The following is a 57,671-nucleotide window of genomic DNA, read 5'->3' on the forward strand; positions in this document are numbered from 1 at the left end:
CTCAACTACACGGTGGTCACCCGTGAGATGGTGCGGGGTCTGCTCCTGGGCGCCGTGCTCTGGTCAGACAAATACCTGCTTTTTCTCGCGCAGGAAGGACGCATGAACGTTGTGGTGGTTTATATGGGCCTTATCCCCGCCGTGGTTGCCTATAACTACTTCTTTGCCGCCGAATCAGCGAGTGTGGACCGCGCCGTGGCGAAACTGCGGACCGCTATCCAATCTATGGGTTACCGGCAGGTGCAAAGCTACTCCGCTAAGGTGGAGCGACGGGTGGTTGCCTCAACCCGGCGAACCCTCATGATCGCTGCGATATGTTCGGCCGTGATTGCCGCGGCCATGCTTTTCTTCCGCCAGGATTCCCTGGGACTGGCCTTCGCCGTCATTGTGGCTTCCTGGCTCTTCCTCGCAGTCACAATCTACAGCTATCAGATCGACTACCTGGGCTCCCACACTGCTCCGCAGCTGATCGGGCTCGCCCACCTCATCATGTGCATTATGGCGTTTTCGCTGGTGCCCTCCACCGGCGGTTACCTCATCATCATGCTTGCGGATACGGTACTGGTCTTTATCAGCTACCGGCTATTCCGCAAAACATGGAGCGCACCGGCCTACGACCTTTTTTGGAAACACGCCATGAGCTGGTAGCTCACGGCTAGACAATCTGGCCCACGCTCTACCCACCGGAAGGTAACCCCGCAATGATTGAAAAAAATACCTACAAAAAACTCCAAAAACCGCAGGTTAACCAGCACTACACCGACCCGGACTACGAAGACGTTGACGTGGCAATCATCATGGAGTCCACCTACCCTTTTCTCAAAGGTGGAGTGTCCGCGGTGGTCCACGACATCATCACCTATAGTCCCGACACCTCTTTCGGGATTATCCACATCTCCTGGGACAAAAATTCACCCACCAAAGACCTCTACGGTGTACCCGATAACGTGCGTTGGATCAAAACCATCTATCTCAGTCTCGAAGAACACCGCGAAGATTTTTCAACCCCTCTGAGAGAGCTCAAACTCACCTCCCAGCAGCGCACCGACGAAAGCAACAGAGTGATTGACGCTCTTTTCGCGCTCATCGACCGGGCCGACCCCAACCCGCTCTGGGAAGTCTACGACCGCATGTTAGCGGAGAAAACCCGTGAATTTGCCGGGTGGTCTCTGCTGGGCAGCAAGGAGTTTATGCGGGTACTCTTTGACCGGCTAGCGGTCGAAAAGATGAGTTTCTCCGATGTCTTTTGGTTGGCGCGCACCTTCTTTTCGCTGGCCTACGCGCTACTGCACGAGCGTATGCCCTACGCCAGCGTCTACCACGCCCACACCACCGGTTATGCCGCCCTCGTCGGCGCGGCGGCGGCCCGTGATAACGGCACCAGTTTTTTGCTGACCGAGCATAACCTCTATGTGCGGGATACGATCAACACCTTACTTGACCGCAACATGTCTTACCCGGTGGCCGTGGGGGACTACGACGTTTTTGATGTGACCGATGAACAGCGCGCCTGGATGATCTGGTGGATACAGATGGGCCGCTTCTGCTACCCCAGCGCGGATCTGATCACCTACCTCTATCCCAAGGCTGTGGAGGAAGCTAAAGGTCTGCACGGTATCCCCGAAAGGTCGGTGATTGTGCCCAACGGTATGCTGATATCCGATGTTAATGAGGCATATGCGCAGCGTCGGACGGCCCGAAAAGAAATTGCCCGGCAGGGTAGCGAACACTGCTGGCGGTTTGTGTTTATTGCCAGAGTGGTGCCCATTAAGGGGCTACTCGATTTGATAAGCGCCCTGGCCATCCTCAGGGACGGGGGATATAAGCTACACATCGACTGTCTGGGCCCCACCCAGCACGTGCCCTGGTACTACGAGAAGTGCCGGGAGGCGGTTGCCCGCGAGGGCCTTGAAGACTACGTGACTTTTCACGGAACCGTGAATGTGCGCGAAAAACTGGGGGAGTTCGACGCCCTGGTGATGCCAAGCTATAACGAGGGTCAGCCGATTGTGGCGCTTGAGGCTATGAGCGCGTCTATTCCCGTGATCGGCACCGATGTGGGTGGCATGTCTCAGCTGATTGATGACACCCTGATTGCCGATGACGGTGCGGCAGTAGGCCGCTGCGGGATTCTGACCAGGGCGGGGGACCCGAGGGGGTTTGCCGAGGCGCTTCGGAGAGTTATGGAAGATCCGGGTTTCTACGAGGAAATGTGCGTGAATGCCCGTGAGCGGGTGATTAGGTTTTTTCAGCTTCACGATGTGATGGAAAAGTACCAGCGGATCTACCGTACTTTGGGTGCGGGGTCGGTGCGGCAGTCGCAGCCTCTATCTACAGACCGGCGGGGGGAAAGCCGGGTGAGGGAGGATGCTTAGGGTTCCTTCCGGTGACGGCACGGGTAGCTACGGCCTGTGGGTGCGTTACGGCGGCGAACCGGTCTCCGGGGAGCAAGTGCGGTTTGCTGCGGAGCACTATTCGGTGGCGCTGCTTCAGCCGGGTGAGGTGTGGGCGGCCAAGCGGCTTAAAGAGCTGAACCCCCGGATGGTGGTGCTCTGCTATAAGTGCCTGTCATCAACCCGCAGCTATGAGACGTGCGGGCCGTTCACCTCGGGGGTCTCTTTCGCCCAGGCCCGCGAGGCGGAGAAGAACGGTGACCCGTTTTTTGCCCGACGAAAAAACGGTGAGCTCGTCGAGTGGGAGGGGTACCCCGGGCACTACCAGATGCGGGTCTGGAGCCCGGCCTACCGCCGCCGCTGGGTGGAGAACGTGACCGCCGAACTGGTGTATTCGCCTTTTGACGGTGTGCTGGCCGATAACGACCACTATGGCGACTACTACGGGCTTCATCTCCCTCTTCGTGATGCACCGGATATGGCCACCCTACACCGCGGCCTCGATCTTCTGGTCCGCGAGGCGGGGGAGGCGCTCAACCGTCGTGGAAAAATCTTGGTGCCCAATATTGCGGAGTCTCGGTGCGACCCCGGAAAGTGGGAGCGGCACAGCGCCTACGGTGGGGGTTTTGAAGAGGTGTTTATGGGCTGGGGTGCTAACGATTACCTGGACTATGTTTCCGGCCTGGCCCAGGTGCAGCAGATGCGGGGGGATTTTCCGCCGGTCACGCTCAAGATAGCGGATAACAGCGCCGCCAGTATGCGGCGGCTGACCCTGTTGCGAGCCTCCACCGATAACACTAACTCGCACCCTAATTTTTTGGCGGCCCTGGCCGCGCTGTGGGTATTTAGCGGCGGACAGTGGACCGCGCTGTCCGCGGGCGGGCACGATATGCACAACGGCACTCCCTGGCGTGAGGAGCTAGCCTGGGACCTGGGTACTCCGCTGGGCGATTTCTTTGAGGAGAAGGGTGCGCTGGTGAGGAGGTTTAGCAGGGGCTGGGCGGCGGTCAACATGACCGATAGCAGCTCGGGACGGTTGAGGGTTCCGGCGGGGCTGGTGTCCACGGCGGGGCCGTCACCGAAGGAAATGGTTTTGGAGCCGCACACCGGTGCCCTGATGAGACGCTCCTAGGGTGCGGGAATAGGCTTTGGTGGGTAGCCCTCAGCCTATTTCCACCACCAGCGGGGTGTGGTCTGATGCCCCCTTCCCCTGCCTCTGTTCACGGTCGATATGTGCCCCCACGACTCGGGCGGCGAGAGCGGGGGAGTAGAGCTGAAAATCAATACGCATCCCCTCATTTTTGGGGAAGCGGCCCTTGGTGTAGTCCCAGTAGGTGTACTCTCCCGGCGTGTAGGGGCGGGAGACATCCACCAGATGCGCGCCGGTGATCAGGGAGTCAAAGGCTCGGCGTTCGGGTTCTGTCACGTGGGTGAGCTGGTTGTCGCGGAAGAAATTGATATCCCAAACATCGCTGTCGTACGGGGCAACATTCCAGTCACCCACCAGGGCCAACTCTAAGCCGGGCTGCTCTGCCAGCCAAGAGCTGACATTTTCTCTGAGCACCCGCAGCCAGCGCAGCTTATAGTCCATGTGGGGGTCATCGATAGCTCGCCCGTTGGGAACGTAAAGACTCCACACCCGCACCCCGCCGCAGGTCGCCGCCAGTGCACGGGCCTCCTGCACGGGGGTATCCCCCGGTTTCGAGAAGGTAGGCTGGCCGGGAAAGGTGCGCTCGATATCGTCTAGGCCCACCCGCGAGGCGATCGCCACCCCGTTCCACTGGTCCAGCCCAAAGTTGGCCACCTCGTAGCCCATAAAATCAAAAATTTCGTAGGGGAAACTTTCATCTTTGGTTTTGGTCTCCTGCATGGCGAGCACATCTACATCGTGTGCGGCTAGCCAGTCCTCAACGCGGTCCGCTCTGGCACGAATAGAGTTCACATTCCAGGTGGCAATCTTCATACTACCCAGCCTACCGAGTACAGTCGGTAGTGGGAAAAGCACGGCCGTAGGCGAAGAAGATACTGAGAATGTAGGGTTGGTATGTATCGGATACGGAGGTAATGAGCATGGCGGGGCAGCATGAGACAGCGGACAACAGCAGGAAAAAGGCTGATGACCTCGAGCAGGTCCGGGAGTTTCTGACCCTGGTCTCTCACAACCTGGGCATTAGCGCGGACACTGTCGACGAGGTAGTACCTCACCTGCTGGGACTGACCAAACAGGTAGCGCGCGGCGTGGACCGTCCGGCAGCACCGCTGGCTGCCTTTGCGGTGGGGCTAGCCTCGGCGCACCGGAGTGCCGGTGAGATACGGGAAAACATCACCCGTGTTCAAAAGGCTGTCACAGACTGGCAGCGGCGGAGAGGGGAAGGGGTATGAGCCGGCTCAACATCTCTACCCCAATGTCCAAGGTGATCCGGTTGGCAGACGGCAGCTTTACCGTAAACCGGCGATCAGACGCGGTGACGGCAGAGGAGCCCCTGGAAATCCGCGTCGACGGACAGAGTGTCACCACCACCATGCGCACCCCCGGTCACGACCTTGAACTGGCCCACGGTTTTTTGCATTCGGAGGGGCTGATTCGCGCGGCAGAGGATATTGCTACCGCCCGCTACTGCGCCGGTGCCAGCGGGGAAGACGGACGCAACACCTACAACCTCCTTGACCTTCGGTATTCTTCTTCTGCCGCCACCCCCAAACCCGGAGGTCTGCGGCTGACCACCACAAACTCTGCCTGCGGGGTGTGCGGATCCGCCTCTATCGAGGCCATCATGGAGAGGAAACTGCGGCGGGTTAGCCCCGTTGAGCTGAGCCCCGAACTGGTTCTCTCCCTGCCTCACAGGCTAAAACAGGGACAGCAACAGTTTCGTCGCACCGGCGGGATACACGCGGCCGCTGTTTTTGACCGCGACGGTGGCCACCTGGTCACCCGGGAAGACATTGGCAGACACAACGCCGCGGACAAGGTGATTGGGCATCTGCTGCTGGAAGACTCGCTGGACACCCCGGGCAGGATTTTGGTGATGAGCTCACGGGCCTCCTTTGAGCTGGTCCAGAAGGCGATTATGGCGGGGTTTTCGGCACTGATTGCTGTCTCGGCAGCGTCGTCTCTGGCGGTTGACCTGGCTCGGGAGGCGGGGCTGACCCTGGTCGCCTTTGCCCGCGAAGATCGCTTTAACATTTACTCCGGTGAATTAGACCTGGGCTAGGTATGCGGCGGTAGAATCTCTCATAGAGCTAGGCTCGGTTATGAGCATCACATAGGGTGGGAAAGGTAGAGATAATGAGCACCCCCAAGCCTCAGGCTCCCACGGTGAGCCGTATCAGCCAAGAAGCTAACGCCTACGACTACCCCAAGATCGGTAAGCGTTCCCGCGCCGCGGCCGGACTCCACGGCGTCTACCACGCCATGAAAGAGGCGGTGCCCGCCGGTGGCCTGCCGACCCTGCTGAAAATGAACCAAAACGGCGGTATCGACTGCCCCAGTTGCGCTTGGCCTGAGCCCAATCAGCAAGAGCTCAATACGGTGGAGTTCTGCGAAAACGGTGCAAAGGCGGTAGCCGCAGAGACTGCCGGGCAGCTTGCCGGCCCCGACTTCTGGGCGCGGTACTCGGTTGAAGAACTCAAACATAAAACAGATTTTTGGTTGGGGAATCAGGGCCGTATCACCGAGCCCCTACTCTATGATCGTGCTAGCGGCGACGACCATTACCGCCCTATCTCCTGGGAGCGCGCCTACTCTCTCATCGCTGAACAGCTCACAAGCTTAGAGGATCCCAACCAGGCGGTCTTTTATACGTCCGGCCGGGCGTCCAATGAGGCCGCCTACGTTTTTCAGCTACTGGCCCGCCGCCTGGGCACCAACAATCTACCCGACTGCGGTAACCTCTGCCATGAATCCACCGGTGTGGCCCTGAAAGAGGTGGTCGGCCTGGGAAAGGGCTCGGCCACCATGAAGGATCTTGAAACCACCGATCTTTTTATCTCGGTGGGGCAGAACCCCGGCACTAACCATCCGCGCTCGCTGACCACCTTTAAGAAGATGAAGGAGAACGGCGGGAAGATGGTGGCGATTAATCCTATGCCCGAGGTTGGGTTACTGGAGTTTGAGGAGCCGCAGTCGGTCAAGGGTGCCCTGGGTATTCCCGAGAAGCTTGCCGACGAGTATGTGCAGGTTCGGCTCGATGGGGACCGCGCGTTCTTTCAGCAGCTTAACCGCGAGCTTATTCGCCGTGACGCTATCGACCGTGTTTTTCTTGAGAGGTTCTGCTCGGGGTACGAGGAGACTATTGATTATTTGATGGGTCTCGATGACCGTGAACTGGAACGGGGCTCGGGGGTTTCGGCGGTGCAGGTGGCTGCGGTTGCGGATTTGGTGCAGAAGGCGGAGTCTGTGGTGCTGGGCTGGACGCTGGGTGTTACCCAGCACCGGGACTCGGTCTACACTATTCGCGAGATGATGAATTTTGTGTTGCTGACCGGCAATATTGGTAAACCCGGTGCGGGCACCGCTCCTTTCCGCGGACACTCCAATGTGCAGGGTAACCGTACCGTGGGTATCTGGGAACAGATGCCGGATACTTTTCTCTCGGCCCTTGAGGACTATTTTGGTTTCCCGGTACCCCGCGAGCACGGTCTTGACTCGGTGGGTTCGCTCCAGCAGATTCGCGACGGCGGCAATAGATTTTTTATGTCTTTGGGCGGAAACCTGGTGAGGGTGGCTTCGGATACCACGGCCTGCCAGGAGGGCATGATGGCTCAGGAGATGACGGTGCATCTTTCCACTAAGCCCAATGGTGCGCACGCTTTTCCGGGGGAGAGGTCCTTGATTTTGCCAGTGCTGGGTCGCACCGATCTCGACGTGCAGAAGTCCGGGCCGCAGAAGTTGACCGTGGAGAATTCAGCTTCGGTGGTTTCCGCTTCTCTGGGAAGACGTAAAGCCAACCTTAAATACAGTATGCGTTCCGAGGTCGAGATTATTTGTTCTCTGGGTAAGGCGGCTTTTGGCGATGAGTTTTGGCAGCCGCTTATTGATGACTACGCCAATATTCGTAGCGCTATTGAGGCAACTATTCCCGGCTTTGACCGCTATAACGAGCGTATTGAGAAGCCCGGTGGTTTTTACCTGCCCAATGGTCCGCGGCAGCGTGTTTTTAACACCGACGACGGGAAGGCGCACCTGACCATTAATAAAACCAACGTGATTGATCTTCCCGAGGGGCACCTGCTGCTGTCAACGGTGCGTTCACACGACCAGTTTAACTCGACCATCTATGGTATGGATGATCGTTATCGCGGTGTTTATCACGGGCGTCGGGTGGTTTTTATTAACCCCGAGGATTTGGAGTCACGCGGGCTGAGGGACGGGGACCTGGTTGATATTGTGTCGGTTTGGGAGGACGGCGAACGCCGTGCCCCCAATTTCCGCTGTGTGGCCTATGATCACGCCAAAGACTGCGTGGCCGTTTATATGCCCGAGGGTAACGTGCTGGTTCCGCTAGATTCAGCGGCAAAACGATCGAATACCCCGGTGTATAAGTCGGTACTGGTGCGCCTGGAACCGCTGGGAAAGACCTACCTCTAGGGGAGTTGAAGCCCCGGAATCGAGGGAAAATTTTCTCCAGAAAAAGATCTACACAAAGTTTGGTTGCGGCTTCGAGGGGCCCGCAAAGCCTTTATTTTGCGGGCCCCGACTGCCTTTGCGGACCCGGCTAGGCTAGCTTCGTATCGGCCGCGGGGAACGTTGGCACGAGGTCACCAGACATTTTTTCCACTACGCGAATTACCTGGCAGGAGTACCCAAATTCGTTGTCATACCACACGTAAAGAATAGCGTTATTGCCGGTCACGATAGTTGCCAAACCATCCACGATCCCCGCGGTACGGGTCCCCACGAAATCGGTAGAAACAACGTCATGCGAATCCGTATAATCAATCTGCCGGCGAAGGGGTGAGTTGAGCGAGACACTGCGCAGCAGTCCGTTCAGGGCCTCTCTCGACTCGGGTGCTCTCTCCAACTGCAAATTCAGAATCGCCATAGAAACATCGGGGGTGGGCACCCGGATAGCATTGCCGGTCAACCTACCCTCCATCTCGGGCAGGGCCTTAGCCACAGCCTTCGCCGCACCGGTCTCGGTGATCACCATATTGAGAGCCGCTGAACGCCCGCGGCGGTCGCCCCTATGAAAATTATCAATCAGATTCTGATCATTGGTAAAGGAATGCACGGTCTCCACATGCCCGTGGGCCACCCCAAACTCATCACCCATCACCTTTAATACCGGGGTAATAGCATTGGTGGTGCAGGATGCGGCCGACAGTATCCGGTCACCCTCCTCAATCGTCGAATCGTTGACCCCGCACACAATATTCTTAATGTCCCCCTTACCCGGGGCGGTCAACAAAACCCGCGAAACACCCGGGCACCTAAGGTGCTGAGAGAGCCCCTCACGATCCCGCCACCGACCGGTATTATCAACCACAATCGCCCGGTCAATACCGTACTCGGTGTAATCAATAGACGCCGGATCGGATGAATAAATAAACTTAACCGGCCTACCGTTAGCAATAATCAGATCATTGTCCGCATCAACACGGATGGTGCCGCGGAAAGCGCCGTGCACCGAGTCCCGGCGCAAGAGAGAAGCACGCTTGAAAAGGTCATCGTCACCATTCTTCCGCACCACAACGGCCCGCAGCGCAAGGCCCGACCCCGAAGACCTCTCCAAAAGAATCCGGGCAAGCAACCTACCAATGCGGCCAAAACCGTACAGCACCACATCCTGCTGGGTGAGCTTTTTCTGGCCCGCACCGTCCACCACATCGGCCAGCTCCCGGCGCAGCCAGGCGCCCAGATCAGAAGACGACGACTCCGCAAACTTATGCCACAGCTCAGCGAGACCAATAGAGCAGGGAGCCAGATTGAGATCAACCAGCTCGGTGAGAATTGCAAGGGAATTAGCGGGATCAAGCTCCTCGGTATCAATCTGCCGGGCAAACCGGTGCAGCTTGAGAATCTGAATCACCGAGCGGTTAACAAGACTCCTACCATGAATACTCACCACCACCCCATTTTCTCGGTTGAGCCTACCAATGAGGGGAATCATCGCTTCCGCGTCGGCTTCGCGGGTGAGCCACTGGCTGTGGGTATCGTTAACAGAGGTAGCCACGTGCATAACCTTCTTTCTCGATCGAACGCCCTTGTATCGATCGGCTAGTGTTACCGGTTGATTCGACCCGTACGGGTGCTTCTGCGCGCCCGACACAGATCGCATGCACAACAAGCATATACCGGTTTTAGTCTCAAAGACCCCTCTGCCTGCGGCGGGTGCAGAAGTTTACCGGGGGACGGCGGTGAGTGCGATGCGGAGCCGGGGTGCACCCGGTAGAATCGGAACCATGCTAACTGTGATTGGTGAAGCCCTCGTCGATGTTGTCAACCGGCCCCGGGAACCCGCTCACGCCCACCCCGGCGGGTCCCCCATGAACGTCGCCGTGGGTGTGGCGCGTCTGGGCCACACCGCCGAATTTATTGGCCGCTACGGCAAAGACAACTACGGTAGGCTCATTGACTCTCACCTGCGCGCCTCCAAGGTGATTCTGCCCGTGGGACCGGACGCTAAAAAGACCTCAGTGGCTCAGGCAACCATAGGCGAAAGCGGCGCGGCAGAATACGAGTTTGATATCGACTGGTCCCTGGAGGACGCCCTGCCCGCACTTGAGAGGGCTGCCCGGGAATCAGCTGCAATACACGTTGGTTCTATCGGTGCCATGCTAGAACCGGGTGCTTCCACCGTGCTGGACACCGTGAAGAAGGCCAGGAACCGGGCCCTGGTCACCTACGACCCCAACTGTAGGCCCACCATCATCCCCGACGCCTCGGCCGCCCGCGCCTGGGCAGAAGCAATAGTGCCCAACACCGACCTGGTGAAAGCCTCAGACGAAGATCTTCTCTGGCTCTACCCCCACCGGTCGGTTGAGGAAAGCGCGCAGGCATGGCTTGATGCCGGGGCCTCCCTGGTGATCGTTACCCGCGGTGAACTCGGCCCCTGGGCACTCAACGGGGAGACCGCACCGGCGGGGGTATCCGTTCCCGCCTACCGGGTTGAGGTAGCGGACACCGTGGGTGCGGGTGATTCCCTCATGGCCGCCCTCCTCGCTAACCTGCTCAACCGCGGTATAGCGGGCCCCGGGGCGGCGAAGGCCCTGGCCAGCCTGACAGCGGAGGAAATCAGCGAAATTCTCACCTACGCGGCCGCGGCGGCGGGGATCACCGTTTCGCGTGCGGGAGCAAACCCGCCCACAGCCGAAGAGCTGCACGAGGTTCTCCGCTGACGTGAGCCACAGGCGGAGACGATACCGGAACACTAGGATTTGAGGAGGAACCATGCTTAACCGTGACCCCTACGGGGACCTACCCCGGCTCCCTCTTTTCACACTGACCTCGGAGGACATCAAAGACGGGGAGGAAGCCCCCGACTGGATGCTCTCGGCCCTCATGGGCATCAGGGAAGGGGCAGACACTAACCCGCAACTTTCCTGGAGCGGCTTCCCCGCAGAGACAAAATCTTTTGTGGTGACCTGCTACGACCCCGACGCCCCCACCCCCAGCGGTTTCTGGCACTGGTGCCTCTCCAACATACCGGCAGATGTTCACTCGATTGACCGGGCCGCAGCCGCCACCGCACAGGGTACCCGGCATAAAAACGATGCCGGCACGGATTCTTACGTCGGCATTGCGCCACCGGCCGGGGACGGCAGGCACCGCTATATTTTCTGCGTGACAGCGGTGGATACCGAGACGCTTGATGTCGATGAGTCAGCATCTGCTGCCGTGGTGAATTTTAATCTGTTTTTTCACGGTATCGCCCGAGCCTTCCTCACCGTTACCCACGAAGAAAAATAGCCACGACCGCCGGCGACCGGCTCCTATGAGACTTGTGTTACCTTCCCCGTGCTTACTTTGAAGTAAGTCAGGTAGGAGAGTCTATAATTCTTGGGCAACAAAAAGAAACAAACATAGGGAGACTCGAAGATGACTACCGCACCCCAGAAAGTTGTAGAAGACTACTTTCAGGCCCTGGCAGAGGGACGAATCCCCGACGTCATGGCTGCCTTCGATACCGACATTGTGTGGAACCAGCCCGGCGACAACCGCTTCTCGGGTATTCACCGGGGCCCCGATGCTGTGGGGGCCATGATTGGTCGGATGATGGAAGTCAGTCAGGGCACTTTTAAGCTAGAAGTTACTGGCCCCCTTATGGTTAACGGTGACATTGTTGCCGTGCCCGTCCACTTCTTCGGCCAGCGTGACGGTCTGGCCCTGGACCAGGACGGTATTGACCTGATGACCGTCCGAGAAGGCAAGGTTGTTGCCGTTCACCTCTTCTCCAGTAACCCCGCCCAGGAAGACGCTTTCTGGGGTCAGGAATAATCTCCGGAGCCTCAACGGCACCACGAACCCGGTGGAGGTCTCAGCGCCCTGCCGGGTTTTTTCTATACCTGGGTGGGCCCGGGGCAACTAGAATAGAAGCATGATTAAACTGATTGCCAGCGATCTTGACGGCACGCTGCTGGGGTCTGATTTCAGGTTTAGCCCCCGCACGCTTGCTGCTCTACAGTTGGCGGCAGAGGCCGGGATGGAGATTGTGTTTGTTACCGGCCGCCCACAGCGCTGGTTGGGCCCGCTGCAGGAACAGCTTGGGCATGATTCCTACGCGATCTGTTCGAACGGGGCGGTGCTCTACCATATGGGAACGGGCGAGGTGGAGGCGGTTAACCTCACCGATATGTCCGATGTTGCCGCCGTACATCCCGTGCTTGAGCGGGAGTTTCCGGGCGCGAGTTTTACCCTGGAGACTCTCGACACCGTCTACCTGCAAGGCTCCTACGAGCCGGGGCCGGTGTTGGAGGGGATCCGAATCGTTGAGGGCGCCTACGATGAGGTATTGACCGGTGGCGAGGGTGTCGTGAAATACCTGATGCTTCTTGAAGGGGCGGACCCCGATGAGCTGTATGAGCGAACTCGCAGTCTGGTTGGTGGGCGCCTTTCGGTAACCATGGGTATCCGCGGGGTTCCGCTGGTGGAGATGGCCAAAAAAGACGCCCACAAAGGTTCTATGCTGGCGCAGTTCGCCGCCCGACGGGGGATTGACGCTGGGCAGGTGATAGCTTTTGGAGACATGCTCAACGATCTTGAGATGCTGCGGTGGGCCGGTGTCGGATACGCGATGGCTTCTGGGTCCCCGCGGCTCATCAGTGAGGTGGGGCGGGTGTGCCCGGCCTTTGAAGAGGACGGTGCCGCGCAGGTGATCGAGCGGCTTGTGCAACAGCAGGGGCGGGTGCGCACATGAGAAAGACCGCGCTTGCTGTGAGCCCCAGAAACCAAAAATAATCCCCGGACCGCTAGCTACTAAAGAAGAGAAAATCCCCATGAGATCCCCACAGTTTGAGCCCTACGCCCACCGCGGGCTTTCTCTTGACCACCCCGAAAATACCCTGGAAGCTTTTGCCGCCGCAGCGGAGACCGGGGTGCACTGGATAGAAACCGATGTACGGGCCAGCCGTGACGGCCTGGTGGTGGTCTTTCACGATGCCACCCTCAACCGGGTGGCCGGCAGGAGCGGGCTGGTGAGCGGACTCAGCGGTAGCGAGCTCCAAAGCCTTCCCCTCTCCGGCGGGACCAGGGTGCCCTCGCTTCGTGAGGTGCTTGAACGTTTTCATCATCTTCACTTCAATATCGATATTAAAGATGAGGGCTCAGCAGAACACCTGCCCGCGGTGATCGCGGCGTGCCGGGCAGCTGGGCGGGTGCGGGTGGCGTCGTTTTCCCACCGCCGTCGGCGGCGCGCGGTGCGGAGGCTGCGGCGACTGCTACCGGGGCAGACGATCAGCAGCGGGGCGTCCCAGCTCGACATGTACGTGTTTTACACTATTGCCCACACATTTCCTTTTCTGTGGCCCTGTGCCGCACGGGTGCTCAGGTGCGTGAGCGCGGACTTTGATTCCATGCAGATTCCGCGCCGGTACCGCATACTCGGTATGGACCTCCCTGTGCTCACCGGCCGCCTGCTGCGGGTGGCCCACCGGTTTGGGCTAACGGTGCAGGTGTGGACCATTGACGACCCTCACGAGATGAGAGAGCTCCTCGAGATGGGGGTGGACGGCATAGTCAGCAACCGGGTAGACCTTTTACGCGAAATCTTGTCCTAATCGTTACCCTATTCCCAGTTGCTTCAACGGCTGCCCCCATTTTCTGTATAGCTTGACCGTGTTAACTGTTAAACAGATGGTTCGTGAGGGCCCTGCTGAAAAGCAAAATATATGTGTGTGTGACCGGTGGTCGAGCAGATGCTCGGCCACCGGTTTTTAACGCTCGGTGTCGGATCAGGATGACCTGTATTCCTAGCCGGTGTACAGGGAATTCTAATTGCCCCTCTAGGTGGCTTTGGTTAGATATAAACAGTGGTTCGAAAGATCCTCTTGCTGAGAAGCAAATGTGTGTGTGAATAGAAGCCGGTGGCCGCGTTATTGGTTAACGCGGCCACCGGCTTTAAACTCTCCCTACTTAAAGGCTTCCGCCACTGTGGCTGTGCCCGGGGTTGAGCGGCTGGAGCGGGTCCGGTGCTGATCCGCGTGTGCGGGCGATAAAAGCCATGAGGTGGTAGACCACCAGTGTGGCGGCGGTACCCAGGGCGATACCTGCAAACTGAAGATCGCCTATATCCCAGGTGTAGTCGGCAATACCGATAATCAGTGCCACCGACGCCGTGGTGAGGTTAACCTGGTTCGAAAAATCTACGCGGTTCTCCACCCAGATACGAACCCCCAGCATACCGATCATCCCGTAGAGCACTGTTGCCGCACCACCCAGCACCCCGGCAGGAACGGTCGAAACGGCCGCACCAAAAACCGGGAAGATAGACAGGAGAAGAGCGACAGCGGCTGCCACCCAGTAGGCGGCAGTAGAGTAGACCTTGGTTGCGGCCATGACACCGATGTTCTCGGCGTAGGTGGTGGTGCCCGAGCCCCCACCGGTACCGGCAACCGCGGTGGCAAGACCGTCGGCCATAATCGCCCGCCCCGAATACGAGTCAAGATTCTCACCGGTCATGAGAGCCACGGATTTAACGTGCCCAATATTCTCGGCAACAAGCACCAGGATCACCGGGATAAAAAGCCCGGCAAGGTTCCAGTGGAACTCGGGATGCTGAAAATGCGGTAGGCCGATCAGGCCCTCTGCCTCCCAGGTGGCCTGCACGGTAGAAAAATCGACCTCCCCGCGCACCACGGCCGTCAGGTAACCAATCACCACCCCCAGAAGAATGGAGAGCCTGCCGACCATTCCCCTAAAAAGTACCGAGATCAGGATGATAGACCCCAGCGTGACCAGGGCGGTTACCGGCGCCTGCATAAAATTGTCTTTGGCACTCGGTGCCAGATTAAAACCAATGAGCGCCACGATAGCGCCGGTCACCAGCGGCGGCATAAGCTTGGTGAGCCAATCGGTACCGGCAACCTGCACAACCAGGCCCACGAGAAACAGCGAAAAACCCGCCATCACAATACCGCCCAGAGCACCTGCCGGGCCGTGCTGGTTTGTGGCTGCCGCCAGCGGCGCAATAAAAGCGAAAGAAGAACCCAGATAGGAGGGCACCCGGCCGGCGGTCATCAACAGAAAAAGAACGGTACCGATACCCGAAAAGAAAAGAGTGGTCGCCGGAGGGAAACCGGTCAACAGGGGCACCAGAAAAGTCGCACCAAACATAGCAACCACATGCTGGGCCCCAATACCGATAGTACGGCCCCAGCTCAACCGCTCCTGCGGGGCAACCACACCACCGGGCTCAATATCCCTACCATTACCGTGAAGTGTCCATGAGAGACCGAGCTTTCCACCCATATTTACCATTGTGCTCCTTGAGATGCGCCCCCAACCAACTCGTACATAAAAAACCCGGCGGGGACAGTGTGTGAACCTCTGCCATTCTACGCGGTGGGGAGGGGACGGGGCACAAAAATTATTAGGTGAGTTGGCACAGCTGGGTGACCGCCGGGATAAACGTATCATGTGTAGGTATGGGCGACCGATGGTAACCGTGAGATTCTTAATCCCCGCACGAGAGCACCCCAGGTAACGGGTGCGAGTTAAGATGAGGTTGAGTGATGGCTGCTCGTAGGGCTGCAAAATCTACTACTCCTGCCGAGTTGCGGGAGCTGATGTGGGAAGGCCGCTGGTTGTATTGTATACAAGCTAAAAGATCTGTGCAGATCATCGCAGCGCTTGTCAGAGCTGTCGCGAGGCACATCAACAAACCACCAGCGGGTATCTTTACAGGATATTTTGGGCTCTGAAGTGGTAGTATCTGATATTCTCGATGTTGAGACCATCCTGATTCGGCGATTAATCACTGAGAATACCTCGCTGATTAAGACGCGTAACTTTCTTACTCGCTACTGATTGGATAATTATGGGCTACATATTCCCTACAGTTGTAATTTCTATTTTTATATTATTAGTAGCTTACTACACATTAATGATATTTTTACTCGCGCCACAGTACCTAACGATTGAGTGTATTCGGAATGAGGTGGATGATGTCATCTACAAGAGATTCATGCAAAGATACGGTGATAATAACTTAAATATATCTGCTGGAAATTTCTGTCGTTTAATTGAGCTGCCGACGGGGGTGTCTGATAGATTTTTATTTCCGAGGAAATTTATAGATAATTGTTGTAAAATTTTTAGTAAAGATTTAACTGAGGAAGGTGAAGCAAGGAATAAAGCTAGTGATATCTGCAGACTGACCCTCGATAAAGAAGGACTATTTACGGGTAATTTTTTAGATGAAGATATTCGGTCTGTTAGAAAAGCGATCTTGATTCTTAGAATAAAACTGCTATTCTTTGGAATTATATTCTTTGTAAAAGATGTATTTCTTAGAGTTTTGGATATATGGGGCAGATATGTTACTCTCACTGCTGTAATTTTTGTAGCTTTAAGTTTTGTACAATGGGTTGTTCTTCAACCTGAAGGAAAAAATATTAACCAACTTGTAGAAGGTACAATTGGAAATCTCTCAGCAGGGGTACTCATATCGCTGATGGTAGCCACTCTTCTTGAAATGGGTAGAGTTATTTTTTCATTTAAAAAATATAAGTGGATGGTAATTCTTGGATCTCTTATAGTTATTACTATTCTATCTAACGCTATAGAGTATGGCCTGATTGATTATGTGTACAATTTCCTAGTGGTTTTGGTTGAGAGTCTGGAGCCCTGGAGGAAAGGATTTATTATCGTTGCTATAGTTGAATTAATTTTAATTTATTTTATTTTTCGAATTAGAATTTTTAAATTATACTCCGTTGGCAGAATTGCTGCACTTGCATGCCTGGCTTTACTGGCAATCCCCTCCCCGGTATATTTAAAATTTCTTTCTGAGGAACTTGGACCTCCAGCCTGCGTCCTTGGAATTTTCACTACCATTTCTCTAGCAGAGTCTGTTGACAGACTCTTTTGTTACCTTGAGAATATAAAATTTATTAAGAAATATAAGAGTATTGAAATAAATAAAGGGGAGTCAATTTCTGGCTATCATGAAAGCTTTGTCATCTTTATTTTTTCGCTAGCAAATATATTTATTGCTGTCGTTTCTATCCTTATTACCTATAGAAATCTAGAATATTATTTATTACTCTCTTTGCCGATATCACTAGCATATTTTATGCGGTTATATGTTAAATTAATGTCTAAAGCCACTGTTATGGATCATGTGAAAAACATTGGTGTTCCGGTTAGGGAGGGATCGTATAGAAACTATGAAAATTTTAGAGAAATTCTTTCTCAAAAATATCTTCAATATTCATTCGAGGATGGCGTGGTATCTTGGTAGTTTTGTTTTATAATATACTTGGAAGATTATTTAAAATAAGTGAGGAATGAATGTATGAATGATTTCAAAGAAATTATCGAAGGTTTGACGGGTAACGTTCTGGCCAATCTTATAGCTGCAGCTATTACGACGGTCTTAGCCCTCATATTTGGATGGCGGGGCAAAGAAGGTAGTGCTGCCCAAAATATTAAAAACTCTGGTGGTCAGCGCATCCATGTCGGTACCAATCAGGGTACAATTATTGGCCAGCAGAAAATTACCAACAGTGTCAACACAAAGACCATAAATAACTATGGAAATCAGCGCAGTAGCAGTCAGTCAGATGATGAAACGATTCTATTTGTGATTCTTACGGTTATCGGCTTCGGGGCACTTCTCATGGTCGCGAAATTTATTTTACCTGTCATCACCACTTTACCCCTTTATCTCGGTGGGACTGCTGTCTTTATAGTCGGTCTGTTCCTCTACAGGCGCCGCTTCCACTACACCACTGCAGCCCTGCGTAAAGCAGTGCTCGCAAGTATCGGTCTGGTCGCCACTAGCATTGCGGCCTTCTGTACTATGTATCAGGCCCAGAACCTGGATAACCCCTACTCTCTGCTAGCTGTCTCAGAGAAGGCTGTGAGAGCATCTGGTAACGATAAAATTCTGACCGGAGCTATCCCTCGCTTCCTTCATCTAACAATTAATAATGACCAGAAATATATTTTCGCTTTTCTACTGTCCACATTTGCCATTATCATTTGCTGGCTTATCTGCGTCTACTATTTCAAAATAGTTCTGGGCTCCCTGCTCTTTCCCGCTAGTAGTAACGGCAAAGTCTTCAATGAAACCTTGAGTTCTCTCAACGCTGACTTTGTGGAAAGCCGCTACCGGGGCATGATCCTCGCTCTGATTGCTGCAAACCTCATGGTCTGGCTGACTGCTCCCGGTAGTTTTGAGCAGCTTTTAGGTTGGGTTGATGTCTGGTATGCCTGGATGGTAAGGATTTTTGACGGTCTATAGGTGGATAGTAGCCTTGCTGTAGTATAGCTCTTCCTGCAAATGTTGGCATGTGAGAGCAGGTTCTGATCTTACCTCTGCCCTGAGTGGGCAACCTGGCTTCTTGTGTCTTAGGAATAAAGCTAAAACCCAAGGGAAAATTTGAAGTTATTGGGCTGGATGTTAGCTATAGATACAAGAAGTCCTCATGTGACTGGCTGGTTCTAGGTTCAGAATTCAGCCAAACGAAGCTGGCTGTGCGATCATAAGCGTGAGGGACTACGTTATCGATACTGTATATGTCTCAAGAAGCAAGATCTATCCCAGAAACGTTGTCAATGTAGCATATCTCTAAACAGCGACTTAAACCCTACATGAAGCATAGCTATAACAGTCAACAAGTTGTTGCCCTCTTGCACGAACTAGATCAACGGCTGTCAGCTGAAATTTTCTACGAGATTGAGATTCTCTACCTGTTGACCCGCGCAAGGAAAGTACGGAAATAAATACGAAGCTCAAAGGACGAATACTGCTGCGCCAATGTTTCGAACATGGTCTAATCTCTTTGATAAGGATGGGACAAATGGTCATCCAACTCCTCGCGATAGGGTCGATCATGATCTTATCTGGACAGAGCTAGCGCTGAGGTCAGTTTTTCCAGGTGCTCAAAAAATAGCTGGTCGATTAGGAGCAAAGCTTGATCGTGACTGGGTGTACCGTCAGATCAAAGAGGTTCATGTGTTGGGATTTTAGTTCTCGCATTCGGTCAACCGAAATATAGCCCCCGGGTAGATCGGTGTCAGGGTTGAGGGTGGGGACCCCAAAAAATTTCTCTTGTAAGGGTTGGGTGGGGCTGATAGGATACTTCGGATCTCTACACCTGAAGAGGTTATCTGTGCTGTGGGCGCGGGTTCACGGCGATCATACGAAAGCGACAAGGAGAGTACACCATGGCAGGAAACAAGGAGCTCATCCTCACCTACCTCGAAACAGTGTTTAATGAGAAGAACCTGGAGAAAGCAGAAACTTTCTGGGCCGGTGACATGATTCAGCACAATCCCACCATGCCCAACGGTCTAGATGTGCTGCGTGGCTTTATCACTGACCCCTCCAACGAAATTTCCTATGAGCCGGGTATTTTCATGGAGGAGGGTGATATTGCTGCTATCCACGGTCGCTACTCCAACTGGGGTGGCAAGACCATGATCGCGGTCGACTATTTCCGTGTTGTCGACGGCAAGATCGTTGAACACTGGGACGTTATGCAGGAAGAAGTGCCTGCTGCTGAAGCCGTCAACGGCAACAGCATGTTCCCCATCACATAGGGGTATATAAACCGGCAGGGACTCGGTCCCCACCCGGCCGATCAGGTGTACCGGGCAAAGCCCGGTGGACTGGACTAAAGAACAGACTCCCCACCGGTCGTCGACAGGGTAGAGTGCAAAGAATCTACCAGACCCCGGAGCACCCTCCAACATGGGGGCTTATGTCTTAGCATTTGTACCGTGTAAAACGGGCTAAATATGTGAAGCTGTGAGATAGATACTATCGACAGGGGCGGGGATACCGCGTATCCTTAGAGAGTCCTCACCGCATATACCAAGGGCCGATACGTGACCATAGTTCTTGCGCTTTTTCTGCTTGTGTCCGCTGTGACCCCCTGGCTTTACCGCCGTATGGGCTTCTCTGTTTTCTACCTGCTAGCGGCTGTTCCCGCGGCGGTGCTGGTGCTGGTCCTCAGCAAGACCCGGGATATCCTCGGCGGTGATCCTTGGACGGAGAGCTACCGGTGGATCCCGCAGCTGAACATGGATATCACCTTCCGCATGGACACCCTCTCCTGGATCATGAGCCTGCTGGTGCTGGGGGTGGGGTCCCTGGTCCTCTTCTACTGTGCCGACTATTTTCGGCACAGCACCGGCGATACCGGCCCCTTCGCCGCCTACCTCTTCGGGTTTGCCGGGGCCATGTTCGGCCTGGTCACCGCCGACGACTTCATACTCATGTTCATCTTCTGGGAGATCACCACCATCCTCTCCTACCTGCTCATCGGCTACTCCCGCCAGCGTCTCTCCGCCCGCCGCGCCGCCTCACAGGCGCTCACTGTCACCACCGCCGGCGGCCTGGCCATGCTGGTGGGGATCGTGATGCTGGGTCAAACCCTGGGCACCTACAGCCTCACCGAACTGGTTCACAATGGCCCCGACCTGGTGACCGCCGCCCTCACCGGGGAGGGCCCCATGAGCGCGATGATGCTCTCCACCTCCCTGGTACTCATCCTCTGCGGGGCACTGAGCAAATCGGCTATCTTCCCGCTCCACTTCTGGCTACCCGGGGCAATGGCGGCCCCCACCCCGGTATCCGCCTACCTGCACGCGGCGGCCATGGTCAAAGCCGGCATCTACATACTGTTACGCCTGGCACCCGGCTACGGCCAAGCCCCCGCCTGGCACAACACCCTGGTCATCTTTGGCGCCTTCACCATGCTCTTCGGTGGCTGGGTGGCCCTCAAACAAACCGACCTCAAACTCATTCTGGCCTACGGCACCGTCAGCCAGCTGGGTTTCCTCACCCTGGTCATCTCCGGCGGCAGCACCAACGCCATCTACGCGGCAACCGCTCTCATGGTCGCCCACAGCCTCTTTAAAGCCGCCCTCTTTCTCACCGTGGGAATCATCGACCACCAGGCAGGCACCCGCGACATTCATAAACTCTCGGGAATCTATCGCCGTGCCCCCAAGCTCTTCACCGTGGCCGTTATCTCGGCGGCGTCCATGGCGGGAATACCCCCGCTTGCCGGCTTTGTTGCCAAAGAAGCGGTGCTCGAAACCTACCTGGAACACAGCACCGGCTGGCAGGGTGCGGTCACCCTGCTAGCAATCATCGCCGGCTCCGTGCTCACCTTCGCCTACAGTGCCCGCTTTATCTGGGGAGGATTCGCCACCAAACCCTACAGCTATATCAGCGGTGATGTGCGCTTCTGCGCAGATTCTCGCGGCCATGTTCTGGTAGACGGTAGCGGCCGGGTGAGGGTGGACCGAAAAAGCCTGGCCCTCAACCGGGCCGGAGTGCCCATGAGCCCGGATACCGACTTCCACCCGGTGCGCATGAGCTTCCTCGCAGCTCCCGCCATCCTCACTCTGCTCACCCTCATCTACGGTATTTTCCCCGAGTCGGTACACCTGTTCATCGTCCCCATGATGGCTATATTCGCCGAAGGGGCCGATCGGCTAGAACTGCACCTGGCGCTCTGGCACGGGATCACCCCGGCCCTGACCATCTCGCTGGTCATTATGGCGGCGGGCACCCTCCTCTTCATCTTCCGCAAACAGATCGAAGAACTTCAGCAGGTGCTGCCGGCAACCCGCCCCGCATCCCTGGTCTACCGGGATGTCATGGATGCACTCGACCGCCTGGCCGTGTGGGTCACCGGTGTGACCCAGCGGGGTTCCCTGGGATTCTACCTGGGCATCATTCTGGTTACCGCGGTGGTGGTCCCCACCGCGGCCCTGGTCATTAACGAAACCCCGCCCCTCGCCAATCTGCGCGTTTCTGAGTCCCCGGCCCAGTGGGCCATCGTGATTGTCATGATTGTGGCGGCTAGCGTGGTGGTTTTCTCCCGTAAACGATTCCTTGCCATCCTCATGGTCTCGGTCACCGGGTACGGCATGACAGTCCTTTTCGCCCTGCGCAGCGCCCCGGACCTGGCCACCACACAGATGCTGGTAGAAACTATTGTGCTGGTCTCCTTTGTGCTGGCCATGCGGGTACTACCGCGAAAAATTCCCGATATCCGCGCCAGAGACGGCAAAGACGGAGCCCGCAAAACCCTGCGTGTCATTATCGCTCTGGGCTTTGCCGGACTCATGATGGCCCTGGCCATGTTCACCTTCTCCTCGCGCGAGCTCACACCCATATCCATCGACATGCCGCGGCTAGCCTACGAAATCGGGCACGGCTACAACGTGGTTAACGTGATCCTGGTAGATATGCGTGGCTGGGACACCTTCGGTGAAATCTCGGTGCTCGCCCTGGCCGCCACCGGTGTGGCCTCCCTGCTCTTTATCGAGGGCCGCGGTGACCGCAGCCGGGAAAAACTGGATACCAGCGTCATGCGTAAAATTGAGCAGTCCTTTGCTCAGCGCACCCACATCTCTATGCAGCAGAAAGTCGCCGGCCGCTTCTCCTCGGTAGAGCGTGACCCCTTTATCATCGCCGGCCGCACCCTACCACCGGAGGCCCGCTCTATCCTGCTCGAGGTCATGACCCGCCTCCTCTTCCACGCCCTGATCATGATCTCGCTCTACATGCTTGTGGCCGGGCACAACCTTCCCGGCGGCGGATTTGCCGGGGGGCTCATGGTGGGGCTGGCTTTCACCGTACGCTACCTGGCCGGCGGTGGAGCCGAGCTGAGAGCGGCCATACCCATCTCGGCCGGTGCGTTTCTGGGCCTGGGGCTGGGTATTGCCGCGCTCTACGCTCTCACCCCGGCCCTGTGGGGAGACCCCATATTCTCCAGCTATGTGCTCGACTTCCACCTGCCGGTCTTCGGAGACATTCACTTTGTCACGGCAACCATCTTCGATATCGGTGTCTACCTGCTGGTGATCGGCCTTGTTCTAGACATCCTGCGCAGCCTGGGCGAGCGCATCGATGAAAAACTCATCGCCGAACGCAGAAAAAAGGACAGAAAGGCCCGTAAAAAAGCACGAAAGGTTGCACAGTGATCATAGACCTCAGCCTGATCCTGGTGATGGGTGTGCTCTACGCCGTGGGTGTTTATCTTGTTCTCGACCGCTCCATGACGCGAGTCCTCTTGGGCCTTATGCTCATGACTAACGCCACCAATATCCTGATCCTGCACGCCGGCGGTCCCGCGGGGCTGGCCCCCTTCTTTAGCCCAGATACAGATGCTCGGGACTACTCAGACCCGCTACCGCAGGCCCTGATTCTCACCGCCATAGTGATCTCCTGCGCGGTCACAGCCCTGCTACTGGGTATCATCTACCGCAGCTGGCTGCTCTCCCGCGCCGACGAAATCACCGACGATGCCGAAGATATCAGGGTCGCTGAACAGGACTCCTACGACCCTGAAGAAGATACCGCCGCAGAGGTTGACCCCTCAGAGTTCGATGCAGACGAGGAAACCCGCGAGAAAACCTACACCGAGCACGAAGAGAAAAAGAAAAGCGGCCATACCCGGTCCATGCCCCGCATAGAGCGCACCGAGAAGAGAGACTAGCCCCGTGGAGATTACCCAGCTTGCTCCCCTGAGCATTATCATCCTGTTTCTTGCCGCAGCGCTAACCTTTATTTCAAAAAGAGACGCGGCCCAGCGGCTGATCGCTTTCGTGGCGGTCATCGCGGTGCTGGTCTTTGAGATCATGATGCTGTTCTCGGTCTGGGACAGCCAGCCGCAAACCGTTTTCTTGGCGGGCTGGGATGCACCTTTTGCCATCACCATGGTGGTCGATCAGCTGTCAGCGCTCATGCTGGTGGTCTCCTCGGTGATCTCGCTGGCGGTTCTCATTTTTGCTACCGGCCAGCACCTTGAAGACGAAGACGATGAGGTGCCTATCTCGGTTTTTTACCCCACCTACCTGCTATTGCTGGCCGGGGTGTCGAACGCCTTTCTTGCCGGTGACCTCTTTAACCTCTACGTGGGTTTCGAGATCCTGCTGATGGCCTCCTACGTGCTGATCACCATGAACGCCAATACCCCGCGTATCAGGGCGGGTGTGACCTACGTGGTGGTGTCGGTGGTTTCCTCCATGCTGTTCTTGACGGCGATCGGCTTTGTCTACGCCTCGGTGGGTACCATCAACATGGCAGACCTCTCGCTGAAATTGGGCACCCTACCGGTGGGTACCCAGATGCAGCTGCACCTTATGCTGCTGATCGCCTTCGGTATTAAGGCGGCGGTCTTCCCGCTCTCGCTCTGGCTACCGGACTCTTACCCCACCGCACCGGCGCCGGTGACCGCGGTGTTTGCCGGCCTGCTCACCAAGGTGGGTGTCTATGCCATTATCCGCACCGAAACCCTGCTCTTTCCCGGTGGACAGCTCTCCACCCTGCTGGGTGTGGTTGCCGCTCTCACCCTGCTGGTGGGTATCATGGGTGCGCTCGCCCAGGGTGATATTAAGCGTCTGCTCTCCTTTATTCTGATCAGCCATATCGGCTATATGATCTGGGGTATCTCGCTCAACAATAAGCTGGGGCTGACCACCGTGGTCTTCTACATAGCCCACCACATTGTGATTCAGACCGGGCTCTTTATGGTGGTTGGCCTGATCGAGCGGCGGGCGGGTTCCACCAGCGTGCTCAGGCTGGGGGGCCTGGTCAAGATTGCCCCGGTGCTGGCACTGCTCTACTTTATCCCCGCGATCAACCTGGGCGGTATCCCGCCTTTCTCGGGCTTTATCGGAAAAGTCGGTTTTCTGGAGGCATCGGTGGAGAACGGTGGGGCGCTGGCCTATATCAACGCCGGTGTGGGTGTGTTCGTGTCGCTGCTGACCCTGCTGGCGCTCACCCGCGTCTGGAACAGGGTGTTCTGGCGGCCGGCAAAACAGGCCGAACGACCCACCGACGAACTGGTGATGGCCGAGCATTCCGAGGACCCGGCCCACTACGAATCCAAGGTCATTCCGCGCTCTATGATGGGATCAACGGTGGGCCTGGTGCTGGTGGGTGTGCTGATCACCGTGGGGGCCGGCCCCCTCTTTGACCTTGCGGAGCGGGCGTCAGACAACCTGGTCAACCCCGATGCCTACATCGAGTCGGTGTTTGGCGAGCAGGCACCGGACCGCGCAGAGTATATTGAACACGCGACGGCGGGGGAGAGCTCGCAGGAGGGTGAGGAATGAGATTTGTGAAGAGTTCCACCGAGGATTTTCTGCACTCGATACCCCCGACACTCTGGCTGATTTTTGTCTGGTGTGCCCTCTGGCAGGATTTTTCGGTACCCAATATTGCTTTCGGTGCCCTGCTGGCGGTGCTGGTACTCACCGTCTTTAGGCTGCCCACTCTCTATCTTTCGAACCGTTTCAATATTTTTTATGCGGCAAAATTCCTGGTAATTTTTGTCTGGAATATTGTGGTGGCAAGTTTTCAGGTGTTTTGGCTGGCGCTCACCTTTCGCCCGCCGCTACGAAACTCGATTGTGGCGGTGCAGCTACGCACCCATTCTGACCTCCTACTGACGGCGGTATCCCACACGATGTCGCTGATACCCGGCTCCGTGGTGGTTGAGGTGGACCGTTCGCTCTCGGTGCTCTATTTCCATGTGCTGGACGCTTCTACTGACCGGGAGATAGAGAAGTTTATTGAGACGGTGAGCTATTTTGAGGCGCTCATTATTAAAGCGGTGGGGAGCCGCCAAGAATACCGGGCTCTCTTGCGTGACGAAGAGCTAGAGAAATTGTTAGATACGGAGGACCCGGCATGATAACCCTTGTGTGGGTGAGCGGAATTATCCTAACCCTGGCAACCTGGGGTGCCGTATACCGTATCTGGCAGGGCCCGGCTCTCCTTGACCGGGTGCTGGCCAGCGACGTGCTGCTCTCCATCGTGACGGCGGCCCTCTGCGTGCTCATGATCGTCACCAACTCGCAGTACTACATTATTCTGCTGGTGGTGATTGCAACCGTGGGTTTTATCGGGTCTGTGACGGTGGCACGCTTTGCCGATAATTCTAAGGCCGACGAAAAATCCTCGAAGAGTAGGGCTTCCGGTGCGCGCGGTAAGCGCCGCCGCAAGAAAACCGCGGGTGCGGGGAAGGAGAAACCGTGAATACAGATATCCTGTTGACCGCTCTCACCGCCTTTTGCATGATTCTGGGATCGCTGATGTCCCTGGGTGCGGCTATCGGCCTGGTGCGTTTTCCCGACCTGCTGACCCGTCTTCATGCGGGTACCAAACCGCAGGTGCTTGGCCTTATGCTCATGCTTACCGCCGTGGGGCTACACTTTAGAAGCTGGGCGCTGGTACCGGTGCTGCTGGTGATTCTACTGCTGCAAATGCTCACCATTCCGATTTCCGGGCACATGATGGCGCGCTCGGGATACCGTAACAAGCACTTTCACAAGGACGACCTGCGCCACGACGATCTGCGCACCCTGATAGACGAACTCGACAGCTAGCTATTTTAAGAGTCTTTGCGCGGCGGTGTCGAGAAGCATACCCAGGGCGCCGATCACCAGGATAACCACCAGCATTTCGTCGTAGGCGAGGCGGTCGCGGGCGTTGAGAATTTCGTAGCCGAGCCCCGATGAGACCCCTAGCATTTCGGCGGGGACAATGATTACCCAGGCTATCCCCAGGGCCAGCCGTACCCCAGCGAGGACGGGGGCCTTGAGGCTGGGAACAACGACGCTGGTGAAGGTTTCGGCCGGGCTGGCGCCCAGGGTTTTTGCCACGTGCAGGTGCTGTTTGTTGAGTGTCCGCACCCCGGAGACCGTGCTGAGCACGATCGGCCATACCGCGGCCACGGCTACCAGAAAGATGACCGGTGCTGAGCCTATCCCGAAGAGGGCAAGTGCGAGCGGCGCCCAGGAGAGGGGTGAGACCATGCGCAAAAACTGTATCGGCGGGTTGGAGATGCGCTCGATGGTCTGTGAGAAACCGAGGGCAAGGCCCAGCGGGATTCCGACCAGGGTGGCTATGGTGAGGCCGGCGAGCAGCCGCCACAGGCTCACCCCGATGTCCGCTGTGAGCACGCCCCGATCAAGTAGCCGGAGAGCAGCCGGGGGAATGTTTTCGGGGGACATGGAGGCGATCAGGGTGCTGTCGGTGGCTGCGTGGGTGAAGCACCACCAGAGGGTGATAGAGAAGGCTACTCCCAGGGCCCCGAGCAGTGTCGGGTGCATTTTTTCGGTGCGGTTGCGTCTCCTGCGGTAACTCATGCGTTTTCTCTGTCGGGGTCGCTGTCAATTTTTTCTTCTCTGGTGAGGCCCTTTTCGCCAAATATAGATATTCCTCCGATGGCATTTATTGCGGAGGTGACCAGGGTGTCGTGGACCAGCTCGGTGTGTACCGTGGCCGGGTCGAGACCCTCTACGGCGGTGGATGGCGCATCGACCAGGGTGCCGCGCATGCTCTCCACCAGCTGCTGCGTGTAGCTGGGATAGGGGTAGGGCTGAAACTGCAAGAGTTGGCCTCCCCAATCGGGGTGACGCACGATAGTGCGGTGGTCGTCGAGGTGGTCGGTGAGAGCCCGGGCTACGGCCCGGGGCTCCTGAGGGAGGTAGCCCCGGGATAGGAGGGCCGCGGTTTCCTGCCGGTTTTCGCGGGCAAAAACCTGTGCCTCCACCAGGGCGTTGACAAAGCCCTGTGCCTCCCCGTGCCGAGTATTGATGAGGGAGGAATCCATCATGGTCACACAGCAGGCGTGGTCGCGCCACACGTCGCCCATGAAACGGTGAACCCGCCCCCTACCCAGGAGGTGGGCGGCGGCGTTGAAGGGGTCGGCGACGGTAAAACCGGCTATGGTCCCCTGGGCGAGAGCTGGGATCATGTCTGCCGGGGCCATGACTGTCAGGGCTACCTCGCCGGCCGAGGGGTCGGGTCTTTTCCGGATCACCGGGGTGAGCCCGGCCTGACGCAGAATTTTTTGGAGCAGAATGTTGTGAACTGAGAACCAGGCGGGAACTGCCACGGCTGTACCGGCCAGCTGGCGGGTCTCAGCGATACCGGGGGCGACGGTTAGCGCCGACCCGTTGACGTGGTTCCAGGCGACCACCTTCCCGGTTGCCCCCAGGCTGTATTTGAGGTGGACGGCCATCGGCATGAGCAGGTGAATAACATCAACCGTGCCCGCAAGGAATGCCTCGGTGAGCGAGGACCAGGAGCGAAAGAGGAGGGGTGGCGAAACCCGCACCCCGTGTTTGTCGTAGAGGCCACGGGCATGGGCGACCAGTAGCGGTGCGGAATCGGTGATGGGCAGGTAGCCGACGGTGATATTTTTTCCCTGCCTACCGCCGCCGTCTGCCTTTCCAGCTGCGGACCGCCCCAGGGCGTGCGCACCCCAGAGGGAGGCACCGGCTGATGCCGCGCCTCCGGCGGATAGCACGGCGCGGCGGGAGGGCCTGACCCTAGACATCGGAAGGTGCCTTTCTGCGGTGTGAGCCCTGCCGAGTACCCGAGCGGCTACCTCGGTAGTGGTCGAGAATCTCCGCCGCGGTCACCGGCTCGGTAGACGGGGACCAGAAGCGGGTGAAACCCCGCCGGGCTTCAAAAAAGCCGATCCTGTCTCCCAGGGCGATCGCTTCGGGGATATCGTGGGACACCGTGAGCACGGTGAGGTGAAGATCGCTGATAAGATCGCGTAACCACCCTTGGAGCTCTTCTCTGGTGGCCGGGTCGAGGGCGGAGAATGGCTCGTCGAGTAAAAGAAGGGAAGGCCGGATTGCCAGCGCCCGCCCGATGGAGACCCGCTGTGCCTGTCCTCCGGATATTTCGCTAATCCGCCGGTTTTCTAGGCCGGTCAGGCCCAACCTGGCGATGAGACGATCAACGCGATAACCGTTTGCTCTGCCGGCGTTGGCCCTGTAACGGGTCCCCAGCTCAATGTTTTGTCGCACTGACAACCAGGGGAAGAGCGCCGCCTCCTGAAAAACAACCGCAAGTCTGCCGGTGCAGGTGACCGTTCCCGAATCGAGTTCCTCGAGCCCGGCAATGGCACGGAGCAGGGTGGACTTGCCCGAGCCCGTGTGCCCCAGGACCACCAGGGATTCACCGGTGGGCAGCTCAAGGTTGACATCCTCGAGGATAGCCTCGGTTGCGCCGGGATATATTTTGCGGGCCGCACGAACGCTCAGTGCCGGGCTAGCCACGGGTTTTGCTCAGCTCGTAGCGCAGGTGCCCCTCGGTCGGTGACTGCACGGGCAGAAACTGTGACTCGCGCAGGCGGCGGCCGGCCGGTGAAGACGCGGAGTAGGCCCGGCCGCCCACGGTGGAGAGCTCGAGTTTGGTGGCGGCGGTGGCCAGGTGGGACACATCAAGACGCAGCTGTAACAGGCGGGTGCGCTCGGCCTCCCCGGGGTCCTCGGCAAGGTCAACAAGCTCGCTGCGGAGGCGCTCGTAGTCGTCCTCCAGCTGCCCAAATTCTGCGGTGAAAACCCCGCCGGAGGTGTTCAGATGTTCGGAGGCACCGGCTAGAGCTGCCGCGGCAAGACCCAGGCAGAAAGAGGACTGGAGGGTGAGGAAGGGAGCGGTAACCCGCGCCAGAAAACCGGGTAGGTTGGTGGTCAGAATATCTTCTTGGGGCACAAATACACTGTTAAAGGTACTGAAACCCGATTCAGTGGCATTAAGTGCTAGAAGCCCCTTCTGGTAGGTGACCGTGAACCCGTCGGCCCCCACTCGCGTCTGCACCACAGCGCTGCCGGGCCCGTCGGTGCCGGCATCGTCGATGCGCACCGGCAGGACCACCACGCCGCCGGGGTAGAGGTTGGAGGCCCAGGAAACGGTGCCGTTGAGCTGGAGCCCGCCCTCAACACGGCGGGCGTGCACCCCGAGTTTCCCCACCCCGGATGCCTCTTTGAAGGCGGCCGCCATAGCGGTGGTGCCGGACACCTCACCGCTGGCCAGGCCCTCGGGAAGCTCACGGTTGACCGCGTCGAAGAAGGCGATAACGCTGCGGTGCGCCCACAGGGAGAAGGCGGTGGTGGCGCATTCGGTGGCCAGGTCAAAAGCAACGGCCGCCTGCGGTAGCAGCGACCCCTGCCGGCCCAGGGTGAGCAGGTTACCGGTGGCGGCCAGTTCCCGCAGGGTGGTAAAGGGGGAGCGCCGATCGGCGTCGACCAGGGGAGCGTGCTCGCGGGCGAGGGCGAGCACCTGCTGGCGCTGGGGGTAGCGATAAAGCGGGGTGATAGTGAAGGAGGTCATGGCTTGTCTTCCTAGGCTAGTCAGATAGATTGTGCCCGAGGGCGGAGGGTAGAAGAAAACGCCGCCCTGAACAGTATCGGGAAATAACGAGGTGTCAGCGGCGGCGTTTTCTGCGCGGGTGAGTGCGTCTGAGGGAACCGGATAGCCCTATGCGTTCTGGTTCAGTTTGAAGATACGGTCAATCGGGGTATTGACCGCTTCGCGTGCCCGGTATAGGGCATCTTCGTCGGGGGCGTCGTAGAAGCAGAGGCATTTGGCGGTGTCTTCGCGAACATAGGTCCGCAGGAAGGACACTTCGGGGACCTTGGCGTAGTTGGGCGCATTCTGTTTTTTGCGGGCCAGGTAGGTGTCCATGGTGATCTCGGCGGGGATATCCCACTCGATCAGGTATTCGGCGTTTTTCTTGAGCTTCTTGATGTCGTCGAGGTCGGCACCGACCAGCCGAACCTCGTCGGGGCCGTCGAGTCCGGCGAGGTCGCGAAAAGTGTTTTTGTAGGAGTCCGCGAACACGGCGGGGTTGTCCGCCTCAAGGATAGCGTAGATCGTCTCGAAGTCCGAGGTAACCTGGGTTTCGATCACCTCTGCATCGAGCCCTGTAAGTGCCCGGTGGGCCGCACTGATAATTGAGGTTGCGGTTTCTTGAGAAGCCTCACCCTTGGGTTTGAATTCTACGAGGTAGAGAGCCATGATCATTCCTTATTCTCGATGGTCGCGTGCGCAACCGGTAGCTTTCACACAAGAGAATCTACGCGGAAAAATGGGCGGAATCTAGTCGCCGTCACACGCCGTTAAATTACGTAACTTTTCGAAAAATTACGTAAAGAATCGTAAAGAACCGGCGGCTGACTAGGATTTATCTGCTCTCTCGCACCCGCGCACCGGCCAGCCGCCGGTCCAGCTCACGCTCAAAACGCTGCTGCAGGGTGAACTTGGCGGCGGGGCAGCCCCGGCAGGCCCCGTCGAGGTACACCCAGACCGTTCCCCCAGAAATTTGTGTAATTTCAATTTTTCCGCCGTGGGCGCCGGCCAGCGGGCGCACGTAGCGCTCAAGCACCTGCGGGGCTATGTCGTGTAGGGCAGTGTCGAGGCTTTCGTCACCGGTGGCCTCCCCGGCTTCACCGGCGCACTGTAGGGTGGCCACCGTATCCTCCACGGCCCGCCGTACCTGCCCGGCTATCCGGCGCCAATCCTCCCGTTTCTGCGCCTGGGTATAGATGGCGCCGCTGGAACCGGTCACGCGGGCGAGCACCCCGGCGGTGAGCAGGTGCGCCAGCGGGGAGGAAGGGTGCTCTGCGGCGCGGGCAAGATCCCTCGGGTAGCTGGTCACTACCCAGTTGATACCGGCCGGATGATCGGTCAGCTCGGGGTGAAGCAGCACCCTGGTGGGATCGCCACCCTGGACTGTCGGCTTCTCACCCGAACAGCTACACGACGAACGAAACAATCCAGCGCGCAATGAAAGCACCTAGCCAGGCGAGAACGAACATATAACCCAGGGTAAGCGCGGGCCACCGCCAAGAATTGGTTTCCCGCCACATCACCGCCAGTGTTGAGGCACACTGCATGGCAAAGGCGTAGAAAACCAGAAGAGCCACGATGGTGGGGGCGGTAAAGACCGGCTCACCCTCGTGTTGGCCGCTGGTGTAGGTCATCTGGGCCAGGGCATCGCCGGGGTCTTCCGCGTCCTCGGCCGCGACCACCTGACCCATCGTCGATACGAAGACCTCTCTGGCCGCAAAAGACCCGATCAGACCCACGTCAATACGCCAGTCAAAACCCAGCGGTGCAAAAACGGGCTCAACCGCTTTACCGATACCTGCCGCGTAAGAGTGGTCGAGCACGTAGGCGCTCGCTTCTGCCTCATCCATGCCCTCGGTGGCCTCTGTCTGGGCGGGAAAACTCATGAGGGCCCACAGCACGGTGGTTGCCAGCAGAATAATGGTTCCGGCTTTGCGGATAAACATCCATACGGGAGTCCACACCGTACGGGCCAGCGCCCGCGGAGAGGGCCAGCGGTAGGGCGGCATTTCCAGGTAGAAGGGGAGAGTGCCCTTGCGGAGGATGGTCGATTTGAAGAGTGCGGCCACGGCCATGGTGGCTAGGCCACCCAGCAGGTAGAGAGCGAACAGAATCGCGCCCTGGCTCGTAAAGGGCCCCAGACGGGAATCGGAGGGGACCAGAAGCGAAATCAGCATGACATAGATGGGAAGACGGGCCGAACAGGTCATGAGCGGTGCCGAAATAATGGTGGCAATACGGTCGCGGGAAGAGGGCATGGTACGGGTGGCCATAATCCCCGGAACCGCGCAGGCCAGCGAAGAAAGCATAGCCACGAAGGCGCGGCCGTCCAGTCCCGAGACCGCCATGACCCGGTCCATGAGAAAGGCGGCCCGGGACATGTAGCCTACGGCCTCAAGGATAGAAATCAGGAGGTAGAGCAGAAGAATCTGCGGGGTAAAAACCAGTACGCCGCCCACGCCGCCGATCAGCGCGGTCCCCACAAAATCGGCGACTACCGGGTGAGAAATGTTATCTGCGGCCAGCGTACCCAGGTCGCCGAAGATACCCTCTATCCAGTCTTGGATGGGGGTTGCTACGGTAAAGATCACCTGGAAGAAAAGAAACATGATGACCAGGAAGACCAGGCTCCCCCACAGGGGGTGCAGCAGCACCTTATCAATGCCCCGCGTGACCTGCCTGGGGCGAGGCGCCCGCCAGTCGGCTGCCTGAAGTACTGAGTCGATCCAGACCGACCGTTCGCCGGGGTCCTGCGGCGGCGCTATGAGCGGCACCGGCCAGCTGGTATGGGTGTCGAGGAGTTCGCGGACATCGCTCATGCCGCGCCCCCGGTGAGCCACCACCTCGACGACCGGTATGCCCAGGGCCTGGCTGAGTCGGGGCACATCCAGGTCTCCTCCGCCGGCGCGGAGTTCATCGACCATGGTGAGTACCATGGCGGTGGGCCGGCCCAGGGCTAGGGCTTGGGCGTGCAGGGCCAGTGAGCGGCGCAGGGTTGTGGAGTCTGCCACCAGTAGCAGGGCGCCGGGGGCTTCTTCGGAGTCGAGGGCGCCGCTGAGATGGTCAAGAACCACCTGTTCGTCGGGGCTGGCGGGGGTGAGCGAGTAGGTTCCGGGAAGGTCGGTGAGGTTGATATCGCCGCTGGGAAGTTTGACGGTGCCGCGGGAGCGGCTCACCGTCACACCGGGGTAGTTTCCGGTGTGGGCGGACAGGCCGGTGAGCCTGTTGAAGAGGGTCGATTTTCCGCAGTTGGGTGAGCCCACGAGTGCGACATCTGCGGCACCGGCTATCGCCCTGTCTTCGTCTTTAACGTGGCAGCTCATGCGCCGGTCTCCGCTGTTGGCTTGCCCAGCGTGGCGTGAATAAGTTTTGCCTGGTGGGCGCGTAGGCAGATGTCGGTGTCGCAGACCCGGAACATGATGGGCGAACCCAGGGGTGCTTTGCGGATACACTCAACCGGTACGCCCGCCCGAAAACCCAGGTCGTAGAGTCTCTGGGCGAGTTTTTCCTCGCAGGAGGGGTCTAGGCCGGTCACGGTATAGACCCCGCGGGCGCGGGATGCTGCTAGGGTTTCGGGGGCCGACGGTGATGGCGTCGGGCCGGCAGGAGACAGAACGGACACGGTATTCACCAGAATTCAGTACATTAAGGTTATATTTGTGCGTAACTTAGGTTCCCCTTAAATTCTGCCTTCTGGTGGGGGCCGGCGCAATAGAACTTGCCTGTGTGAAGCAAATTATTTTGGGGTGACTGCACCGGCCACCGTGTACCCGGCCCCTAGCGCACACCCGCCATTTTGCGCAGAATCCACCCGTTGAGGAAGAACATCCCTACACCGGCGGCAATGGAAACCGCACCCAGCCAGCTAAAGTAGGGGATTTCGTCTTCCAGCGAGTAGAACTGTGCCAGCCATCCTGCCAGGGTGGTGCCCAGGGAGATGGAGCAGAAGTACAGCGCCATCATCAGCACGCGGTGAGCCTCGGGAGCTAGCTTGCTGGTGAGTGACATGCCCACCGGTGAGATGGAGAGCTCACCCAGCGTGCAGAGAAAGAGGATGAGCACCAGCCACAGCACGTTCACGTTTGTGTTTCCCGCCTGGGTGAGGAAGGTGAGAAAGGCCAGACCAATAAACCCTAGCGCGATACTAAATTTTTGCGGGGTGGAGGGCTGGCGGTCTCCCAGCTTGGTCCACAGGGTGGTAAAGACCGTGCCCAGAAGCAGAATGAATACGGGGTTGATGGAATTAAACCAGCTGTAGGGGAACTCAATATTGCCGATATGCCAGTTGACGCGGGACTCAGAGTATACCGCCAGCACGGTGAACTGCTGCTGGAAGAGCGCAAAAAACACCACGTTACCCAGGAACATGGGTATGAAAGAGATGAGGCGGGAATGTTCCTGTGCGGTAGTTTTCTTCGAAGAGAACATGATGGTAAAGAGCACCACGGTGAGGGCGGCGACTAGCCAGAGCACCCAGTTCGCGATGTTGTTGGCGGTTATCAGCCCGGTGGCCACCAGGATAACCACGGCAACGGGTACCAGGACTGCAATAATCAGGGAGCTCTGCTTTTGCCGACTGTTCAGCGGTGACGACAGTCGATGAACAGAGGCCGGCAGGTTTTTGCGGGTGAGCCCGTACTGGAGAAGGCCGATGGCCATGCCCACGGCGGCGAGACCGAAGCCGTAGTGAAAACCAAGCCTTGACTGGAGGAGGCCGGTGAGCAGGGGCCCCAGCAGGGCACCGGTGTTGACGCCCATATAGAAGATGGTGTAGCCGCCGTCGCGGCGCGGGTCGTTTTCGTGATAGAGCGATCCGACCAGGACTGAGGCATTGGTTTTGAGGCAGCCCGAGCCGATGGCGACCAGCACGAGACCGATGACCACCCCGGCCACACCGGGGATAAGTGCCAGGCCAATATGGCCTGCCATGATCATGATTGCCGAGTAGAAGAGGGTGCGTTCGGGTCCGAGCACCCGATCGCCGAGGAATCCGCCCAGGATAGTGAAGAGGTAGACCATACCGCCGTAGGCTCCCATGACACCGGTTGCGGCAGCCTGGGGGAGGCCCAGCCCGCCCTCAGCGACAGAGAGGTAGAGGTAGTAGACCATGATGGCCTGCATACCGTAGAAGGAAAACCGCTCCCACATTTCCACGGAGAAAAGGTTGGCCAGCATGCGCGGGTGGCCGAAGAAGGTTTTTTCACCGGCGGCTACCGGTGCCGTCGATTCCTTATGGGGGGGGTAGATGTCATCGTGAACTCGCTTTGTGTCCGGCAGAAATGTGTTTTTTCCACTCTTATGAGTAAGTGTAGACCATAACTTTCTTAGGCTCCCGGGTGCGCGGGTGCAGGTTACCCTTCGGAGAGAGGTCGGGCGATGTCTCTCACGCGGCCTCGATCGGCACTCCGGATCGTAAGGAATCTTCACCGGGTGATATAACGAAAACTGCTGTTGGCGGGGGATCCGGGAGGGTTTCATGGTTTAATCGAGGATATGACTACTCAACCTGAAAACAGTGGCAACAGCGAACAGAACCAGCCTACCTATGGCAACCAGCCTTCTTACGGTAATCAACCCGCCTACGGCAATCAGCCGCAGGCTCCGCAGTATTCGGCGCAGAACTACGGACAGGTGGCTCAGCCGGCCGAGGGGCAGGCTGCTGCCGCCACCGCTAAGACCCTGGGGATCTGGTCGGTGGTGGCCTCGGCCCTTTCGGTTGTTATCTTGGGAATAGTGTTCTCCATCGTCGGTATTGTGCTGGGTGTTCTCAGCTACCGGAAAGCTGCCGTGGCAAGTGCGGCCGGGGTGACCTCTAACCCCGGGAAAACCCTGTCGATTATCGGTATCACTGTTGGTGGTGTCGCCCTGGTGATCTCTATTATCAATATCTTCTTTGCTATTGCGGCATACTCCTAACCGGTAGGCGTTGAGTGCAGCGGGTCCGCAGAAATTGTCTTGTCAGGAGAAGCTATGAACGATAACCTGCAGCAGGTAACGGTTGACCGGATTCCCTCCGGCGCAAAAATTCTTGACGTGCGCGAGGACAGCGAGTGGGAGGCCGGGCATATCGACGGCGCCCAGCATATCCCGCTGGGACAGATTCCCGAACGCTACGGCGAGGTGCCGCTGGACACGGACGTGTATATTATCTGCCGGTCGGGTGGGCGGTCCCTCAAAGCCACCGCCTATTTGCAGGACGCCGGTTTTGATGTGATCAATGTGATAGGCGGTATGGGGGCCTGGGCAGAGGCCGGGAAGCCCCTGGTCTCGGATAACGGGCAGACACCGCGGGTGATCTAGAAGCTCGGTGAACCCCCGTTTACATATTCAGCCGCTGGGTTTGAGCATCGATCCGGCGGCTGCCTTTGAGGTTATTTCTGCCGATGCTAGCTATGCCTTCTGGTTGGATTCGGCCAGGGCAGGCTCGCCGGCCTCGCGGTACTCCTACCTGGGCGTGGTGCCCGAAGATCGCGGTGTGCTGCGGATTGAACAGGCTCAGCCGGCGTGTAACCCCTGGGAGTTTCTGGAGCAAAAACTAGCTGACGCACCGGTTGTGGATCTGCCGCATCGGCTACTGGGGCTTAGGCACGAGCTGCTGGGCGGTTACGTGGGATATTTCGGTTATGAGGCCCGCCGCGCCCTGGGGGTGAGTGCACCGAGGACCGCCACCACCCCCGATGCGCTGTGGATGCCCGCGGTACGCTACCTGCTCATTGACCACCGCACGCACACCGGGTACCTGGTGGGGGATAAGCCCTGGATAGCTCAAACAGCCGATGCGCTCCGCTGTGCCCGCACCCCCGTGAGAGACTATCCGCGGCTGGCTTTCCCCGCACCTGCCCGCAGCAGCTACGAGCGGGCGGTGGAATCCTGCCTGGCAGAAATCTACGAGGGTAACAGCTACGAGGTTTGCCTCACCGCCGAAACCAGCACTAAACTGCCGGCGTTACACGGCACCGACACTTCTCTGCTCGCCCTCTACCTGGCGCAGCGGGAACAGAACTCCGCCCCTTTTGCCGCCCTGCTCAAATGTTCTGACCACTGGGTGCTGAGCTCGTCGCCGGAGAGTTTTCTCAGGGTCGATTCTGCCGGGAATGCGCGGAGCAAACCCATTAAGGGTACCGTGGCGCGGTCGCCGGAGGCGGGCCGGGACCGTGCCCGCGCAGAGTGGCTGCGTACCGACCCTAAGACCCTGGCTGAGAACCTGATGATCGTTGACCTGCTTCGCAACGACCTCTCCAGGGTCAGCGATCCCGGCACCGTCAGGGTGCCGGTGCTGGCCGGGGTGGAGACCTACTCTACCGTGCACCAGCTGGTGTCAACCGTGGAATCCCGGCTGAGGCCGCAGGTTTCGGCGGTGGCTGCAAGCGCCGCCTGTTTTCCCGGTGGCTCGATGACCGGGGCACCCAAGGAGTCCACCATGAACATTATTGACAGGCTAGAGGCGAGGCCCCGTGGTATCTATTCGGGTGCTCTGGGCTATTTCTCGGCGACCGGGGCGGCCAGCCTCTCAATTGTGATTAGGACCCTGGTGGTGGAGGGTAACAGTGTGCGGTTGGGGGCCGGGGGTGCGGTGGTGGCAGACTCTGACCCCGCCGCCGAATACCGGGAGATGCTCACCAAGCTGCGGGCGGCGGTACCGGGCAGTGGAAAGCCGTAAACTAAAGGTGGCAGGGCACCGTTCGCTACACTTGAAAACATGACTAAGCATTCTGAGATATCCGCTGAGGCAGCCCGCTCCCGCCTGCGCGAGCTGATCGCCGAGCTAGCTGTGGTTCGCGGTAAAGTAACCCTTTCGTCGGGTAGGGAGGCGGACTACTATGTTGATCTGCGCCGCGTTACCTTACACCACGAGGCGGCTCCGCTGGTGGGGAAGGTGATGCTCGATCTGCTCGATAGGGCCGGCATCGATTGCGAGGCCGCCGGTGGCCTCACAATGGGGGCCGACCCCGTGGGGAACGCGATCATGAGATCGGCTGTTGAGGCCGGGCGAGCTATCGATACTTTTGTGGTGCGTAAGGCTCAGAAGTCTTACGGTATGGGCCGGCAGGTGGAGGGCCCGTCCGTTGACGGCCGCCGGGTGGTTGCCGTTGAAGACACCTCTACTACAGGCGGGTCGGTGCTGACCGCGGTGGAGGCCCTGCGTGCAGCCGGTGCTGAGGTGGTTGCCGTTGCTGTAATCGTTGACCGGGCCACCGGCGCCAAAGAACATGTTGAGGAGGTCTCGGGTCTTCCCTACCTCTACGCGTATTCTAAAGACGATCTCGGGCTGACGGACTAGTGGCCGGGGAGAAGTCGAGGGTCGGGGGCGAGATACCCACCTTTGCAAGCGACGGTTCGGCGGCCGCCCTTTTTGAGGAGTCACGGCATAGCGTGGGTGTCGGCCCCTGGGAGGGGGATCTGCCCGAGGGGGATCACTGGGACCCTGTACTGCTGGCCGAGGGTGACCGCCGCAATGTGGTGGACCGCTACCGCTACTGGCGTATGGAGGCAATTATTGCCGATCTTGATTCGCGCCGGCACGGTTTTCACGTGGCGATCGAGAATTGGCAGCACGATCTCAATATTGGCACCGTGGTGCGCACGGCGAATGCTTTTCTGGCCGGCGAGGTGCATATTATCGGCAGGAAGCGCTGGAACAGACGCGGAGCTATGGTGACTGACCGCTACCAGCATGTGCGGCACCACCCCACGGTGGCAGATTTTGTTGACTGGGCACGGCGGGAAAATATGGTGGTGATCGGTATCGATAATTTTCCCGACTCCAAACGGTTAGAGACCTATGATCTTCCCGAAAAATGCGTGTTTGTGTTTGGGCAGGAGGGCCCGGGGCTGTCCGACGAGATTCACGAGGTTGCCCGTGACACGCTCAGTATTGAGCAGTTTGGCTCAACCCGCTCCATCAACGCGGCGAGTGCGGCGGCAATCGCCATGCACGCTTGGATTCGGAAGTTTGAATTTGGCCAGCGGGTGGGCTAGGTAGCTTTGGATGAGTTACCGACTGTGCGACCGATCGTAGGCTTGTTGGGTCCCCTTGGAGAGGCTACATGCGAAGCATCTTTGAAATTCTTACCCACTACTTCGGTGAGGATTCTGGCGCTAGTGTGCACTCCCATACCCGGCATCGAAACGAATAAGAGCCGATAGGGGATGCACCTTAACTAGGTTAAGAATCTGCTGTTCTGCCTGAGCCCGGTGTGCAAGAATGAGCTCAAGCTAGAAGGTAGCGTCAGGTACGTCGAGATCTTCCCGATGGATAGCGTCAGCACTGCCATCATCGGAATACCTCAACACTTGGCCCCCAGCTAGTGACGCGCAACCGACTCCTACGCTTTTATCTGTAAAGAGCCTCGTAATCTTTATGTACTCTTGAATCAGTGGTGTTAGTATATATAGTCAGTGATGTTAGTATGTTTAGAAGGGAAAGCACCAGATGCCTTCTTTTCGTTACCATACCGGGATGAGCATCGCGATCTCCCCGCGGTGCGAACTGACTCTCTCTCGAGGTGATGAAATCGCTCGTTTGGTCCCCATTTCCCGTGAGGCTCTACGCCTGTGAACGGGTCCGCGCAACGAGGTGCAGCGGCACCAGCCATAAAGATGTTTTCGCTTGCGCATGCCCGACAGATCGCTGTCCGAGCACAAGGGTTAGAGCGGCATTCTGCGCAATACCAGCCCATGTCGGTCGCATCCGTGGTCGAGAGGGTGGGGTGCCTCCAGCTAGACGCGCTCCAGGCGGTACGTCGTTCTCATGAGCTGGTTCTTTTATCTCGTGGTGTCTCAACTCGAGACATCAACCTTGCACATGACACCTCAGCGGGTCTGTTCGAGACCTGGGGCCACGCTCATTCCCTTCTCCCACAGCGTCTGTGGCCTGTGTGGAGCTGGCGGCGGCACCAAATCAAGAAGCACGGACTTACTGGCCCACAGCCCGACCTTCAGGTAATCAAACAGGTGCTGAACCGGATCGAAGAATCGGGTCCTTCAACCCTGAACGATCTTGGGCGGAGCTCGGGGGCCGGCTGGGATCGGTCCAGCCCCGTGAAGACCGCATGCGAGTGGTTGCTCAGTATCGGTGAACTCGCCGTGGTGAGCAGAGACACCGGGTGGCGCCGGGTCTACCAAACACCAGATCAGGCGGGATTGCCCCACCCTGACCAGATTGACCCGGTTGAGGGTCTCAGGCAAGCAGTGCTGGCTGCTCTGCAAGCACTTGGGATCTCAACAGCCAAGCATGTACGGGACTACTTTAGATTTCCCCGGGATGTGAATATCGCGGCGCTTGCTCGAAGCTGTGGGTACGACATTGTGCACGTGCATGGGAGCGATGAGGAGTGGTTTGTTGACCCCGCCTCGCTAGAGCCACCGACTGAGTACACACTGGACCCTTCCGATGTCATTCCTCTCTCCCCTTTTGACTCGCTGATATGGACGCGTTCGAGACAACAGTTCCTGTTCGGAAAGACCTATCTACTTGAGGCGTACAAACCCGCCAGCAAAAGGGAATTCGGATACTTCTCGATGCCGCTCCTGCTCGGTGATCGAATCATCGGACGCGTTGCGGCTAGACGTTATGAAGGTAGAGTGATGGTGGAGAATTTTGAGTGCGACTCTGATATTGAAGGGGATGCGGTGCGCGTGTCCGTAGAGCAGCAGCTCAACCGCTGGACGGTAGGGGATACGCCATGACAAGTTCACGCAGCTACCGAAGGCTGATTATGGACCGGGAGATAGGTCCACTACTGTTTGCTGTCAACTTCGGTTGATTCTCTGGGGAATCGTTCCCTTTGGCCTAGTGGCTTTCTATAGCAACCGTCAGGAGTATATTCACGCTGGGGTGGCGGTAGCGACTCTGATGGTGGTCAGTTCACTTACCGCCCCCTATAAGGGGCGGTTAATAAAGAGCTGCCCCCTTGCCGGTTTCACCCCCATCGACCCAGAACCACCGCACAAAAATCCTCAAGCCCCCTCTACTTGCACCTCGCCCCTTTTGCCTGAACTTTTGACACGTCCCACTGGTCTCATGTGTAAAACCGCGCGCAAAATTTGTGCGCGGACGCTACCCTGCGCAGAGCACCGATTACCCGTCACACCTCATGTATCCAATGACTCAGGTAGTGCTAATTTGAGTAACTCAAAATAGAAAAACGTGGTGTTGGTCAGGGAAAATCCTGCGCAAACGGCTGCTCTGCTGTGGTGGTCTTTGGTGCAGTGGTCGGGTTGAGCGCATGCTCCGTTAGGGCACAGCGGTATGACCTGGGTATTCGGTTTGGTGATGTGGTCACCTAGCACTCTGACGGATGGATGTTACACAGGTTTGTTTGGTGGTTTGACTAGATGTTTTGCTGATTTTGTTATCAAACCGTGATGTAGTAAGTTGACTTGCAATATACGGTGTGTTTGAGTTAATACAACACCAATCACCAGGGTATACTCTGGGACGAAAGGGAGAACAATGACCCTCGTAAAGAAAATTTCAACTGGTGCAACCACCGCTTTCCTTGCTTGTGGGGCTGTTGTGGGTGCGGGTCTAGCCACCCCGAGTCATGCGGTTGCAGAAAGAAATCAGCCGTCATCTCAAGCTATATTGCATAGCTTTCGAGAGGAAATTGAAAAACAAGTTTTGTCGGGAGATTCAAGCGCCAAAAATGATTTGGATAAATTTGACTCTCTAACCAAAGAGCAGAAACTCGAATTGATTGGGTACTTGGACGGTAGCGTGCCGATGCCGGATGAATCAGTAGGAAATCTGCAGGTTGAGAAATCTTCAGGGGCAGTTAATTCTTCTGAAGTTGTTTTCCGATCTGCGTCTTCAGTGAAGGACGTATGGGCGACAGAAACATTCACATTTGCAGGTATCAAAATTTCTGAAACAAAGACTACGGGCAAGTACGAGGTAACCGAGGGGTCCATAAAAACTCTAAGTCAAGGGTGCGCTGTTGAGCGTTCGTATAATCCGGTACAAAGCATTAGCAGCGAAAACAATGGCCACTTTGTTTCGGATGGAAAAGCTACGTTCGAGTGCAAAGTAACTTCGGTGTATGGAATCCCTAATGTTGCTGAGGCCAGCAAGCGGGAAAATGTTCAGTTTATTGAAGCAAATGCGAACGGGGAAGTAGTAGGGAACGGCTGGAGGTAAAAAATGGGAAATCCCCTGGTTCCTACTGGGGCTGAATTTATATTCAGTCTGACCTTAATTCTTCATCTTATTTTATTTATTTCAGCATTGTATCTAATCGGAGTCGATAAGGTTTGGGATATAAAGAGAAAATTTACTCTTCTATTCCTATCATTCGTAGTTCCTATTCTGGGCCCCACGGCATCTATATACATGCATCATCGAAATTGAATAGAATGCAGATTAGGTAGATTCTTTTCTCTGCTGTAGTAGGTGTAAACATGGATAAATTTACTTAATCATTAGGAAGATTTACTCAAAAGAGCGCGTAGGCTTATGGGCGCTTACGATATTCCTATCTAGTTCGCAAGGTTCACAGCATCCGCTGAAGTATCAGGCATGATATAAACCGAATGCTTCGCTGACCTTTGTGTAAGCTTCAGCATAATCACTACCTTTTGGTTCGGCCATGCTCGGCTGCACCAAGTACCGTACAGCGCTAAGAAAGGAAGCGAACAACGCCCAGTGCGGAACGATTCTTGTAGACTGAGAGCAGACACTAAATAAAGAACCGGAAGTGTTGGACCCACTTCCGGTTCCAAAAATTCCATCTCGCGCCTTATATCGAAAGGAATTTAAGCTTGTTCGTCGACATCGACCATGTTTTCGACACCAACTACGTCTTTGATTTACCCTGTGAAATATACCCGCACGCCGTGGTTTTTACCCCTTGACGGCGTACAGGCTTTTTGGCTCATCGAGGGCGTACCGCTGACCAGCAAGGCCCACCGCGCCCCTATCCGGTTCGCCCAGGACGCCGCCGAGCTCCTACGCCGTGCCTGCGCCGGTGACCCAGCGGTGAATGCTCTTAGCCCCTCAAAGTGCCGTAATCCGCTGTTTGAGGGTGCTGAGGTGGTTTATCCGGCTGATTGCCCGCCATATACACTCAAAGCCCTTTACCTGGCTGCAACCAACTGAGCCTGCTCAGGGTACAACCGCGCAGCCTCCACAGTCTCCTTAAACCGCTTCACCTTCAAATACTTACGCATCAACCGCATCTGATTCAAACCCTGCACAGGCACAACCCGTGGCCTACTCAATTCCTCAAAAATCTGCTTCTGTTGCTGAATCGGACACCTACGCTCCGCCTCAACCTGCTCACGCCGAATACGCGTTGGAGAAGGTGGCAAAGAACCATCATTCTGCTTCCATGCATTGACCCTAATATGCAATCAAGCCAACACTGAACGCATCCCTCAGCACCCCGACTCTGATACACCAGACCCTTAGGGAACTGCTCTAGCGCCTTGAGAATATCTTGCACATACCACCCAGCAGCAAAAATCTTCCGTACATGCTTCACCAGAAGCACAGTAGGTACTTTCCACAGATCCAGCACCTCTTCTTTGAGTCGCTCAGTAGTTACCCAACGGTCAGAAGCAGACTTAACCACCGCTGTCAGAGGAAAATTCTTCCTAGTCTCGGCTCAAAAGATAAAATGAGCATTGAGTTTCGGCTGCGCTAGAGGCCGAAGGCCCACATAGCTAGGGTCATGGTGGCCGCGGTAATTAGCAGAATACCGATGAGATTGAGCCAGAAACCGCCCCGCACCATCTGGCCGATAGACACATAACCGGAACCGTAGGCAATAGCGTTAGGCGGGGTAGCTACCGGCAGCATGAAAGCGCAGGTGGCGGCCAGGGCCACGGGAATAGCCAGAAGCAGGGGCTGGAATCCCATACCCAGGGCGATACCGCCGGCCACGGGAAGAAAAGTTGCCGCCGTTGCGGTGTTAGAGGTCAGCTCGGTGAGGAAAATGACCCCGGTGGTCACCAGAACAACCATAAGAACAACCGGTATACCGTGAAGGTGACCAACCTCCTCCCCAATCCAATCGGTCAAACCCGAGGCGGTGAACTGGCTTGAGAGAGCCAGACCTCCGCCAAAGAGGAGCAGCACACCCCAGGGCAGCTGCATGGCGGTATCCCAGTCAAGCAGCCGCACACCCTTCTTACCCGCCGAACCCGCGGGCGTGAGAAAGAGAAGCAGCCCCACGAGCACGGCAATTCCCGCATCGCTGATCGGCGGGTTCTCAAACTGAAGGGGGATGTAGATCCAGGAGAAAGCGGCCACCACAAAGATAAGAAGCACCCGGACCTCACCCGAGCTCATTTTCCCCAGGCGCCGATACTCATCGGTGATGAGCTCGCGGCCGCCGGGAATTTCTTTGATCTCGGGCCGGAAGATCACCTGGGTGAGCAGAAACCAGCAGAGGAACATCATCACGATAGCCACGGGCACGCCCACCAGCATCCACCGGCCAAAACCGATTTCTATGCCGTGAGTATCTGACATGTAACCGGCTAACAGAGTGTTGGGAGGGGTACCGATGAGGGTGCCCAGCGAGCCGATAGAGGCGGCATAGGCGATACCCAGCATGAGTGCGGTGCCAAAATTTGATTTTGTGACCTCCGGGGAAGTGCCGGTGGATTCGCCGGAGGAACCAGGACTGCCCGCCTTCCCCTGAACCTGAGCGATCAGGGTGAGCACCGAAACCCCGATGGGCAGCATCATCACCGCCGTCGCCGTATTAGATACCCACATGGAGAGAAAGCCGGTTGCAATCATAAAGCCGGCCACCATGGCCGAGGGCTTGGTACCCATCACTGTGAGCGTGAGCAGGGCTATGCGGCGGTGCAGATTCCACCGCTGCATAGAAAGAGCCAGCAGAAATCCGCCCATAAAGAGAAATATGACGCTGTTGCCGTAGGAGGCCCCCACCCGGTCAATTGTGACCTCCTCGTTAAAAAGAGGAAAAATCACCAGGGGTAAGAGCGCTGTTGCCGGTATGGGTATCGCCTCGGTCATCCACCAGCCACCCATAAGAATGGCGGTGGCGGCGGTCAACCTGGCCCCCTGCGGCACATCGGCGGGCATGATCAGATAGACGATGAGAGCAAGCAGGGGCGCACCGAGCAGGCCGATAAGCCGTTTGGTGCGCTCGCCGGGCTCAATCTCTTCGGCCCTGGCACCCCTGGAGAGCTGGAGCCGGCCGATCGCCCGGGTGGGGATCGGCTCATATTCTTTCAGATGGTCACCCACCATGTGCGGGTGCTCGCGGTGCTGGGAGTCACTCATGGGTATTCCTTACAAATCTGAGGGCCCACCCTCGTCGCTGAGAGCGAACCGCTGTGCGATATATGCTATCGGATTTTGTAAGGATCATCACCTTTATGGGCTTTTATTTAGCGTGTTGGGCCTTCCTCTTTCGGAAAATACAAACCACGGTGGTACAACGGGACACCGACGCAGATCTCGCCCTAAAGGTAGATCGCTGTCGCCTGGTAGGGGGCCAGCTGAAAGCTGCCGGACACCGCATCGACAGGATAGTTCGAGATCAGTACCCGCCCATCCACAAACTCCGGTGGAATATCGACAGAGGTGGGCTCGCCGTAAAAATTGGTGAGAACCAAAAGTCTGCGCCCTCCGTGCTCGCGAATATAGGCGTAAACAGCGGGGTGGTCGGGGGCGTAGGGCCTATAGCTTCCCTCAGAAATCACCGCGTGGTCCTTACGCAGCTGAATAAGACGGCGATAATAGGGAAGGATCCTCCCCGATCGTTCCTCAGCGGCAACATTAATGGTGTCGAAGGTGGTGGGCCTCAGCCAGGGCGCACCGGTGGTGAAACCGGCATTCTTCTCCGCCGACCACTGCATGGGGGTGCGGGAATTATCGCGGGCCTTAGCATGCACGGTGGTGAAGGCATCAGACTCGGACAGACCCCGGTCCCGCAGCATACGGTAGGCTGTGCGGGCCTCAACGTCAACGTAGTCGTCAATACCGCTGTAGGCCGGGTCAACCATGCCCAGCTCCTCGCCCATATAGACAAAGGGGGTTCCCCGGTGCAGATGAATCACAGAGGCCAGCATGGTGGCGGACTCGTAGTGAAAATTGTGCGGGTCCCCAAAACGGTTGAGAGCCCGCGGCTGGTCGTGGTTATTCCAGAACAGGGCATTCCAGCCGCCCCCGTCTTGCATACCCTCGGCCCAGCGGTTGAGCAGACCCTTGAGCTCCATAAAATCAAAGGGCATACGAGACCACTTTTCACCGTTGAGGTAGTCAACCTTGAGGTGGTGGAAACTAAAAATCATGGAGAGCTCTTTATTGGCGGGGTTGGTGTACTGTACCGCGTTCTCGATAGTGGTCGAAGACATCTCACCCACCGTCACCGTCTCGGGAAACCTGCCAAATGTCTCCCGGTGCATCTGCTGAACCCAGGGGTGGATACGGGCGGTATCGGTGTAGAGGCTCTTATCGGGCACACCCGCGGCATCTTCTAGTTTCTCGGCTTTACCGATGACGTTAAGCACGTCAAAGCGCAGACCGCGCACGCCCTTATCGAGCCAGAAATTCACCACCCGAAACAGTTCCTGGCGCACCCGAGGATTATGCCAGTTCAAATCTGCCTGGGTGCGGTCATACAGGTGCAGGTAGTAGAGACCGGTATCCCCAAAGGGCTCCCAGGCGGAGCCACCAAACTTAGATTCCCAGTTGGTGGGTGGCAAGCCGTCGGGCCTCCCCGGCCGCAGGTAGAAAAAATCTCGGTAATACTGGTCGCCGGCCAGTGCCCGCTGAAACCACTCGTGCTCGGTGGATACATGGTTGAGCACCATATCGAACATCACCCCGATACCGTGCCGGGCCAGGCCGGCGATGAGTTCTTCAAGGTCCCTCATGCTCCCCATGCCGGGGTCAATACTGTAGTAGTCGGAAATATCGTAGCCGTTATCGTGCTGCGGGGAGGCAAAGAAAGGATTGAGCCAGACCATGTCGACACCCAGAGAGGCAATATAGGGGATCTTCTCAATCACCCCGCGCAAATCTCCCACACCGTCCCCATCAGAATCGTAAAAAGACTTGGGGTAGATCTGGTAGATCACCTGATTTTTAAAACTCATGCTTCTCCTGGGTGAATCTGTCTGCGGGCAAAATCCCGGTAGATGAATTTGTCGGCGCGGTGGCGTGACTCGGTGTACTGAAAAATAGTGGTGTCTGCGAGGCTGGTGACCGAAACGGTGGTTGCCACATACTCGCCGTTGGCAAGATTGAGCTGCTTGCGGTCGTTGACGGTAGCCGGCTCCAGCTTGATGAGCTTACTCGAGTAGCCTATGGTGAGCCCCAGCTGCTGCTCAAAATACTCGTAGAGGGAGTCTTCGGCGGCCTCACGCGGAATATCGGGTATCGTGCTGGTGAGCACATAGTCGCGGTCGATAATGGAGGGAACATAGTCCAGAAAGCGCAGCCTTTCCACCAGGGTAGTCTCCACCGGCTGAACCTGGGGGTTCAGATCTTTAAAGAGCACGGTGGGGAGCTCGGTTTTCTTGAGGGTGAGCAGCCGACTGTAGGTGCTAGGCCCCGTATTCGCGGTGAGCTCCTTGTAGCTGACCAGGGACGCCACCGGCAGGGTGTAGCGGGGGCGACCAATAACAATCGACCCCTTCCCCATAATTTTCTGGATATAGCCTCTGCTGGTGAGCAGGGTCAGGGCCCGGCGGACGGTCTCGCGGGATACCCCGTACATGTCGGTGAGCTGGTGTTCGCTGGGAAGAAGGGTGTCGACGGGGTAGACGCCGCCCTCTATCCGTGAGACCAGGTCGCGGTATATGCTCTCGTATTTACCCATCGCTACTCCTTGTGCGGGAAAAGGCAAAGCTGAATAGTTCACGATGGGGCCAACGTGAACGGTGCCCCTCACACCCCAGTATATACCTGTATAGACAGGTTGAGGTCATACGGTGTGGCGGAGGGGTATGCGCCACCGGAACACCGTGCAGAGCGGAGAGTTCCCACATAGTGATACGCCTGTCAGCGGGTTGTCTGCACCCTAAGACGGCGGCGTACACTGGGGGAGAGCACCGCAGGAAAGAGGAGAAAGAAGCCATGCCCCAGCTGCGTTCACGCACGTCAACCCACGGCCGTAATATGGCCGGCGCCCGCGCCCTGTGGCGTGCCACCGGTATGGGTGACGATGATTTTGGTAAACCGATTATCGCTATCGCTAACTCCTACACTCAGTTTGTGCCCGGGCACGTGCACCTCAAAAACATGGGGGACCTAGTGGCCGGTGCTATCCGGGAGGCGGGCGGCGTCGCTAAAGAATTTAACACCATTGCCGTTGACGACGGTATCGCTATGGGGCACGACGGCATGCTCTATTCTCTGCCCTCCCGCGATCTCATTGCCGACTCCGTGGAGTACATGGTCAATGCCCACCGAGCCGACGCGCTGGTGTGCATCTCCAACTGCGACAAAATTACCCCCGGCATGCTGCTTGCGACCATGCGGTTAAACATCCCCACCATCTTTGTGTCCGGTGGGCCCATGGAATCCGGCGAGGGAGTTGAGGGAGTGGTGGAGCACCGCCTTGACCTGGTGGACGCCATGGTCATGGCGGTCGACGATACGGTGACCGATAGCGAACTTGCCCAGATTGAGAAGAACGCGTGCCCCACCTGCGGGTCGTGTGCGGGAATGTTCACCGCCAACTCCATGAATTGCCTGAACGAGGCGATCGGTCTGGCCCTACCCGGCAACGGCACGACTCTGGCCACCCATGCGGCTCGCAGGCAGCTCTTTTTGGACGCCGGGCGCATGGTTGTGGAGCTGGCTCAACGCTACTACGAGCAGGATGACGAAAGTGTCTTACCTCGCTCTATTGCCACCAAGGCTGCCTTTGAAAACGCCATGGCGCTCGATGTTGCTATGGGGGGATCCACCAATACGGTGCTGCATATCCTTGCTGTAGCCCACGAGGCCGAGGTGGATTTTACCCTTGAGGATATTGATGCTGTGTCGCGGCGTGTGCCCTGCCTGGCCAAGGTGGCACCTAACTCCACCATCTACCATATTGAGCACGTGCACCGTGCCGGGGGTATTCCCGCCCTGCTGGGGGAGCTCGACCGGGCCGGCCTGTTGAACCGGGACGTTCACGCGGTGCACTCTGCATCTCTGGATGAGTGGCTGGGCCGGTGGGATATTCGCTCGGGTACAGCTAGCGCTGAGGCAGAGGAGCTCTATCGGGCGGCGCCGGGCGGGGTACGCACCACCGCCGCTTTCTCTACGGCCAACACCTATGAGTCTTTGGAGAAAGATTCTGTGGGCGGCTGTATTCGCTCGGTAGAGCACGCTTACACCGCCGACGGCGGCCTAGCGGTGCTGCGCGGCAATATTGCCGAGGACGGTGCAATTATTAAATCAGCCGGTATTGACCCCGAGCTTTTTCACTTTGTGGGGCGGGCCTTTGTGGTCGAGTCGCAGGATGAGGCGGTGTTTGAGATCCTTTCCAAACACGTGAGCCCGGGCGATGTTGTGGTGATCCGGTATGAGGGCCCCCGGGGCGGGCCGGGGATGCAGGAGATGCTGTATCCGACCTCGTATTTGAAGGGCCTGGGCCTGGGACGCGAGTGCGCGCTGGTTACCGATGGCCGTTTCTCGGGGGGGACCTCCGGTATTTCTATCGGCCACGTGTCGCCCGAGGCGGCCGCCGGCGGTGCCATCGGCCTGGTGGAGACCGGGGATGAGATTGAGATTGATGTGGCCAACCGTATTCTGCGGGTTAATGTGGCCGACGAGGTGCTGCGGGCCCGCCGGGCAGCTAGGGGGCCGCTTCCCTGGAAGCCGACTAAGCCGCGTGAGCGGAAGGTGTCGCAGGCCCTGAAGGCATACGGCATGATGGCGGCTTCGGCTGATCGCGGCGGGGTGCGGGTACTCCCCGAGGAGTACCGCTAGGGTGGCGCGGTCTAGAACCGGTAGGTGTTGATCTCCAGAGGGGCAGAGAGGTAATTTTCCCACTCGTTTACCGCTGCGGTGAAGTGCTCGGTGCGCCGGTGCGCGTCGTATGCCTCCTGGGATTCCCAGCGCTCGATAAAGGCGTATTCTCCCTCGGCTCCCTCTTCGATGAGTACACCAAAATCGTAGCTTTTGAGGCCGGGGTCCTGTGCTCGGGTTGCCTCCACCAGTGCGCGAGCTGAAGCCTCAAACAGCTCAATCGCCCCCGTTCGCACCGATACTTTAGCGAATACACCGATCATTGTTATCTCCTTGACATTTGTGGGTTGGCTGGGTGAGAAGTTACCGGTTGCCGGTGCTGTCACATCTCGTAGATGTTGATCTGCATGGGGGCGGCCAGAAATTTCTGGCAGGCGCGGTCGGCATACCTGTAGTGCTCGGTCTCCATGTGGGCCTCGAGTGATTCGATGGAGTCCCAGCGCTCGATAAAGGCGAATTCCAGATTGTTGTCTGTGCCGGTGCGGGGGCCAAATTCGTAGCTGATGAGGCCGGGTTCGTCCCCGGATTTTTCTGCGAGGTCTCGGGAGAGCTCCTCGAAGTCACGGGCATATTCTGGTTTGACCAGTGCGTGAGCGTGTACGCCGATCATGGTGTTCCTTTCACGGTGCCCCGAGGCATCAGGGGACCGGTTGTTTCCTGTCTAAGCTACCACCGTATCCGGGGTATCGGCCATATCAGCCCGTGAAATATTTGGGGGTGCGGTGGTTCTGGGGACGGTTTCGTTACCAGCGATTTTTGGTGGCTGCGGTCGGGTGGCTGTTGAATCGTATAGATATAAAAGTTATAAAAGATATAAAGAACTTTTGAAGAAATTGAGGGCATGAGCGCACGATCTGCAAACCCGAGCGGTGTTATTGACCCGCCCCTGGTGGGGCGGGATCGGCACCTGCGCACTTTTGCTAGCCGCTTAGAAGCGGGAGGTGGGGGTGCGCCCCTACTGGTAACCGGCCCCGCCGGAATCGGTAAAACCACCCTGGTTCGCGCCTTTGAACAGATTGCCCGCCGCGCGGGCTGGAGAGTGCTGGCAGATACCCCGGTAAAGGGGTTGGCCACCCGCATGAGCGGAACCTACCTGCCGGCCATTCACGAGAACCTGACCGGTGAAACCTGCGGTGTATTTGAGCGGTGGAGCCTGGAAGAGCAGCTGATCCGCGTGGCTGAGAAACTTCAGGCTCTGGGGCAGGGCCTACTGATCACTCTGGACCATCCGGGTCGGGCCGCCGCCACGCACCTGCATGAACTGGCAGAAGCGGTTGAAAAAGCGGTCCGTAGGGCGCTGCCGGTGCAGCTGGTCATAGCGGGTAGGGGCGCAGAGGTGCGCGATCTGCTCGCCGCCGACACCGCGGGTTTTCTGGGTGCCGGTGAACAGATCGACCTCTGTTCGCTGACAAGAACCCAGACCGAAGCCGCCCTGCGGCAGGTGTATAGAGCTTGCGTGGGCTCACACGATAGCTTGAGCGACGACCTGCTGGCTCGGGCATCGCTGGCCACCTACGGCTACCCCTACATGGTTGAACTGGTCAGTGAATGTATCCGCCGCAGGGCCGGGTCTCACACGCTCACCGATGAGCTACTGGTCAGTGAACTAGAGCGGGCTCGGGAGAGGCTGGGAGAGCTTGTGCTTGAACCCCTGGTAGAACAGATCTCCGCCGGGGACCGTCTCTTTCTCGAGGCCATGGCAGAAGATGACGCCGCCAGCAAGATGAGCGACATAGCGAGCCGGTTGGGTAAAACCCCGCAGTACGCGGGTGTCTACCGCAACCGCCTGGTTGAGGCGCAGATTATTCGCGCAACATCCTACGGCAAGGTGACCTTCGTGATCCCCCACCTGCGCGAGTACTTGCGCAAGAGATCCGGGGCAGAAGACAGCTTCAACAGTTTTTAATGCAGAGAAAACCAAAACTAAAAAGGAGGTGCAAACAATGGGTATATCACCGGCGCAGATTAAAAAGGGTACTCTCACCTGGGAGGCACCCGACTATACGTCGAGCTACCCGGCCGGGTTCACCGGTATCGGGGTGGCGGTTGTGGCTGTGATGATGGAGACCATTCGGTCAAAGACCATGTGCTACACTGGCGTCTCGTGCATGATCTATATCTCGCGTGAGAACGGAGACCGCGAAATACTGGAGACCGAGCCGATCACCGAATGCTGTGCCCACTCGCTCATGGAATCCTGCGATGAGGTTCACGTGGGTATGCTTGGGCGCGCTATCTTGCGTGCGTGGGAGGTTATCCCCGCGCAGTATAAAAAGAATCTCATCACGGTGGCAGCGGATAGGCACTACCTGAAGCTACTTTTCCGCCAGTTCAGCTCCCTCAAGGGGATCATGGAGTATCGCTCTATAGAGAAGGTGCTGAACCCGTACGAGTCTCATTCTCTGGGGGAGCAGCACGTGAAACTGACGGGTACCCCCGCAGGTGAGATTTTGCCCCACTACATGGAGGAAGCATCCTACCTGGCCCATACCCGCATGGAACAGGATCAGGCGGAGCTTCCCGTTGAAAAACTTACCGAGTACAGTATTTTTACTGACTGCTCATTCCGGTCCACCAACAATAAGAGGTACTCTCGCGGTGGCCGCATGGGTATTGGGGGCGTGAGCGAAGATGGTTTTTATTTTCACGCCCACTACGATGCCACCAACATTATGACCGGTGAGCTTTCAGCCATGCTGGCGGCCTTCCATATTTTCTACCACGGCGGGCGGCGTCTCACCATTCACACCGATTCGTTGGGGGCGCTCACCTTTGTGCTCCGGCTGGCCCACAACCGCTGGTCTTTTGAGCACTGGGTGTCCGAGGGGATCCAGGACGAGCACGTGCTCGTTGAGATGGCTTCTCTTACGGCCGCAATCCGGGAGCGTCGGGTGATTGTGAAGCATGTGCCGGGGCATACCGGGCACGGTCTACAGGAGTCGTCCGATTCAGTGTCAAAGATGCATCGGCATTTTCCCGGTCAGGTGGTTGAAAAGTGCAATGTCTCGGAGTTTAACCGCCGCTGTGAGTCGATTATTAAGGCGCTTGCCGGGTGTGAGAAGGCTGTGCGACTGGATTGCCCCGACTGGATTCAGATTAGGCCCTCGGCGATTCACTCGCGTAACCGGCTGTGGAAGTAGCCGGTGGGCAATTGTTACGTTTTTTTACATAGTTTTTTCTTCTGGCGTTCCGATATAGGTAATCTATCTGCGGGGCTACCCAACGGGTAGGGTGGGTAAGAGCCAAGATAAAATTACGTGACGAGGAAAGTAGTTGAGCCGTGGCAGGTTTTAATACGCGGGCGATTCACGCCGCCGGAGGAAACGAGAATAAGGCTATTGTGCCGCCCATCTATACGGCATCGACCTTTGTGCAGCCCACCACCGGCGAGGAGGGTGAATTTGAGTACCAGCGGGGCGGTAACCCCACCCGCACGGAGGCGGAGCGGACCCTGGCAAGGATTGAGGGGGCTCGCCATTCCTTTGCCTACGCCACCGGTATGGGTGCTACGGCGGCGGTGATGGGTATGCTCTCTGCCGGTGACACCCTGCTACTGGGTATGCCCGTTTACGGGGGCAACTACCGGTTTGCCACGATTGAGCTTCCCCGGCGCGGAGTGAGCACCCGTTTCATCGAGGACACAGCGCAGCTTTCTGCCGAAGACTTTGACGACAGCGTGAAGATGGTTTTTTTGGAGACCCCCAGTAACCCCACCCTGCGGGTATCCGATATTGAGCGTATTGCCGCGCTTGCCCACGACCACGGCGCCTTGCTGGTGGTGGATAACACCTTTATGACCCCCTACCTTCAGCGTCCGCTGGAGTTGGGTGCGGATATGACCGTGCAGTCAGCAACCAAATACCTGGGTGGACACGGCGATCTTCTTGCCGGTGTTGCCAGCACGAACAGTGATGAGCTGGCAGACCGGCTTTTTCAAGCCCAGCTTATTTCGGGAAACGTGTTGCCGCCCATTGACTCCTACCGTCTCCTCCAGAACGTGAAAACCCTGGGTATTCGCCTGGACCGGCAGCAGGAGAACACCCTAAAAATTATTGATTTTCTCTCCGGCCACGAGGCCGTGGCGCGGGTGCTGTACGCGGGTTCAGCCAGCGAGTCGGAGGCGGAGATTCAGCGGCGGCAGGCGGCCGGTCTGGGGGCGCTTTTCTCCTTCCGGTTGAAGCCGGGGGCGCATATGAAGGCTTTCCTTGACTCGCTGAAGGTCTTTGATTTCGCGGTGTCTCTGGGTGGTATCGAGTCCCTGATCTGCTTGCCGGCGACCATGACCCAGGGCGCATACTCGCAGGAGCACCTCGACCGCTTTGGGGTGCCCGGTGATCTCATTCGCGTGGCGGTCGGTATCGAAAACGTTGAAGATCTCATCGAGGATCTTTCGGGGGCCCTGGCCGCGGCGTTTATACAGCAGTAAAATCCACGAATAATAGAAACACAACACACAGAAAGAAAAATGCGTGATGGATAACAATGTTCAGGTGACCCGGCGTTCAGCCCTGGCGCTGACCGGTGCGCTCTCGTTGGCCGGGCTACTGGCTGCCTGCTCGTCCGGCTCATCGACAGAGGACCGTTTGCAGGCCATTAAAGACGCGGGAAGAATCCGCATCGGTATGGAGGGCACCTTCAGGCCCTGGGGCTACCACGATGACTCGGGCCAGCTGGTGGGTATGGAAAAAGAGATCGGTGATCTTATCGCCGGTGACCTGGGGGTGGCCGCGGAATATATCGAGACCCAGTGGGACTCGCTGATCGCCGGTGTTGACTCTGACCGCTACGATATCGTTATCAACAACGTTGCCCCCACCGAGGAGCGCAGGCGGAACTACGATTTCTCTATCACCTACGTGCGGTCCGAGGGTAAGGTGGCTGTGCGCGACGACTCATCCTTAGAGCGGGTTGACGAGATTAGCGGTAGAACCGCGGCCGCTTCCGAAACCTCTAATTTCCGCACACTGCTGGAGGGGAGCGGGGCCACCATCGTGACGGTAACCGGCTTTGATGAGGCGATAGAGCAGGTGCTGTCGGGGCGGGTGGACTGCTGCGGCAACGATGCGGTGACCTTTGCCGCGTACTCCCAGGAGCACCCCGATGCCGCTATCCGGCTTTTGGAGGGTGAGCTCGGTGAGGCTTCAGAGTCGGCTGTGCTCATGCCCAGGAACCAGCAGAACCTCAAGCAGGCTATCGACGACTCCCTTCGGAGCCACATGGAAAACGGTGACCTTCGGGGCATCTATCAAAAATATGTGGGGCTGGATCTCACCCCCTCCGCCTAGGGGTGAGAAGTGAGGGCGGGAACCGTGCGGGCCCGTAGGTTTCAGGAGACGGTTTCTGCCGAGAGTAACGAAAAATGTGATGGATAGATATATAGATCTTTGGCTACAGTCGTTGCCTACCCTGGTGGAGGCGACGCTGAGGATAACGGTTCCGCTTTCTGCAATCGCTTTTGTGCTGGCGGTTCTGATCGGTATTGTGGCGCAGGTGCTCAGGGCCAGCAGGCTGAGGCCTGTGGCCTGGGTGGCGAACGTGTATGTGTGGCTTTTCCGGGGTACCCCGCTTTTGGTGCAGCTTTTTTTGGTGTTCTACGGTCTACCCAGGGTGGGGGTTGCCCTGGACGCTTGGACCGCGGCCATTATTGCGCTTTCGCTGAATACCGGCGCCTATGTTGCCGAGACCTTTCGGGCCGCTGTCGCCTCTATTCCGCGGGGTCAGTTTGAGGCGGCACAGACCTTGAATTTTACGCGTTTGCAGACTCTGCGCCACGTGGTTATCCCGCAGGCGGTGCGGATTGCGCTGCCGCCGCTGGGGAACGACCTCATCGACCTCATCAAGGGGACCTCCCTGGTGTCTACCATTTCGCTGGTTGATCTGTTTCAGTCAGGCAGGCAGATTGCGGCGGCAAATTTTGAGCCGCTGGCTCTCTACACCGAGGTTGCGGCGATATACCTGGTGATTTTCACCGTGCTGTCCTGGTTGCAGAGCATACTGGAGAAGCGTAGTAACCGCTATGTAAGGAGCGCCCGTGCTTAGACTTCAATCCCTGTCCAAGAGTTTTGGTGGCCAGCAGATTCTCAAAAATATTACGTTTGAGGTGCAGGACGGTGAAACCACGGTTATTTTGGGGCCGTCGGGTTCGGGTAAATCGACCCTGCTGCGGTGCCTGAACCTGCTGGAGGTGCCTGAGTCGGGTGAGCTGACTTTTGGTCCGGACTCGGTGACGTTTGGAGGCCGGGTCACCGATGAGCAGGTGCGTACCATGCGCAGGCACTCGGCCATGGTTTTTCAGCAGTTCAACCTTTTTCCCAACTACACAGCTCTGAAAAATGTTGCCCTGGCCCCGGTGCTCAACGGCAAAATGTCTCAGGCTGAATCTCGGCGGCAGGCCGTGGAGCTTTTGCGTAAAGTGGGGCTGGAGAACCGTAAGGACTCCTACCCCGATCATCTGTCCGGTGGCCAGCAGCAGCGGGTGGCGATTGCCCGGGCCCTGGCAGTGAGTCCCGACTATCTGCTGTTTGACGAACCCACTTCCGCCCTTGACCCCGAGTTGGAGGCGGAGGTGATCCGTGTGCTCGTTGATCTTGCGCGGGAGAACCGTTCACTCATGGTGGTTACCCACAATATGGCTTTCGCCCAGAGGGTGGCCGACCGGGTGATTTTTCTGGACGGTGGTGAGGTGACCTATAACGGTGCACCCGAGGGGTTCTTTGCTTCTGACGATGAGCGGATTCGCCGGTTCCTTAACGTTTACGAAATAGTGAGCATGGATCTCTAACGACCCGGTGATCTATATTTTCTGCCACAGGACGCTGATTGCTTGCTCACACGGGAGCCGAGAAATCGGCGGATCCCGGCCGCCCGAGCATAAAAGTAAGCTAACGTATTGCTGTTAGGCAAAAAAGAAAGTTTACTTATGACAGCGACAGAGCAGCTTCACACCTCAGTACCCCTTCTCCAGAAAGAAGACGTGCTGGTGGTTGACCGATCCGAGATGAAGAAGGCGCTCAGAGCAACCATCCTGGGTAACTTTATGGAATGGTTTGACATCGGAGTCTACGCCTACCTCTCGGCATCAATCACCAGGGTTTTCTTTCCCTTCGGTGATCCCTGGGCGCAGCTGGCCTTCTTTGCCACCTTCGCCGCAACCTTTATTGTGAGACCGATCGGCGGCCTCATTCTGGGCCCCCTCGGCGACAGGATTGGCCGACGCAAAGTGTTGGCCTTCACCATTATCATGATGGCGGTGGGTACCTTCCTGATCGGCTGTATCCCCGGCTACGACACCTGGGGTGTGGCGGCACCGCTCACCCTGATCCTTCTGAAATTTGTGCAGGGTTTCTCCACGGGCGGCGAATACGCCGGTGCGGCAACTTTCATTGCAGAGTACTCGGCAGACCGCCGTCGCGGGTTTTGGGCCTCCTGGCTTGACTTGGGCTCCTATATCGGTTTTGCCTCGGCTGCCGCTCTGGCGACCGTTATTGAGCTCGTGCTGACCCCGGAACAGATGCTAGCTTTCGGCTGGCGTATCTGCTTCTGGGTGGCGCTTCC

General features: G+C 57.5%; 53 protein-coding genes (2 of these 53 cut by a window edge). 36 read left to right on the plus strand and 17 right to left on the minus strand.

Going from position 1 to position 57,671, the window contains the following annotated elements; translation table 11 throughout:
- The 3 genes in view from ACS1BR_RS04525 to ACS1BR_RS04535 are tightly spaced (at most 53 nt apart) and all read left to right on the plus strand, a layout consistent with a single transcriptional unit that may run on beyond the window.
- A protein-coding gene (locus tag ACS1BR_RS04525) for a hypothetical protein (RefSeq protein WP_463560452.1) crosses the window boundary here: on the plus strand, positions 1-648 show its 3' portion. 618 nt of this gene lie to the left of the window's left edge; the window shows 648 of its 1,266 coding nt (coding positions 619-1,266); its start codon lies off the left edge, out of view; its stop codon occupies positions 646-648.
- Between the two features lie 53 nt (positions 649-701).
- Positions 702-2,375: a GT4 family glycosyltransferase PelF gene (gene pelF / locus ACS1BR_RS04530; RefSeq protein WP_463560454.1), complete on the plus strand. Its 1,674-nt coding sequence runs from the start codon at positions 702-704 to the stop codon at positions 2,373-2,375.
- Entirely contained in the window at positions 2,368-3,525 is a 1,158-nt protein-coding gene (locus tag ACS1BR_RS04535; protein WP_463560456.1) for a putative glycoside hydrolase, read from the plus strand. Before pelF ends, ACS1BR_RS04535 begins: the two co-directional genes overlap by 8 nt.
- 30 nt (positions 3,526-3,555) lie before the next feature.
- Here ACS1BR_RS04535 and ACS1BR_RS04540 read toward each other — a convergent pair whose 3' ends face one another.
- A complete protein-coding gene (locus ACS1BR_RS04540) occupies positions 3,556-4,356 on the minus strand; it encodes an exodeoxyribonuclease III (RefSeq protein ID WP_463560458.1) in 801 nt (266 codons plus the stop codon).
- Between the two features lie 107 nt (positions 4,357-4,463).
- Here ACS1BR_RS04540 and ACS1BR_RS04545 point away from each other — a divergent pair, with 107 nt between their 5' ends.
- From ACS1BR_RS04545 to ACS1BR_RS04555, 3 genes are all read left to right on the plus strand, one after another.
- On the plus strand, positions 4,464-4,775 hold the full coding sequence (locus tag ACS1BR_RS04545; protein WP_463560460.1) for a DUF6457 domain-containing protein: 312 nt from the start codon (positions 4,464-4,466) through the stop codon (positions 4,773-4,775).
- Entirely contained in the window at positions 4,772-5,605 is an 834-nt protein-coding gene (gene fdhD, locus ACS1BR_RS04550) for a formate dehydrogenase accessory sulfurtransferase FdhD (RefSeq protein WP_463560462.1), read from the plus strand. Before ACS1BR_RS04545 ends, fdhD begins: the two co-directional genes overlap by 4 nt.
- Positions 5,606-5,679: 74 nt before the next feature.
- Positions 5,680-7,980 (plus strand): FdhF/YdeP family oxidoreductase, encoded by a 2,301-nt coding sequence (locus ACS1BR_RS04555; protein ID WP_463560464.1) that lies wholly within the window; start codon positions 5,680-5,682, stop codon positions 7,978-7,980.
- Positions 7,981-8,107: 127 nt separating this feature from the next.
- Here ACS1BR_RS04555 and ACS1BR_RS04560 read toward each other — a convergent pair whose 3' ends face one another.
- Positions 8,108-9,571, minus strand: a complete 1,464-nt coding sequence (locus ACS1BR_RS04560; RefSeq protein ID WP_463560466.1) for a glyceraldehyde-3-phosphate dehydrogenase — start codon at positions 9,569-9,571, stop codon at positions 8,108-8,110.
- A 223-nt stretch (positions 9,572-9,794) separates the two neighbouring features.
- Between ACS1BR_RS04560 and ACS1BR_RS04565 the strand changes: the two genes are divergently transcribed.
- The 5 genes from ACS1BR_RS04565 (at position 9,795) to ACS1BR_RS04585 (ending at position 13,607) form a co-directional block, all read left to right on the plus strand.
- The gene (locus tag ACS1BR_RS04565) at positions 9,795-10,730 is read left to right on the plus strand and encodes a carbohydrate kinase family protein (protein WP_463560468.1); all 936 of its coding nucleotides are present in this window, start codon (positions 9,795-9,797) and stop codon (positions 10,728-10,730) included.
- Between the two features lie 52 nt (positions 10,731-10,782).
- Positions 10,783-11,301 carry a YbhB/YbcL family Raf kinase inhibitor-like protein gene (locus ACS1BR_RS04570; protein WP_463560470.1) on the plus strand — a complete coding sequence of 173 codons (519 nt, stop codon included), beginning with the start codon at positions 10,783-10,785 and terminating at the stop codon, positions 11,299-11,301.
- Between the two features lie 129 nt (positions 11,302-11,430).
- Entirely contained in the window at positions 11,431-11,829 is a 399-nt protein-coding gene (locus tag ACS1BR_RS04575) for a nuclear transport factor 2 family protein (RefSeq protein ID WP_463560472.1), read from the plus strand.
- Between the two features lie 100 nt (positions 11,830-11,929).
- The gene (locus ACS1BR_RS04580) at positions 11,930-12,748 is read left to right on the plus strand and encodes an HAD-IIB family hydrolase (protein WP_463560474.1); all 819 of its coding nucleotides are present in this window, start codon (positions 11,930-11,932) and stop codon (positions 12,746-12,748) included.
- A gap of 79 nt (positions 12,749-12,827) precedes the next feature.
- Complete coding sequence (locus tag ACS1BR_RS04585; RefSeq protein ID WP_463560476.1) at positions 12,828-13,607, plus strand: glycerophosphodiester phosphodiesterase family protein; 780 nt, start codon at positions 12,828-12,830, stop codon at positions 13,605-13,607.
- Positions 13,608-13,962: 355 nt separating this feature from the next.
- Here the strand turns inward: ACS1BR_RS04585 and ACS1BR_RS04590 are convergent, their stop codons facing one another.
- Positions 13,963-15,306 (minus strand): uracil-xanthine permease family protein, encoded by a 1,344-nt coding sequence (locus tag ACS1BR_RS04590; protein WP_463560480.1) that lies wholly within the window; start codon positions 15,304-15,306, stop codon positions 13,963-13,965.
- Between the two features lie 679 nt (positions 15,307-15,985).
- Between ACS1BR_RS04590 and ACS1BR_RS04595 the strand changes: the two genes are divergently transcribed.
- The 9 genes from ACS1BR_RS04595 to mnhG all read left to right on the plus strand — a co-directional run bounded on the left by ACS1BR_RS04595 (position 15,986) and on the right by mnhG (position 26,409).
- Entirely contained in the window at positions 15,986-17,290 is a 1,305-nt protein-coding gene (locus ACS1BR_RS04595; RefSeq protein WP_463560483.1) for a hypothetical protein, read from the plus strand.
- A gap of 54 nt (positions 17,291-17,344) precedes the next feature.
- Positions 17,345-18,295 carry a hypothetical protein gene (locus tag ACS1BR_RS04600; protein ID WP_463560485.1) on the plus strand — a complete coding sequence of 317 codons (951 nt, stop codon included), beginning with the start codon at positions 17,345-17,347 and terminating at the stop codon, positions 18,293-18,295.
- A gap of 926 nt (positions 18,296-19,221) precedes the next feature.
- A complete protein-coding gene (locus ACS1BR_RS04605; RefSeq protein ID WP_463560488.1) occupies positions 19,222-19,596 on the plus strand; it encodes a nuclear transport factor 2 family protein in 375 nt (124 codons plus the stop codon).
- A gap of 288 nt (positions 19,597-19,884) precedes the next feature.
- Positions 19,885-22,998 carry a Na+/H+ antiporter subunit A gene (locus ACS1BR_RS04610; protein ID WP_463560490.1) on the plus strand — a complete coding sequence of 1,038 codons (3,114 nt, stop codon included), beginning with the start codon at positions 19,885-19,887 and terminating at the stop codon, positions 22,996-22,998.
- Positions 22,995-23,513, plus strand: coding sequence for a Na(+)/H(+) antiporter subunit C (locus ACS1BR_RS04615; RefSeq protein WP_463560492.1), 519 nt, complete (start codon positions 22,995-22,997; stop codon positions 23,511-23,513). The genes ACS1BR_RS04610 and ACS1BR_RS04615 overlap by 4 nt, the downstream gene beginning before the upstream one ends.
- Positions 23,514-23,517: 4 nt before the next feature.
- A complete protein-coding gene (locus tag ACS1BR_RS04620; protein WP_463560494.1) occupies positions 23,518-25,134 on the plus strand; it encodes a Na+/H+ antiporter subunit D in 1,617 nt (538 codons plus the stop codon).
- Positions 25,131-25,715 (plus strand): Na+/H+ antiporter subunit E, encoded by a 585-nt coding sequence (locus ACS1BR_RS04625; RefSeq protein ID WP_463560497.1) that lies wholly within the window; start codon positions 25,131-25,133, stop codon positions 25,713-25,715. The genes ACS1BR_RS04620 and ACS1BR_RS04625 overlap by 4 nt, the downstream gene beginning before the upstream one ends.
- Positions 25,712-26,059: a monovalent cation/H+ antiporter complex subunit F gene (locus tag ACS1BR_RS04630; RefSeq protein WP_463560499.1), complete on the plus strand. Its 348-nt coding sequence runs from the start codon at positions 25,712-25,714 to the stop codon at positions 26,057-26,059. Before ACS1BR_RS04625 ends, ACS1BR_RS04630 begins: the two co-directional genes overlap by 4 nt.
- On the plus strand, positions 26,056-26,409 hold the full coding sequence (gene mnhG / locus ACS1BR_RS04635; protein WP_463560501.1) for a monovalent cation/H(+) antiporter subunit G: 354 nt from the start codon (positions 26,056-26,058) through the stop codon (positions 26,407-26,409). Before ACS1BR_RS04630 ends, mnhG begins: the two co-directional genes overlap by 4 nt.
- On the opposite strand, the gene ACS1BR_RS04640 is transcribed toward mnhG, so the two are convergent.
- From ACS1BR_RS04640 to ACS1BR_RS04680, 9 genes are all read right to left on the minus strand, one after another.
- Positions 26,410-27,171 (minus strand): ABC transporter permease, encoded by a 762-nt coding sequence (locus ACS1BR_RS04640; protein ID WP_463560503.1) that lies wholly within the window; start codon positions 27,169-27,171, stop codon positions 26,410-26,412.
- Positions 27,168-28,367: an ABC transporter substrate-binding protein gene (locus ACS1BR_RS04645; RefSeq protein WP_463560504.1), complete on the minus strand. Its 1,200-nt coding sequence runs from the start codon at positions 28,365-28,367 to the stop codon at positions 27,168-27,170. Before ACS1BR_RS04645 ends, ACS1BR_RS04640 begins: the two co-directional genes overlap by 4 nt.
- On the minus strand, positions 28,360-29,100 hold the full coding sequence (locus tag ACS1BR_RS04650; protein ID WP_463560506.1) for an ABC transporter ATP-binding protein: 741 nt from the start codon (positions 29,098-29,100) through the stop codon (positions 28,360-28,362). Before ACS1BR_RS04650 ends, ACS1BR_RS04645 begins: the two co-directional genes overlap by 8 nt.
- The gene (locus ACS1BR_RS04655) at positions 29,093-30,154 is read right to left on the minus strand and encodes an acyl-CoA dehydrogenase family protein (protein ID WP_463560508.1); all 1,062 of its coding nucleotides are present in this window, start codon (positions 30,152-30,154) and stop codon (positions 29,093-29,095) included. Before ACS1BR_RS04655 ends, ACS1BR_RS04650 begins: the two co-directional genes overlap by 8 nt.
- 147 nt (positions 30,155-30,301) lie before the next feature.
- The gene (locus tag ACS1BR_RS04660) at positions 30,302-30,841 is read right to left on the minus strand and encodes a DUF4242 domain-containing protein (protein ID WP_463560509.1); all 540 of its coding nucleotides are present in this window, start codon (positions 30,839-30,841) and stop codon (positions 30,302-30,304) included.
- 166 nt (positions 30,842-31,007) lie between these two features.
- Positions 31,008-31,610 carry a NifU family protein gene (locus tag ACS1BR_RS04665; protein ID WP_463560512.1) on the minus strand — a complete coding sequence of 201 codons (603 nt, stop codon included), beginning with the start codon at positions 31,608-31,610 and terminating at the stop codon, positions 31,008-31,010.
- Positions 31,579-33,495 carry a ferrous iron transporter B gene (gene feoB / locus ACS1BR_RS04670; RefSeq protein ID WP_463560514.1) on the minus strand — a complete coding sequence of 639 codons (1,917 nt, stop codon included), beginning with the start codon at positions 33,493-33,495 and terminating at the stop codon, positions 31,579-31,581. The genes ACS1BR_RS04665 and feoB overlap by 32 nt, the downstream gene beginning before the upstream one ends.
- Entirely contained in the window at positions 33,492-33,794 is a 303-nt protein-coding gene (locus tag ACS1BR_RS04675) for a FeoA family protein (RefSeq protein ID WP_463560516.1), read from the minus strand. The genes feoB and ACS1BR_RS04675 overlap by 4 nt, the downstream gene beginning before the upstream one ends.
- A 155-nt stretch (positions 33,795-33,949) precedes the next feature.
- Entirely contained in the window at positions 33,950-35,449 is a 1,500-nt protein-coding gene (locus ACS1BR_RS04680) for a peptide MFS transporter (RefSeq protein ID WP_463560756.1), read from the minus strand.
- 216 nt (positions 35,450-35,665) lie between these two features.
- On the opposite strand from ACS1BR_RS04680, the gene ACS1BR_RS04685 reads away from it, so the two are divergent.
- From ACS1BR_RS04685 to ACS1BR_RS04720, 8 genes are all read left to right on the plus strand, one after another.
- Positions 35,666-36,088 carry a DUF4190 domain-containing protein gene (locus ACS1BR_RS04685; protein WP_463560518.1) on the plus strand — a complete coding sequence of 141 codons (423 nt, stop codon included), beginning with the start codon at positions 35,666-35,668 and terminating at the stop codon, positions 36,086-36,088.
- Between the two features lie 54 nt (positions 36,089-36,142).
- Complete coding sequence (locus ACS1BR_RS04690) at positions 36,143-36,472, plus strand: rhodanese-like domain-containing protein (RefSeq protein ID WP_463560520.1); 330 nt, start codon at positions 36,143-36,145, stop codon at positions 36,470-36,472.
- A gap of 7 nt (positions 36,473-36,479) precedes the next feature.
- Positions 36,480-37,832 (plus strand): anthranilate synthase component I family protein, encoded by a 1,353-nt coding sequence (locus tag ACS1BR_RS04695; protein ID WP_463560522.1) that lies wholly within the window; start codon positions 36,480-36,482, stop codon positions 37,830-37,832.
- A 39-nt stretch (positions 37,833-37,871) separates the two neighbouring features.
- Positions 37,872-38,453 (plus strand): orotate phosphoribosyltransferase, encoded by a 582-nt coding sequence (gene pyrE, locus ACS1BR_RS04700; RefSeq protein ID WP_463560524.1) that lies wholly within the window; start codon positions 37,872-37,874, stop codon positions 38,451-38,453.
- 32 nt (positions 38,454-38,485) lie between these two features.
- On the plus strand, positions 38,486-39,151 hold the full coding sequence (locus ACS1BR_RS04705; protein WP_463560758.1) for a TrmH family RNA methyltransferase: 666 nt from the start codon (positions 38,486-38,488) through the stop codon (positions 39,149-39,151).
- A 699-nt stretch (positions 39,152-39,850) separates the two neighbouring features.
- Positions 39,851-40,861 (plus strand): DNA glycosylase AlkZ-like family protein, encoded by a 1,011-nt coding sequence (locus ACS1BR_RS04710; protein WP_463560526.1) that lies wholly within the window; start codon positions 39,851-39,853, stop codon positions 40,859-40,861.
- A gap of 766 nt (positions 40,862-41,627) precedes the next feature.
- Positions 41,628-42,311 carry a hypothetical protein gene (locus tag ACS1BR_RS04715; protein ID WP_463560528.1) on the plus strand — a complete coding sequence of 228 codons (684 nt, stop codon included), beginning with the start codon at positions 41,628-41,630 and terminating at the stop codon, positions 42,309-42,311.
- A 675-nt stretch (positions 42,312-42,986) separates the two neighbouring features.
- Positions 42,987-43,268, plus strand: a complete 282-nt coding sequence (locus ACS1BR_RS04720; protein WP_463560530.1) for a hypothetical protein — start codon at positions 42,987-42,989, stop codon at positions 43,266-43,268.
- A gap of 543 nt (positions 43,269-43,811) precedes the next feature.
- Here ACS1BR_RS04720 and ACS1BR_RS04725 read toward each other — a convergent pair.
- The 3 genes from ACS1BR_RS04725 to treR all read right to left on the minus strand — a co-directional run bounded on the left by ACS1BR_RS04725 (position 43,812) and on the right by treR (position 47,973).
- Complete coding sequence (locus ACS1BR_RS04725; protein WP_463560532.1) at positions 43,812-45,428, minus strand: SLC13 family permease; 1,617 nt, start codon at positions 45,426-45,428, stop codon at positions 43,812-43,814.
- A 182-nt stretch (positions 45,429-45,610) separates the two neighbouring features.
- Positions 45,611-47,248 carry an alpha,alpha-phosphotrehalase gene (gene treC, locus ACS1BR_RS04730; RefSeq protein WP_463560534.1) on the minus strand — a complete coding sequence of 546 codons (1,638 nt, stop codon included), beginning with the start codon at positions 47,246-47,248 and terminating at the stop codon, positions 45,611-45,613.
- The gene (treR, locus tag ACS1BR_RS04735; protein ID WP_463560536.1) at positions 47,245-47,973 is read right to left on the minus strand and encodes a trehalose operon repressor; all 729 of its coding nucleotides are present in this window, start codon (positions 47,971-47,973) and stop codon (positions 47,245-47,247) included. Before treR ends, treC begins: the two co-directional genes overlap by 4 nt.
- A gap of 257 nt (positions 47,974-48,230) precedes the next feature.
- Between treR and ilvD the strand changes: the two genes are divergently transcribed.
- Positions 48,231-50,078, plus strand: a complete 1,848-nt coding sequence (gene ilvD / locus ACS1BR_RS04740) for a dihydroxy-acid dehydratase (protein WP_463560538.1) — start codon at positions 48,231-48,233, stop codon at positions 50,076-50,078.
- Positions 50,079-50,089: 11 nt separating this feature from the next.
- On the opposite strand, the gene ACS1BR_RS04745 is transcribed toward ilvD, so the two are convergent.
- Both ACS1BR_RS04745 and ACS1BR_RS04750 read right to left on the minus strand, forming a co-directional pair.
- A complete protein-coding gene (locus ACS1BR_RS04745) occupies positions 50,090-50,380 on the minus strand; it encodes a putative quinol monooxygenase (RefSeq protein WP_463560540.1) in 291 nt (96 codons plus the stop codon).
- Positions 50,381-50,439: 59 nt separating this feature from the next.
- Positions 50,440-50,727, minus strand: a complete 288-nt coding sequence (locus tag ACS1BR_RS04750) for a putative quinol monooxygenase (RefSeq protein ID WP_463560543.1) — start codon at positions 50,725-50,727, stop codon at positions 50,440-50,442.
- 231 nt (positions 50,728-50,958) lie between these two features.
- Between ACS1BR_RS04750 and ACS1BR_RS04755 the strand changes: the two genes are divergently transcribed.
- The 7 genes from ACS1BR_RS04755 to ACS1BR_RS04785 form a co-directional block, all read left to right on the plus strand.
- Entirely contained in the window at positions 50,959-52,023 is a 1,065-nt protein-coding gene (locus tag ACS1BR_RS04755) for an ATP-binding protein (RefSeq protein ID WP_463560547.1), read from the plus strand.
- A gap of 37 nt (positions 52,024-52,060) precedes the next feature.
- Positions 52,061-53,257 carry an RNase H family protein gene (locus ACS1BR_RS04760; protein ID WP_463560550.1) on the plus strand — a complete coding sequence of 399 codons (1,197 nt, stop codon included), beginning with the start codon at positions 52,061-52,063 and terminating at the stop codon, positions 53,255-53,257.
- Positions 53,258-53,397: 140 nt separating this feature from the next.
- Complete coding sequence (locus ACS1BR_RS04765) at positions 53,398-54,543, plus strand: trans-sulfuration enzyme family protein (RefSeq protein WP_463560553.1); 1,146 nt, start codon at positions 53,398-53,400, stop codon at positions 54,541-54,543.
- A 46-nt stretch (positions 54,544-54,589) separates the two neighbouring features.
- Entirely contained in the window at positions 54,590-55,402 is an 813-nt protein-coding gene (locus ACS1BR_RS04770; RefSeq protein WP_463560556.1) for a transporter substrate-binding domain-containing protein, read from the plus strand.
- A gap of 79 nt (positions 55,403-55,481) precedes the next feature.
- Positions 55,482-56,156, plus strand: a complete 675-nt coding sequence (locus tag ACS1BR_RS04775; protein WP_463560560.1) for an amino acid ABC transporter permease — start codon at positions 55,482-55,484, stop codon at positions 56,154-56,156.
- Positions 56,149-56,898, plus strand: a complete 750-nt coding sequence (locus ACS1BR_RS04780; protein ID WP_463560562.1) for an amino acid ABC transporter ATP-binding protein — start codon at positions 56,149-56,151, stop codon at positions 56,896-56,898. Before ACS1BR_RS04775 ends, ACS1BR_RS04780 begins: the two co-directional genes overlap by 8 nt.
- A 138-nt stretch (positions 56,899-57,036) precedes the next feature.
- Positions 57,037-57,671 carry the 5' end (the start) of an MFS transporter gene (locus ACS1BR_RS04785; RefSeq protein ID WP_463560565.1) on the plus strand. 850 nt of this gene lie beyond the right edge of the window, so 635 of the gene's 1,485 nt are visible here — the first part of the coding sequence; it begins with the start codon at positions 57,037-57,039; its stop codon lies beyond the right edge, outside the window.

The sequence above is a fragment of the Rothia sp. 18CD1-1 genome, from assembly GCF_055285355.1.

What these genes read in the sequence shown, in the direction of transcription:
- ACS1BR_RS04755 (WP_463560547.1), top strand. Translation starts at nt 50,959, where the DNA reads ATGAGCGCACGATCTGCAAACCCGAGCGGTGTTATTGACCCGCCCCTG.
- ACS1BR_RS04770 (WP_463560556.1), top strand. Translation starts at nt 54,590, where the DNA reads ATGGATAACAATGTTCAGGTGACCCGGCGTTCAGCCCTGGCGCTGACC.
- ACS1BR_RS04590 (WP_463560480.1), bottom strand. Translation starts at nt 15,306, where the DNA reads ATGGTAAATATGGGTGGAAAGCTCGGTCTCTCATGGACACTTCACGGT.
- ACS1BR_RS04640 (WP_463560503.1), bottom strand. Translation starts at nt 27,171, where the DNA reads ATGAGTTACCGCAGGAGACGCAACCGCACCGAAAAAATGCACCCGACA.
- feoB (WP_463560514.1), bottom strand. Translation starts at nt 33,495, where the DNA reads ATGAGCTGCCACGTTAAAGACGAAGACAGGGCGATAGCCGGTGCCGCA.
- ACS1BR_RS04560 (WP_463560466.1), bottom strand. Translation starts at nt 9,571, where the DNA reads ATGCACGTGGCTACCTCTGTTAACGATACCCACAGCCAGTGGCTCACC.
- ACS1BR_RS04585 (WP_463560476.1), top strand. Translation starts at nt 12,828, where the DNA reads ATGAGATCCCCACAGTTTGAGCCCTACGCCCACCGCGGGCTTTCTCTT.
- ACS1BR_RS04535 (WP_463560456.1), top strand. Translation starts at nt 2,368, where the DNA reads ATGCTTAGGGTTCCTTCCGGTGACGGCACGGGTAGCTACGGCCTGTGG.
- treR (WP_463560536.1), bottom strand. Translation starts at nt 47,973, where the DNA reads ATGGGTAAATACGAGAGCATATACCGCGACCTGGTCTCACGGATAGAG.
- ACS1BR_RS04575 (WP_463560472.1), top strand. Translation starts at nt 11,431, where the DNA reads ATGACTACCGCACCCCAGAAAGTTGTAGAAGACTACTTTCAGGCCCTG.
- ACS1BR_RS04710 (WP_463560526.1), top strand. Translation starts at nt 39,851, where the DNA reads ATGTCGGTCGCATCCGTGGTCGAGAGGGTGGGGTGCCTCCAGCTAGAC.
- ACS1BR_RS04760 (WP_463560550.1), top strand. Translation starts at nt 52,061, where the DNA reads ATGGGTATATCACCGGCGCAGATTAAAAAGGGTACTCTCACCTGGGAG.
- ACS1BR_RS04580 (WP_463560474.1), top strand. Translation starts at nt 11,930, where the DNA reads ATGATTAAACTGATTGCCAGCGATCTTGACGGCACGCTGCTGGGGTCT.
- ACS1BR_RS04540 (WP_463560458.1), bottom strand. Translation starts at nt 4,356, where the DNA reads ATGAAGATTGCCACCTGGAATGTGAACTCTATTCGTGCCAGAGCGGAC.
- ACS1BR_RS04750 (WP_463560543.1), bottom strand. Translation starts at nt 50,727, where the DNA reads ATGATCGGCGTACACGCTCACGCACTGGTCAAACCAGAATATGCCCGT.
- ACS1BR_RS04685 (WP_463560518.1), top strand. Translation starts at nt 35,666, where the DNA reads ATGACTACTCAACCTGAAAACAGTGGCAACAGCGAACAGAACCAGCCT.
- fdhD (WP_463560462.1), top strand. Translation starts at nt 4,772, where the DNA reads ATGAGCCGGCTCAACATCTCTACCCCAATGTCCAAGGTGATCCGGTTG.
- ACS1BR_RS04625 (WP_463560497.1), top strand. Translation starts at nt 25,131, where the DNA reads ATGAGATTTGTGAAGAGTTCCACCGAGGATTTTCTGCACTCGATACCC.
- ilvD (WP_463560538.1), top strand. Translation starts at nt 48,231, where the DNA reads ATGCCCCAGCTGCGTTCACGCACGTCAACCCACGGCCGTAATATGGCC.
- ACS1BR_RS04600 (WP_463560485.1), top strand. Translation starts at nt 17,345, where the DNA reads ATGAATGATTTCAAAGAAATTATCGAAGGTTTGACGGGTAACGTTCTG.
- ACS1BR_RS04630 (WP_463560499.1), top strand. Translation starts at nt 25,712, where the DNA reads ATGATAACCCTTGTGTGGGTGAGCGGAATTATCCTAACCCTGGCAACC.
- ACS1BR_RS04690 (WP_463560520.1), top strand. Translation starts at nt 36,143, where the DNA reads ATGAACGATAACCTGCAGCAGGTAACGGTTGACCGGATTCCCTCCGGC.
- ACS1BR_RS04570 (WP_463560470.1), top strand. Translation starts at nt 10,783, where the DNA reads ATGCTTAACCGTGACCCCTACGGGGACCTACCCCGGCTCCCTCTTTTC.
- ACS1BR_RS04645 (WP_463560504.1), bottom strand. Translation starts at nt 28,367, where the DNA reads ATGTCTAGGGTCAGGCCCTCCCGCCGCGCCGTGCTATCCGCCGGAGGC.
- ACS1BR_RS04655 (WP_463560508.1), bottom strand. Translation starts at nt 30,154, where the DNA reads ATGACCTCCTTCACTATCACCCCGCTTTATCGCTACCCCCAGCGCCAG.
- ACS1BR_RS04725 (WP_463560532.1), bottom strand. Translation starts at nt 45,428, where the DNA reads ATGAGTGACTCCCAGCACCGCGAGCACCCGCACATGGTGGGTGACCAT.
- ACS1BR_RS04745 (WP_463560540.1), bottom strand. Translation starts at nt 50,380, where the DNA reads ATGATCGGTGTATTCGCTAAAGTATCGGTGCGAACGGGGGCGATTGAG.
- pyrE (WP_463560524.1), top strand. Translation starts at nt 37,872, where the DNA reads ATGACTAAGCATTCTGAGATATCCGCTGAGGCAGCCCGCTCCCGCCTG.
- ACS1BR_RS04660 (WP_463560509.1), bottom strand. Translation starts at nt 30,841, where the DNA reads ATGGCTCTCTACCTCGTAGAATTCAAACCCAAGGGTGAGGCTTCTCAA.
- ACS1BR_RS04545 (WP_463560460.1), top strand. Translation starts at nt 4,464, where the DNA reads ATGGCGGGGCAGCATGAGACAGCGGACAACAGCAGGAAAAAGGCTGAT.
- ACS1BR_RS04715 (WP_463560528.1), top strand. Translation starts at nt 41,628, where the DNA reads ATGACCCTCGTAAAGAAAATTTCAACTGGTGCAACCACCGCTTTCCTT.
- treC (WP_463560534.1), bottom strand. Translation starts at nt 47,248, where the DNA reads ATGAGTTTTAAAAATCAGGTGATCTACCAGATCTACCCCAAGTCTTTT.
- ACS1BR_RS04605 (WP_463560488.1), top strand. Translation starts at nt 19,222, where the DNA reads ATGGCAGGAAACAAGGAGCTCATCCTCACCTACCTCGAAACAGTGTTT.
- ACS1BR_RS04555 (WP_463560464.1), top strand. Translation starts at nt 5,680, where the DNA reads ATGAGCACCCCCAAGCCTCAGGCTCCCACGGTGAGCCGTATCAGCCAA.
- pelF (WP_463560454.1), top strand. Translation starts at nt 702, where the DNA reads ATGATTGAAAAAAATACCTACAAAAAACTCCAAAAACCGCAGGTTAAC.
- ACS1BR_RS04565 (WP_463560468.1), top strand. Translation starts at nt 9,795, where the DNA reads ATGCTAACTGTGATTGGTGAAGCCCTCGTCGATGTTGTCAACCGGCCC.
- ACS1BR_RS04775 (WP_463560560.1), top strand. Translation starts at nt 55,482, where the DNA reads ATGGATAGATATATAGATCTTTGGCTACAGTCGTTGCCTACCCTGGTG.